Genomic DNA, 56,586 nt, shown 5'->3' on the forward strand with positions numbered 1-56,586 from the left:
TCACCGAGTTCGCCCACGGCATCAGCATCGACACCTCCCGTCTCGAGTCACTGGCCGAGGGCTTCGACCCGTCGAACCCCGAGGAACTGCGAGACGCGATGGTGAACGGTTCGCTGATCCCGCCCAAGACCGACGCCCAGCTGGCCGCCCTCGGCCGGCTCGAGACCATGCTGGCCCTCGTCGAGGGCTGGGTCGACGTGGTCACGGTGGAGGCCACCAGCCGCCTGCCGCGCGCCGACGCCATCAACGAGACCGTCAAGCGCCGCCGCGCCTCCGGCGGACCCGCAGAATCCGCGTTCGCCACCCTGGTGGGCCTCGAGCTGCGCCCGCGGCGCCTGCGGGAGGCCGCCGCGATGTGGCAGGCCGTGACGGATGCCGTGGGCAACGAAGCCAGGGACGGCCTGTGGGCGCACCCGGACATCCTGCCCACCTCGGCCGACCTCGACGACCCGCAGGCCCTCGTGGCGCGCCTCACGAGCACCGCCAGGGGTGAGGCTCCCGTACTGGACGAGGTGGACCAGGCCCTCGAAGACCTGCTGCGCGACGACAACCCCGATCGCCCGCACGAGGCGTAACCCCTCCCGCGACCTGTGACCTAAGCCCCGAAAGCGCGTTTTTCGGGGCTTAGCTCACGGTTCGCGGACCGAGGAGCGCGTGCGCCGTATCCTCGTCGGTGATCAGGACCGTGCAGAGGCCGGACAGCACGACGGATCTGGCGATCGCGTGCTTGCGCGGTCCGCCGATCACGGCGATCGCCGTGCGGGACCTGCGCAACTGGTCGAGTGAGATCCCGAAGGTGCGTTCGTCCAACGCAGGGTCGACGATCTGCCCGTCGCTGTCGATGAACCGGCCGACGACGTCCCCCACCGCGCCCTTGCGCACGAGTTCGGCGATCTGCTCCGGCGTGAGGTAGCCGCTGTCCACGTGCGCCGAATCCTCGTCGGCCTGCCCCGCGCTGAACAGGTAGGCGGAGGCCGCCGCCCCCATCTCGAGCACCCCGGCCACCGAGCGGTCGGAGGCGATGGCCTGTTTGGTCTCCACCCGTTCGAGGATGGCGGGGCTGGGCAGCAGGGTGAACTGCCCTGCACCCTTCTGCGCGATGCTCACGGCCGTGGCCGCTGCGGTGCCTGGGCGGGCGTTCAGGCTCACCCCGCCGTTGATCTGCACGACGTTCACGCCGCTGGCCCAGCCGGGCTTGAGTTGCAGGGAGATGTCGTGCAGGGTGCGGCCCCAGCTGATGCCGAGGGTGCGCGGCACTGGGCGGAGTGCCGTGAGGTAGTCGGCGGCCGCCTGCGCGGTGCGTTTCTGCAGGTCGAGTTCGTCGACGACGCCGGCTGTCGACACCACGACCACGTCGGCCAGGCCCGTGGCCTGGCGCAACTGGCGTTCAAGGCCGAGGCGGCGGGCGCGCGGATGCACGATCTCGATGCGGATGAATCCTTTGGCCTTGGCCTGCGCCAGCAACCGGCCGACCTTCCAGCGGGTGAGCCGGAGGATGGTGCCGATCTCGTCCTGGGTCTTGTCTTCCTCGTAGTACAGCTCCGCGGCCCGGATGGACAGGAGCTCATCGATGTCAGTCATCAGCTTGGTGCCTTCCCACGTCCCCCCAGCGTAAGTGGACCTGATCGGCCGGAACAACTCTTGTCGGCGAGGTCGCTCATCTGAGCTGGCCGGCTCAACGGCCCCGGTGGCGCTCCAGGTCGTCCTCGAGCAGGTGCGGGCGGGCGATCACGGCGCCGGCCACCGTGACCGCGAGGGCGGTGCAGATGAGGAAGATCAGCGGGGCGGTCCAGCCGCCGGTGAGCTCGTGCAGCAGTCCGACGCTCAGCGGCCCGAGGGCGCCGAGGGTGTAGCCAACGCTCTGCACGAAGCCGCTCAGCGCCACAGACCCCTCGTGGGTGCGGGTGCGCAGGTTGATCAGCACGAGCGCCAGCGGGAAGAACAGCGGGCCGAGCCCGGCCAGCACGACCCAGAGCCAGGTGAGGGTGGCCGGGGCGAGCAGCAGGCCGAGGTCGCCGAGCAGGAAGGCCACGACGCCCACGTAGACCAGCACGGCGACGTTCTTCATCCGCGCCGTCAGCCAGGGAATCAGCAGTGCGCAGGGGATGCCCATGGCCGCGTACACCGACAACAGGGTGCCGGCCTGGGCCGGGGTCACCCCCGCGTTGTCGACGAGCAGCTGCGGCAACCAGGCGAACATGGCGTAGGCGTTGAGCGAGGAGGCGGCGAAGACCACCGCGAGCGCCCAGGCGATCGAGGACCGCCAGATCTGGCCGAGCATGGCCGGCTGGGCCTCGTCGATCAGCGCGGCGGGCGTGGACTCGACGCGGTGCCGCACGAACATGCTCACCCACGGCACGAGGGCGATCAGGGCCGGCACCAGCCACAGGCCGAGCGACACCCGCCAGCCGGCCGCATCCGCGACCGGAACCGCGATCAGCGGCGGGATCAGGGTGCTCAGCGACACCACCGTCACGTACAGGGAGGTGACCAGGCCGACCCGGTCGGGGAAGTACTTCTTGACCAGCGGCGGCAGCAGCACATTGCCCACGCCGAGCCCGGCGAAGGTGATGACGCTGCCCACAACGAGCATCCCGAACGACCCGGCCAGACCGCGCGTGACGTGGCCGGCGAGCATCGCCAGCAGGGCCAGTACCAGCACGTTCTCCAGGCCCAGGCGGCGGGTGTAGACCGGGGTGAAGATGCCGAACACCGCGAAGCACACCGGCGGCAGCATGCCGAGCACGCCGATGGCTGTCGAGCTCAGTGGGATGTCGGCGCTGATCTGCCCCACGATGGGCGAGAGGGCGGCAACGGCGGTGCGCAGGTTCGCGGCCACCAGCACGATTCCGACGAGGGCCAGGGCACGGCCGGACCAGAGGGGACGGGGCGGGCTCACTGACACCGTGCAAGTCTAGGCTGGACGACATGGCCAACTTCGCGCGCGACCTCCCCCTGAGCCTCCGCAGCGTCGGCAACGAGTCCGGCGTGAACGCCCGCTGGTCCGGGCACCTCGCGGCCACCCTCACGGCCGTCGCCGACCTGCTCGACGCCCTCACCCCCGAGCAGTGGGAATCATCGAGCCTGTGCGGCGGGTGGCGGGTGCGCGATGTCGCCGGGCACCTGGTCTGGCGGTTGGGCAGCAGCCGCAGGCAGCTTCTGGGCAGTGCCGCCCGCGCCTACCTGGGTCATCACCTGCGTCCGGCCAAGGCGATCGACGCCGTGAGCCGGGCCGCAGCCGAGGCCGAACCCGCGGCGCTCGTGTCCAGGCTCCGCGAGATAGCCGCTGAGCGCGCCGCCGGGGTGGGCCGTGGCGGCATTATCGAACTCAGCGAAGCCGTGGTGCACGGCCTCGACGTGGCCGAGCCCCTCGGCCTCCCCCTGCCGGTGCACGCCACGGCGGGTGGCGCGGTGGCGCTTCGCCGCAGCCTGATCGCCCCCACCGAGATCAAAGCCGTTCTGCGCATCCGCCGCCTCGAAGCGACCGATGCCGACTGGAGCGTCGGTCACGGCACGCCGCTGCCCGGCACGGCGCGCCAGCTGCTGCTGTTCCTGTTCGGCCGCGGACCGTTGCCCAGCGAGGCAGACCGGACATCCGACGACGCGGGCAGTGCCCCGGAAGGCTGAGCCGGGCGGGCTGGTCGAACGGGTCAGTCGAACGGGCGGTGCAGGATCGCCCGGGTCTTCACGACGTCGTCTTCGATCTGGCGGATCAACGGTTCGATGCCGGTGAAGGCCACCATGCCACGGATGTGCTCCACAAAGGCGACCTCGACGACATGGTCGTACAGGTCGATCTCCTGGTCGAGGACGTAGGCCTCCACCTGCTTCTGCGGCACGCCGTCGAAGGTGGGGTTGTTGCCGATGGAGATGGCGGCCGGGTAGCGGGCGCCGTGGTCGGTCAGCCAGCCGGCGTAGACACCGTCGGCGGGGATCAGGCCCTCGGAGTCCGGGGACAGGTTCGCGGTGGGAAAACCCAGTTCGCGGCCCCGCGCCGCTCCGTGCACGACCACGCCGCGAACGGTGGGCAGGTGCCCGAGCAGCCGGGTGGCGGAGCGCACATCGCCGGTGGAGAGCAGCTCCCGGATCCAGGTGGAGGACACCCGGCGTTCGCCGTGCGGCATCACGTCGTCGATCAGTCGCACGTCGAAACCGTACTGCCGACCGAGCTCGGTGAGCAGGTCGGCGTCGCCGGCACCCTTGGCGCCGAACCTGAAGTCCCGGCCCACCGACACGTGCTTCGCGTGCAGGGTGTCCACCAGGATGTCGCGCACGAAGTCCTCGGGCGGCAGCGAGGACAGCGCGTGGTCGAAGGTGAGCACGACAGTGGCGTCGATGCCGGTCTCGGCGAGCAGGTCGAGCTTCTGCGACACGCTCACGAGCTCCGTGGGGCACTTCGCGGGATTCAGCAGGGCCAGCGGATGGCGGTCGAAGGTCACGACGACCGACGCCAGGCCCTCGCGCCGGGCGAGGCTGTTGAGCTCGGCGATCACGGCACGGTGCCCGGCGTGCACGCCGTCGAACTTACCGATGCTCACGGCCGATTCCGGCCAGTCGGCCGGCACTGCCGCGACCCCGTCGAGCACCTTCATGGGAGTGATCTGGGCGCCGGTCACGCTGCGGCACCGTTCCGGCCGGCCCGCTCCGGGGCGTGCCGGGCCAGCCACCACATGCCGAGGATCGGCAGCACGAGCGGGATGAACACGTAGCCTCGCCCGTAGACAGACCAGACGGTGTCGTGCGGGAAGAGTTGCGGATCGACCAGGCTCAGGGTTCCGATCACGAGCACGCCGAGCAGCTCGAAGCCGATGGTGATCCAGGCCACGCGATACCAGAACGCACCGCGCTTGATCAGGGCGACCGTCGCGACGATGTAGACCACGGCCGCGAGCGCGGACAGCGTGTATGCCACGGGTGCCTGGTCGAACTTGCCGACGATCTGCACGAAGGAGCGGCCGGTCGCGGCGAGCGCGAGCACCCCGTAGACCATGATCAGCACACGACCGATGCCGGTCACCCGGCGGGGCGTGGTGCCGGTGGCGTTGTCTCCGGAATCGGTCTTGAGCTCATTCATCGCTCAGTAATTATCGCAGCATCTTCGGGTGCCCCGGTGCCGGGCGCGGCCGGTGTGATTCAGACGGTCTGCACGGTCCAGATCTGCAGCATTCGGTAGAGCATGACCGCCACCGACAGGCAGACCACGCCCAGGATCACGGTGCTCCAGCGGCTGCGCTCGATGAGCGCCCAGACTCCCCCGCCGATCGGCAGCAGGATGGCGCTGACCAGGTAGGTGTAGAACTCCAGGACGCTGCCGGTGGCCTCGTTGCCCGCGAAGGGCGCCACGATGGCCACCACCAGCTGCACGATCAGGAGCACCTCCACGAGCAGGGTGGCGCCCATGCTCAGGTCGGTGGGCGTGCGGCCGGCCAGGCCGAGACCGAGGCAGAGGAGACCGGCGAGAACGGCGACGGCCAGCTGCAGGTAGGCGAACCACTCGATCACTTGGCGTCCTCGGATTCTGTGGGCGATGCGGGGACGGGCTCGGGACTCGGGACGGGGTCGGGCTCTGAGCCCGCGGCAGGATCCGCAGCGGGCACCGGCTGTTCGTCCGGCGGGAAGTTCACGATCGACTTGGCACGCCCGTCGCGGTACTCGACGAGCCCGATGAGCCGGCCGGCCGGGTCGACGGCTGCCACCGGGCCGGCGTCGCCCGCTCCGGCCGGCGCGTCGATGCGCTTGCCGTGGCCGAGGTCTATGGCCTGCTGCGCGTCGAGGTCGAGCCGGTCGAAGAGGCGGGACGCCGCATCCGCCGGCCCGATCAGGGCGCGGCTCACATCGAGCACGTCGAGCGGATCGGCATCGATGATGCCGAACGGGCCGATGCGGGTGCGGCGGAGGCTCGTGAGGTGGCCGCCCACGCTCAGGGCGTCGCCGAGGTCGCGGGCGAGCGCGCGGATGTAGGTGCCAGAGGAACACACCACGCGCACCTCGAGGTCGAGGAAGCCGTCGGCGGCGGTGCTGGACACGAGCTCGAACTCGCTCACGGTGACCGGTCTGGCGGGCAGCTCCACGTCCTCGCCGGCGCGCACGCGGGCGTAGGCGCGTTTGCCGTCCACCTTGATGGCGCTCACGGCGCTCGGCCGCTGGCTGATCGCTCCCGTGAGGGCGGCGATGCCGTCGGCGATCGATTCCGCGCTCACGGCGGAGACGACTTCCGCGGGGGCCCGGGTGAGCTCCTCCCCCTCGGCGTCGTCGGTGGTCGTCGCAGCGCCCAGACGGATGGTGGCCAGGTACTCCTTGTCGAGCCCCACCACGTAGGTGAGCAGCCGGGTGGAGCTGTTGATGCCGAGGATCAGCAGGCCGGTGGCCATGGGGTCGAGGGTGCCGGCATGGCCGACCTTGCGCGTTCCGGCCAGGCGGCGGGTGCGGGCGACGGCGTCGTGGCTGGTCCAACCCTGGGGCTTGTCGATCAGCACGAGTCCGCTGGTCGTGCTGGCGGGCTTGCGTCTCGGGGCGTTCACGTGCGGTCCTTCGGGCTGGAATCAGGTGCGTTCCCGGCGGCGGTGGCGCCGAGCACAACGTCGAGCTTGCCACGGAATGTGCAGCGCATGAGTTCCTCGGCGGCGGGGTCATCGTCGAAGATGTCCGGCAGCCGGATGGCCAGGAGGGTGTTGAACAGCATGCCGTCGGCCAGGAACTCCCGGATAGTGTCGGGCGGGAAGCCCGCCTCGTCGCGCAGCATCCGGTAGATCTCGAGGAAGCCGGCCCTGGCCTTGGCGCCGACGACCGGGTTGTTCCCGCTGATGAAGGCCTGCATGAGCGAGAGCAGGATGCCTCGATCCTCGATGAGGTCCACATAGGCGGCGCCGAGCCGGGCGGCCAAAATCTCCGCCTCGTCGGGGCCGTGTTCGCGAGGTTCGGCGATGATCAGCCGGAAGCCCGTGATCAGGCGATCGAGCGCCCGGGCCAGGACCTCCAGGAAGAGGTTCTCCTTGGTGCCGAACATCCGCACCACATAGGGCTGGCTAATGCCCGCGGCCTTGGCCACCTGGTCGGTGGTGGCGCCGGAGTATCCCCGCTCGCCGAACACCACACTGGCGGCGGCCAGGATCTGCTCCCGCCGTTCCGCCGCGGGGATGCGCTCGGTGGGCTGCGCCGCCGCGGTGTCGGATGCCCCAGTTCTGGATGAGGCCGTGCTGGATGCCGCTGTGTTGGATGCCTCAGCTTCGGATGTCGTCGTCACACTTGACAGGTTATCAGCCGATAACTAATCTCACATCTTGTAATCATTCGATTACAACATACGATGAAGGGGTCTGACCATGACCGTCCCACCGCCTGCCGACCTGGTCGAGTCCGCCGACCCAGCCCGCCGCCCCGCCGAGCCCGGTGCAGGCGGCAGCCAGACGGCCCGGCTGCGGCGGGTGCCCGTGTGGCTCGCCGTCGTCGCCGCGTCACTGCCCATGTTCATGGCCACCCTCGACAATCTCGTGGTCACCAGCGCCCTGCCCGTGATCAACGCGGACCTCTCCGCCACCATCGAGGAGCTGCAGTGGGTGGTGAACGCGTACTCGCTCAGTTTCGCCACGTTCATGCTCATGGCCGTCGCCATCGGCGACCGCTTCGGACGCCGCACGGTGTTCCTGGCCGGGATCGCGCTGTTCACGGCGGCGTCCGCGTTGTGCGCGGTGAGCCTGGAACCGTGGCTGCTCATCACCGCCAGGGCGCTGCAGGGGGTGGGCGCCGCGGCCCTGATGCCGCTCTCGCTCACCCTGCTCGTCGGATCGGTGGCCGTCAGGTTCCGGCCCGCAGCCATCGGCATCTGGGGCGGCATCGCCGGACTCGGTGTCGCCCTCGGCCCGCTCATCGGCGGCGCCGTGGTGGAGGGCTGGAACTGGCAGGCGATCTTCTGGCTGAATGTGCCGCTCGGCCTGCTCTCGGTCCCCCTGGCCCTGGCCGCCCTGCCCAACACCTTCGGCGCCCGGCTGCGCGCCGACATCGTCGGCCTCGTGCTCGCCGGCACGGGTGTCTTCGGCATCGTCTACGGAATCGTGCGGGGCAACGAGGCCGGCTGGTCCAGCGGCGAGGTGCTCACGGGGCTCGGCGGCGGCGCCCTGCTCCTGTTGGCGTTCGTCTGGTGGGAGGGACGGGCCTCCGCGCCGCTGCTGCCGCTTCGGCTGTTTCGCGACCGGAGCTTCGCCGTGGCGAACCTCGTGGGCATCACCTTCAGCTTCGGGATCTTCGGGTCGATCTTCGTGCTGATCCAGTTCCTGCAGATCGTGCAGGGCCACAGCCCGCTCGAGGCCGGCGTCATGACGATGCCGTGGACGCTCGCGCCGATGGTCGTGGCCCCGCTCACCGGGCTGCTCAGCCCACGCACCGGGACCCGGCTGCCGATCGTGCTGGGCCTGGCCTTCCTGGCCGCGGCGATGTTCTGGCTCGCGTCGACGATGTCGGCCGACGTCGCCTACGGCGAACTGGTCGGCCCGTTCATCCTCGCCGGGCTGGGCATGGGGCTGGTCTTCGCGCCCAGTTCTACCGCCGTGCTGGCCAACATGGCGCCGGACGATCACGCCAAGGCCTCCGGCACCAACTCCACCTTCCGGGAGATCGGCGTGGCCCTGGGCGTGGCGGTGCTCACAGCCGTGTTCACGGGCAACGGTGGCGAGCTGACCCCGACCGGGTACGTGGATGCGGCGATCCCCGCGGTCATGGTGGGAGCCGGCGTGCTCGCGGTCGCGGCGGTCATCGCGTTGGCGTTGCCCTCCGGCCGCCGCACGCCGACACTCCGCTGACCGATCCCACGCCGCCGGCGAACCGGACCCGCTGGTCGAGCCCAACACGTTGGTCGAGCCCGTCGAGACCCAGGTGCGTCACCAGGTCTACTTCGACAGGCTCAGCACGGCGTCGACAGGCTCGACCACCGAGGCGGGAACGCCGCACAAGCCGTCTCACGTGAACGGCCCGCCCGGCGAACTTCTAGGCTGAGCTCATGCGAATTGCTGTGATCGGTGCCGGCGCCCTGGGCGGAACCTTCGCCACCCGCTTCGCCCAGGCCGGCCACGACGTCACGGTCACCGCCCGCGGTGCCGGACTGGCCGCCATTCGGGAGCGCGGCATCCGGCTGGAGGGTGGCTTCGGCCTGGGCCAGTCCCATCCGACGGCTCTCGAACGGCTGACCGAGACGCCCGACCTGGCCCTGGTCTGCACCAAGGCGCAGGATGCCGAGGCGGCGATCAGCGACAACGCCGCGGTGCTCGACGGGGCCGCGGTCATCGTGATCCAGAACGGCCTCGACGGGGTCGAAACGGCCCGGCGGCTGCTGCCCGGCTCCGACTGCTTCGGCGCCCTCTCGATCATCGCCGCGAACTACACCGAGCCGGGCCTGGTCACCGTCACCACGGCCGCGCCCACCTACCTGGGCCGGGGCAGCGGGCCGGCCGACCAGGCCACCCGGCGCTGGCAGACGGTGCTGGCCGAAGCCGTTCCCACCCAGGTGATCGACAACTTCGTCGGCGCCCAGTGGACCAAGCTCGTGGTCAACATGCTCAACGCCCTGCCGGCGATCACCGGACTGAGCGTGCAGACCGTGGTGGCACAGCCGGGCCTGCGCCGGATCATGACCCTGAGCATGCGCGAGGCCGTGCGGGTCGGCCTTCGCCGCGGCATCCGGTTCGGCTCGATGCAGGCGCTCGGGCACCGCCGGCTGCGCGTCTTCGCCCTGCTGCCGGCCTGGGCCGGACAGGCGCTGCCGCTCATGATGCGCGCCCGCATGGGCACGGTGCCCAACCTCGGCTCCACCCTGCAGTCGGTGCGGCGCGGCCAACGCACCGAGGTGGACTACCTCAACGGCGTCGTCGTCCGCGAGGCCCGCCTCGCGGGCACGGCGGCACCGGTGAACTCCCGGCTCACCGCGCTCGTGCACGAGGTAGAACAGCGCGGCTCGTTCCTCACGGCCGCCGAGGTGCTGGAGCGGTTCAGCAGGAGTCGCTGAACACCCGGGCGGGAAGGGCGGGATCGCTCAGGTCGATCACGGCCGACACCCACTGCCTGGGGCGTTCCTCCTTCTGGTAGAGGTAGTCGGCCTCGTTGGTGGGCTCGCTCTCGAGCAGGATCCGGTAGTTCCAGCCGTCCCGCAGCTCGGCGCGGTTGAGGAACTCGCCGTCAAGCACCAGGATCGCGTCGGCCGGGCCCGTGGTCCAGTCCGGTTCGATCCAGGTGTCCCGCTCCGGGTCGATCACCTGGGTGACGAACGCCGTGCTGCCGCCCAGCCGGAACGGCTCGAGCAGCACCCGGCGCAACGCCGAATAGTCGTAGCCGTGCCGGTAGAGCCGTTCGGGGGTGTCGGCGCCGAACCGTGCCTGCTCCTGGCGTGATCGCCTGAAGTACGGCAGGGAGGCGCGGAAGGCGGCCGTCCCGGCCTCGTCGAACACTGTGGCCAGGTCGTCGGCGAAGGCCGTTCGGGCCGCCGCATCGGCGCCGTCGACGGCCACGATCACCCGGCCCCGACCGTTCAGGTTCACTATCTCGGCCGCGAGGGTACGCAGGTACTCGACGCGCGGTGTGGAAACAAGCTTCATGAATCGAGCCTAGGTTAGAACCGATGAACGCCACAGCCCGAAGCACGACCACCGTCACCGCAGACGCCGCCACCGCCGGGCTGGCCGCCGAGATCAGCGCCTGGTTCGGCGAGAATGCGCGCGACCTGCCCTGGCGGCGCGCGGGCTTCAGCGCCTGGGGCACCCTGGTGAGCGAGTTCATGCTGCAGCAGACCCCCGTGAACCGGGTGATCCCGCGTCTGGCGGAGTGGCTCGAACGCTGGCCGACCCCCGGCGACCTCGCCGCCGTGCCCCCGGGAGAGGCCGTACGCGCCTGGGCCAGCCTGGGCTACCCGCGCCGCGCGCTCTGGCTGCACGCCGCGGCCGTGCAGATCACCGAACGCCACAGCGGTGTGGTGCCGCACGACGTGGACGACCTGCTCGCCCTCACGGGCATCGGCGACTACACCGCCAGAGCTGTCGCCGCGTTCGCCTACGGCCATCGGCATCCGGTGGTCGACACGAACACCCGGCGGGTGATCGCGCGGGCCGTGGCCGGCCAGGCCGAACCGGCGCCGCCGAGCCGCACCCGCGACCTGGAGGCCATGGAGCAGCTGTTGCCGGAGGAGACCGTGGCCGCCGCGGTCTTCAACGCCGCGATCATGGAGCTGGGCGCCGTCGTCTGCACCAGCCGCAGCCCCCGCTGCGACGCCTGCCCGATCCGGGATGCCTGCGCCTGGCGCGCCGCCGGCTACCCGGAGTATGCGGGACCGAAGAAGGCCGTGCAGAAGAAGTTCGAGGGCAGCGACCGGCAGGTGCGCGGCCTCATCATGGCCGAGCTGCGGTCAACCCACCACCCCGTCACGGCCGCCGAGATCGAGGGCCTCTGGCCGGATGCCGTGCAGCGCGACCGCGCCCTGGCCGGACTGCTCGCCGACGGCCTCGCCGTGTGCGTGGACACCGGGATGTACGCTCTTTCCCAGGGGTGACTCCCCTGTGCACACCTCACACTGCGCACCCTCACAGAAATGGTTTCGATGAAGAACTGGGCCGGCAACGTCGAGTATTCGACCGACGACATCAGGCACCCCACCAGCACGGCCGAGGTATCCGCGATCGTGGCCGCCGCATCCGGACCGGTGAAGGCGCTGGGCTCGCGGCATTCGTTCTCCACCATCGCCGACACCGACGGCACCCTGGTTGCCCTTGACCTGCTGGCCGGTGAGCCCTCGATACAGACCGGCCATGACGGCGTGCCGGTGAGCGTGCGTGTCGGCGCCGGCAGCACCTATGCCCAGGTGGGCCGGTACCTCGCCGGGCAGGGCCTCGCGCTGCCGAACCTGGCCTCGCTGCCGCACATCTCAGTGGCCGGTGCCATCCAGACCGGCACCCACGGCTCCGGGGTACGCAACGGCTCGCTGGCATCCTCGGTGCTGGCCCTCGAGATCGTGCGGGCCGACGGCCAGGTGGTCACCGTGAGCGAGCACGACGCGGACTTCGCCGCATCCGTGGTGGGCCTGGGTGCCGTCGGCATCGTCACCGCGGTCACCCTCCGGGTACAGCCGCACTACCAGATCTCCCAGTACGTGCACGAGGGACTGTCCTGGGCCGCAGCCCTCGCCCATTGGCCGGCCATCATGTCCAGCGGCTACAGCGTGAGCGTGTTCACCACGTTCCAGGGCGATAACACCCACCAGGTCTGGTCCAAGCGCCGGCTGGATGTGGACGGGCCGGAATTCGACCTCGCCGCCCTTGGCGCCACCGAGGCCACCGTGGCGTTGCATCCGCTTCCCGGCGTCGCCGCCGACAGCGTCACCGAGCAGCTGCGCGAACCCGGACCGTGGAACGAGCGCCTCGCGCACTTCCGCAGCGAGTTCCAGCCCAGCCACGGCGAGGAGATCCAGTCCGAGTACCTGATCCCCGCCGAGCACGCTGTCGCCGCCATCACCGCGCTGCGGGCGATCGGTGACCGGATCGCGCCCCTGCTGCACATCTCCGAACTGCGCAGCGTCGCCGCCGACACCGCCTGGCTCAGCCCCAGCTACGCCAGGGACTCCCTCGCCATCCACTTCACCTGGAAGCCGCTGCCGGCCGAGATCCTGGCCGTGCTCCCTCTCATCGAGCACACCCTGGAGCCTTTCGCGCCCCGGCCGCACTGGGGCAAGGTCTCCACGATGTCCCCGGCCGGGCTGCGCCGGGCCTATCCCCGACTCGGCGACTTCGCCGCCCACGTGCGACGGGTCGACCCCGCCGGCCGCTTCGAGAACGCCTACCTGAAACGAGTCCTCCCCCATGACTGACGCCACCACGACCCAGACCGCTGCAGGCACGGATGCGTCGGTGCTGCCGCTTTCCGGGCTGCAGTTCACGATCGAGCACGACGGCTACTCGGCCACCATCGCGAGCGTTGGCGCGAGCCTGCGACGTCTCACCTGGACGGGCCGCGATCTCGTGGTTCCGTTCGCCGCCGACGAGGTGCGCCCCGGCTACCGCGGCGCCGTGCTAGCGCCCTGGCCGAACCGGGTCGTCGACGGCAGCTACACCTTCGACGGCGTGGACTACCAGCTGCCGCTCACCGAGCCCAGCCGGGCGCACGCCCTGCACGGCCTGGTCTGCTGGGCGGACTGGTCGCTGCAGGCACGCTCGTCCGACTCCGTGACTCTCGGCACCACCATCGTGCCGAGCGACGGCTACCCGCACCGCATCGCTCTCCTGGCCACCTACAGCCTCGGCGACGGCGGCCTCACGACCACGGTGACCGCCGAGAACGTGGGTGCGAGCACCGCCCCGTACGGCACCGGCCCGCACCCCTACCTCGTGGCGGGCCCCGGCACCGTCGACGACTGGACCCTGGAGTTCCCGGCCGCGAGCTACCTCACCGTGACACCCGATCGGCTCAGCCCCGTGTCCGTGGCCCCGATCGAGAGCACCCCGGAGTTCGACTTCCGCACCCCGCGGGTCATCGGTGACACCTTCATCGACCACGCCTTCACCGCCATCGCCCGCGACACGGATGCGACCGCCACGGTGACGCTGACGAGCCCGGTCGGCACCGGCGTGCGCCTGGCCTTCGGCCCGGAGCTGCCCTGGCTGCAGGTGCACACGGCAGACCGCCCCGCGCCCGAGCGAAGCCGCATCGGCCTGGCCGTCGAGCCGATGACCTGCCCGCCCGACGCCTTCTCCACCGGCGAGGACCTGGTGCGCCTGGCTCCCGGCGCCACCCACTCCGCGAGTTGGACCATCGCCGCCACCGAAGCCTGACCCCAGCCCGCCGAGATGCAGCAAAAGACCCCCTGACACACGGTCAGGGGGTCTTATGCCGCATCTCGCGCAGTCAGAGTTACAGAGTGTCGGGCTCCGTGGGAGCGACGTGGCGGCCAGTGGGTGCCGGAGCGACCTCGTCCTCGTCGGTGTCGTCGTCATCCTCGGCATCGTCTGCGGCGTACTCGCGCGGCTTCACGTACGGGTCTTCGTCGCCGGCGTAGACGGCCGTTTTGGCCATCTCACCGACCTGGGTGTCGCGCTCACGCGCTTCACGCAGCAGGTCGTCGATCAGCGCGGCGTTCTCGGGGATCGCGTCGGCGATGAATTCGATGGACGGGGTCAGGCGGGCGGTGATGTTCTTGCCCACCTCGCTGCGGAACATGCCCGTCGCGGCCTTGAGGGCTGCGGCGCTGTCCTTGCGCTCGTCTTCGGAGCCGTAGACCGTGTAGAACACCGAGGCGTGCTGCAGGTCGCCGGTGACCTTGACGTCGGTGATGGTCACGAAGCCGAGTCGCGGGTCGCGGATGCCGCGTTCGAGCCGCTTGGCCACGATGACCTTGATGCGGTCCGCCATCTTCATAGCGCGTGCCGGATCTACCATGATCTACTCCAATGAACCTATAAATTTCGGGGTACTTCTCAACGCTCTTCAGCCCTCCCCCCACCATCGAATTGACGGATGATGCCTCGGGAAGTGAGGGTCGTAGCTTGATCCCCCCTAAAAAGGGAATCGGGGTAGGGGTCCCCGCTCTCTTCCCTTTTTAGGGGGGATCAAGCGGAGACCCCTTGCCACTAGAAGTTACTAACCTCTGGGCTTTTCCTTCAATTCGATCGTCTCGATCTCATCGCCGATCTGGATGTCATTGAACTTACCAAGCCCAATACCAGCCTCGAAGTCCGTGCGGACCTCGGTGACGTCATCCTTGAAGCGACGCAGCGACTCGATGGCCAGGTTGTCGCCCACGACGATGCCGTCGCGGATGACCCGTGCCTTGGCGTTTCGCGTGATCGTTCCCGACCGCACGATGACACCGGCGACGTTTCCGAACTTCGAGGAGCTGAAGACCTCGCGGATCTCGGCGATACCACTCTGTACTTCTTCGAACTCGGGCTTGAGCATTCCGGTGAGGGAAGACTCGATGTCCTCGAGCGCGTTGTAGATGACGGAGTAGAAACGCACGTCCACGCCTTCACGAGCCGCACGTTCGCGCGCCTTCGTGTCGGGGCGAACGTTGAAGCCGATGATGATGGCGTTGTCGACGGTGGCGAGGTTGACGTCGCTCTCCGTGACAGCACCGACACCGCGGTGGATGATGCGCAGCTGAACGGAGTCGTCGACCTCGATCTTGAGCAGCGACTCTTCCAGGGCCTCAACGGCACCGGACACGTCACCCTTGATGATGAGGTTGAGCGATTCGACCTTGCCCTCTTCGAGTGCACGGGTGAAGTCCTCGAGGCTGATGCGCTTGCGGGCCTTGGCCAGCAGGGCGTTGCGCTCGGCGGCTTCACGCTTCTCGGCGATCTGACGCGCGGTGCGGTCTTCCTCGATGACGAGGAAGGTGTCACCGGCGCGGGGAACGCTCGAGAGGCCCTGCACCTGAACGGCACGGGACGGCACGGCTGCGAGGACGGGGTTGCCGTTCTCGTCGGCCATGGCACGAACGCGGCCGTAGGCGGTACCGGCGACGATCGAGTCACCGACGCGCAGGGTTCCCGATTGGATGAGCACGGTGGCAACTGCACCGCGACCCTTGTCGAGCTTGGCCTCGATGGCCACACCGCGGGCATCCTTGTTCGGGTTGGCGCGCATGTCGAGTCCGGCGTCTGCGGTGAGCAGGACGGCGTCGAGGATCTCCTGGATGCCGACCTTGTTCTTCGCCGACACGTCGACGAACATGACGTCTCCGCCGTACTCTTCGGCGACGAGGCCGAATTCGGTGAGCTGCTGGCGCACCTTCTGCGGGTTCGCACCGGGCTTGTCGATCTTGTTCACTGCGACCACGATCGGCACGTTGGCGGCCTGTGCGTGGTTGAGCGCCTCAATCGTCTGCGGCATGATGCCGTCATCGGCGGCGACCACGAGGATCGCGATGTCGGTGACCTGCGCACCACGAGCACGCATGGCGGTGAACGCCTCGTGACCGGGGGTGTCGATGAAGGTGATGGCACGTTCGATGCCCTCGTGCTCGGTGACGACCTGGTAGGCACCGATGTGCTGGGTGATGCCACCGGCTTCGCCCGCAGCGACCTTGGCGTTACGGATGGCGTCGAGCAGCGCGGTCTTACCGTGGTCGACGTGACCCATGACGGTGACGACGGGAGGACGGACCTCGAGCTCTTCGTCGGTCTCGTCGGCCAGCTCCTGGTCGATGTCGATGTCGAAGGCGAGCAGCAGTTCGCGGTCTTCGTCGTCGGGCGAGACCATCTGGATCTTGTAACCCAGCTCGCTGCCCAGCACGTCGAAGGTGGCCTCGTCGAGCGACTCGGTCGCCGTGGCCATCTCACCGAGGTGGAACAGCACGGTCACCAGGTTGCCCGGGCTCGCGTCGATCTTGTCGGCGAAGTCCGTGATGGAGGCACCGCGGCGCAGACGCACCACGGTTCCGCCGTCGCCACGGGGGACGCTGACGCCGCCCAGCGACGGGGCCTCGCGCAGCTCGAACTCGGCCCTCTTCGTCCGCTTGGACTTGCGAGCCTTGTTCTTGCCGCCACCGCGACCGAATGCACCAGCGGTTCCACCGCCGGGGCCACGGCCACGACCGCCGGCGCCGCCGCCACCGGCGGGGCGGGGCGGGCCGAAGCCGGGTGCGCCGGCAGGGGCGCCCGGACGGGTGAAGCCGGGGCGAGCGCCACCGGCGCCGCCCGGAGCGCCACCGGGGCGCTGGAAGCCACCCGGACGCTGGCCGAAGCCGGTCGGGCGGGGTGCCTGGCCGGGTCCACCGGGGCGCGGGGCGCCGGGGCGGGGTGCGGCAGGGCGGGGGATGTTGCTGGGCGAGGCGGAGGACGGCGGACGCTGTCCCATGCCCTGCGCGCTCGCGAACGGGTTGTTCCCCGGACGCGGGGTGGGGGTCTTGCCCATGCCCTGGTTGCTGGCGAAGGGGTTGTTGCCCGGGCGGGCGCCCGGACGCGGCACGGTTCCACCGGGCTTGGCGGCCGTGGCGGTCTCGCCGCCGGCGGTTGCCGCAGGGGTGGGAGCCGCGGGGGTGGCTTCGGTGCCCGCTGCTGCGGGTGCCTCGGCGGCGGCCTTCTCGGTCGCTGCGGCCTTCTCGGCTGCTGCGGCCTTCTCGGCGGCCTGAACCTGACGCTCGGCGACGGTCAGCGGCGCGGCCGGCATCGGCGGTGCATCCGCTGCGGGAGCCTCGACGACAGGTGCGGGCACCGGTGCGGCGGGGCGCGCCGGGCCCGGACGGACGCCGGGCTTGACGGTTGTGGCCGCGGCCGGCTTCGCGGCGGCAGGTGCCGCCGGGGTGGCAGCGGCGCCGCCGGTGGCGACCCCGTCGGCCTCGAGCGCGGCGCGGAGGCGCCGGGCGACGGGGGGTTCAACGCTACTGGACGGTCCCTTGACGAACTCGCCCATCTCTTTCAATTTAGCAAGGGCTACCTTGCTGTCGACACCGAGCTCAGTTGCGATCTCGTGTACGCGTGGTTTCGCAGCCACAATTCTCCTGTTCCGGGCCTGCACCCGGAAAGGGGCAGACCGTTAGTAACGGACGGTTCTCATTTCGAGCCGCTCATTAGTTATCCATTAGCCAAGTCAGCCTGTTCTCTAGTTGTTTTGCGTCCAGGGGGCTGGTCACACGCAGGGCACGCCCGAAAGCGCGCCGCTTGACGGCCTCCTGAAAGCACGCGATGGTGGGATGAATCCACGCACCGCGCCCAGGCAGGGTGGCGGTCTTATCGACCACCAGGAGCGAATTCTGGGCGACGACCCTCAGAAGTGAGGAGCGTGAGGCGCGCGAACGGCATCCAATGCACGTTCTAACGGGTTCCATCGTACCCCCTATTCGTCATCCTCCAGAATGCTGTCCGGCTGGATGTCGATTTTTGCGCCGGTCAGCTTGGCGGCGAGGCGGGCGTTCTGGCCCTCCTTGCCGATCGCGAGCGACAGCTGGTAGTCGGGCACGAGGGCCCGAACGGCCTTGATCGACTCGTCGATGACGTAGGCGCTGGTGACCTTGGCCGGCGACAGTGCGCTGGCCACGAAGGTGGCCAGATCGGGCGAGTAGTCGACGATGTCGATCTTCTCGTTGTTGAGCTCCGCGGTCACCGCGCGCACGCGCTGGCCGAGCTCGCCGATGCAGGCACCCTTGGCGTTGACGCCGGGTTCGGTGGCGCGCACGGCGATCTTGGTGCGGTGGCCGGCCTCGCGGGCCAGCGACACGATCTCCACGACGCCACTGGCGATCTCGGGCACCTCGAGCGCGAACAACCGGCGCACGAGCGACGGGTGGGTGCGCGACACGGTGATCTGCGGGCCCTTCATGCCGCGGCCGACAGCCGTGACATACACCCGGATGCGCGAACCGTGCACGTAGCTTTCGCCGGGCACCTGCTCCTCGGGCGGCAGGATCGCTTCGATCGTGCCGAGGTCGACGTGGATCATGCGGGGGTTGGGGCCCTGCTGGATGACGCCGGCGACGATCTCGCCTTCGCGGCCCTTGAATTCGCCCAGCACCGCGTCATCAGCGATGTCGCGAAGACGCTGGTTGATGACCTGCTTGGCCGCGAATGCGGCAATTCGACCGAAGTCGTCGGGGTTGTCAACGGCTTCGCCGATGATGTTGCCCTCTTCGTCGTGCTCAGGAATGTAAATGTCGACGTGACCGGACTTGCGGTCGAGGACGACGCGAGCTCCGGGTTCTTCTTCCGCAGCCTGCTTCAGTGGCTCACCCTGGTGGGTGTGCTTGAGGTAGGCCGTCAAAATTGCTTGCTCGATGATCTGCACGAGTTCCTCGAAGGGAATCTCTTTCTCGCGCTCCATCAGCCGCAACACGCTGAGGTCGATGTCCATGGCCGGCCTCCTCTATTCAGATCTTGCCGCCGCGAAACCGCGCAGCGGGCTTCTCCCTACGGTACCGGAATACCGGCGGCCCCGTCACCCGCCCGGTGCCGCCGGCGGGACTCACCAGGTGCGCTCGGGCGCTCGAAGCGGCCCGCGCGGGTACGATAACCCGATGAATACTCGATCCTCCGCAGAGTCCGGCGCCCGATCGGCCGGACGTGCCGCCCAGAGTGCCGGAAACAACCCGCATCTGAAGACCCTGGCCAAGGTCGGTTACGCGGTCAACGGGCTGCTGCACGGCCTGATCGGCGCCATCGCCATCAGCCTCGCCATCGGCGCCGGCGGGGAGAGCGCCGACCAGTCCGGCGCCCTCGGTCAGCTCGCGCAGTCCCCCGGCGGCATTTTTGTGATCTGGACCATCGTCGTCGGGCTGGCCGCCCTGGGCCTCTGGCAGGTTCTGCAGGCGTTCCTGGTGCAAGGCGGCGACCCCAAGAAGGTGTGGGCGAACCGCCTCAAGGAGATCGGGAAGGGTGTGGCCTACCTTTTCGTGGCCGGAACGGCCCTGACGGTGGCGCTGACGGGGTCTGCGGACTCGTCGGGCAGCACCTCGTCGGCCAGCGCATCCGTGCTCGCCCTGCCCGGCGGGCCGGTGCTGCTGATGATCGCCGGGCTGGCCGTTCTGGCCATCGGCGGATACTTCGTCTACAAGGGGGTCGCTCAGAAGTTCACCGAGGACCTCGCCGTGCCCTCCGGCACCCTGGGCACCGTGACGGTGGGCCTGGGCGTCGCCGGGTACATCGCCAAGGGAATCGCCGTGGGCGTTGTGGGCATCCTGGTGATGGTGGCCGGGTTCACCGTGGACCCGAGCGAGTCCACCGGGCTGGACGGCGCGCTGCGCTCGCTCGTGGAGCTGCCGTTCGGTGTCGCGATCCTGGTGCTGGTCGGGCTCGGCCTGATCGCCTACGGCGTGTACTGCTTCTTCCGGGCCCGGTTCGCCCGCCTCTAGTTCGCCCCTGACACGCGAAAGCGGTCATCCGGTTGCTTCAGCGTCGCTGAGGCAACCGTATGACCGCTTTCGTGTGTTGCCGGCTAGGCGAAGTGCGCGGCCAGCTCGGTCACGGCCACCTGGGTGCGCTCGCCCGAACGGCGGTCCCACAGCTCGACGATGCCATCGGCCGCTCCGCGACCCACGATCACGATGGTGGGGATGCCGATCAGCTCGGCGTCGCCGAACTTGACGCCGGGCGACACCTTGCGGCGGTCGTCGTAGAGCACGTCGCGGCCGGAGGCCTCGAGCATCGCGGTCACGGCCTCGCTGGTCTCGAAGACCACCTCGTCGCGGCCCGTGGCGATCACGTGCACGTCGAACGGGGCAACGGCCTCGGGCCAGATCAGGCCCTTGGCGTCGTTGTTCAGTTCGGCGATCACGGCCAGCGCGCGGGTGACGCCGATGCCGTATGAACCCATGGTGACGGTGACGAGCTTGCCGTTCTCGTCGAGCACCTTGAGCCCGAGCGACTCGGCGTACTTGCGGCCGAGCTGGAAGACGTGCCCGATCTCCATGCCGCGGGCCAGCTCCACCGGGCCTGAGCCGTCGGGGGCGGGGTCGCCCGCACGCACCTCTGCGGCTTCGACGGTGCCGTCGGCGACGAAGTCACGGCCGGCGACGAGGCCGAAGACGTGACGGCCGGCCTCGTTGGCGCCGGTGATCCACTCGGTGCCGTCGACCACGCGCGGGTCGACGAGATACCGGATGCCGGTGGCCGACTCCGCGCCCAGCATCGCGCCGGTAGCGGACCACGGGCCGATGTAGCCCTTGACCAGGCCGGGGCGGCCGGGGATCTTGTCGAGCTTGGCGAAGTCACCGTCGTTCGCGGCCTCCACCTCGGCGGGAGCGAAGGCGACCTCGACGCGCTTGAGGTCGACCTCACGGTCGCCGGGCACACCGATCACGACGATCTCGCGGGTGCCGTCGGGCTGCACGAGCGCAAGGACCACGTTCTTGAGCGTGTCGGCCGCGGTCCACTCGCGCCCGTCAGGGCGCGGGTGGTTGGCGTTGGCACTGTCCACCAGGGTCTGGATGGTGGGGGTGTCCGGGGTGTCGTGCACCTCGGCGGCCGGGAAGCCGGTGAAGTCGATCGACTCGGGTGCCAGGGTGCGGAATGCCTCCACGTTGGCCGCGTAGCCGCCGGCCGAACGCACGAAGGTGTCTTCGCCGACCGGGGTGGGGTGCAGGAACTCTTCGCTCTTGGAGCCGCCCATGGCGCCGGCATCCGCCTGCACGACGACGTACTCGAGGCCGAGCCGGGTGAAGATGCGCTCGTAGGCATCTCGCTGGGCCTGGTAGCTCACGTCGAGGCCGGCATCCGTGTAGTCGAAGGAGTAGGCGTCCTTCATGGTGAACTCGCGGCCGCGTAGCAGGCCGCCGCGGGAGCGGGCCTCGTCGCGGTACTTGTCCTGGATCTGGAAGATCGACAGGGGCAGGTCCTTGTAGCTGTTGTAGAGGTCCTTCACCATGAGGGTGAAGACCTCTTCGTGGGTGGGGGCCAGCAACAGGTCGCTGCCCTTGCGGTCCTGCAGGCGGAACAGGCCGTCGCCGTACTCGTCCCAGCGACCGGTGACCTCGTAGGGCTCGCGCGGCAGCAGGGCCGGGAAGTGCACCTCGAACGCGCCCGCCGCGGCCATCTCCTCGCGGATGATGGTCTCGATCTTGGCCTTGACCTTGAGGCCCAGCGGCAGCCAGGCGAAGATGCCCGGCGCCTGACGACGGATGTAGCCGGCCCGCACAAGCAGGCGGTGGCTGGTGACCTCGGCATCAGAGGGGTCTTCGCGGAGGGTACGGAGAAAGTAGTTCGACATACGAATAGGCACGCCCCTACTTTACGGCGCGAGCAGGTCGCCCGTCTGCGCGGTCAGCTCACCGCCGCAGCAACTGTTACCCATGCGGACAATTGCGCCCGGCATATCGGACGCAATTGTCCGTTGCGGGAACAGTTAGCGGATGGCGGGAAGGTTAGCGGGAGCCGACCGTCACGACGGGGGCGCCGAGGGAGTCTTCACTGGGCGGCATCTCGGCGGCCATGCGGTTGGCCTCCTCGATCAGGGTCGCCACGATCTCGGACTCCGGAACGGTCTTGATGACCTCGCCGCGCACGAAGATCTGGCCCTTGCCGTTGCCGGAGGCCACACCGAGGTCGGCGTCGCGGGCCTCGCCGGGTCCGTTGACGACGCAGCCCATGACCGCGACGCGGAGCGGCACTGTCATGCCCTCGAGGCCGTCGGTGACGTCGTTGGCGAGCTTGTAGACGTCCACCTGGGCCCGGCCGCAGCTGGGGCAGGAGACGATCTCGAGCTTGCGCTCACGCAGGTTGAGCGACTGCAGGATCTGCAGGCCCACCTTGATCTCCTCGGCGGGCGGGGCGGAGAGGGACACCCGGATGGTGTCGCCGATGCCCTCACCGAGCAGGATGCCGAACGCCGTGGCGCTCTTGATGGTGCCCTGGAAGGACGGGCCTGCCTCGGTCACGCCGAGGTGCAGGGGCCAGTCGCCACGTTCGGCGAGCAGCCGGTACGCCTTGACCATGATCACCGGGTCGTTGTGCTTGACCGAGATCTTGAAGTCGTGGAAGTCGTGCTCCTCGAACAGGCTGGCTTCCCAGACGGCGCTCTCGACGAGCGCCTCCGGGGTGGCCTTGCCGTACTTCTGCAGCAGGCTGGGCTCGAGGGAACCGGCGTTGACGCCGATGCGGATGGAGACGCCGGCAGCCTTGGCCGCGGCGGCGATCTTGCCCACCTGGTCGTCGAACTTGCGGATGTTGCCCGGGTTCACCCGCACGGCCGCGCACCCGGCATCGATGGCCTGGTACACGTAGCTCGGCTGGAAGTGGATGTCGGCGATCACGGGGATCTGACTCTTCTTGGCGATGATCGGCAGCGCCTCGGCGTCGTCGCGGCTGGGCACGGCGACCCGCACGATGTCACAGCCGGAGGCGGTGAGCTCGGCGATCTGCTGCAGCGTCGCGTTGATGTTCGTCGTCGGTGTCGTTGTCATCGACTGCACGCTGACGCGAGCGTCACCGCCGACGAGGACCTTGCCGACCTTGATCTGGCGGGACTTGCGTCGGGGAGCGAGGATTTCGGGGACTTTGGGCATACCCAGGTTTATTGCGGCCACGAATGTAGCTTACGCGTGCCTGGCTCAGATCCGCCTGAACGCCCAGCCGGGCCCGCCCGTCGGCGACGGCGGACGGGCCGGCCTACGCCTGGTCAGCCGGCTGGCGGTGAGCTGTCCCGGTTGGCGCGGAGCACCTCGAGCCGGGCGCGGTACTCGACCTCGTCGATGTCGCCCTGGGCGAATCGTTCGGCCAGCGTCTTCTCGGCGCTGCGCGCATCCGCCTGGCCGGCGCCATACGGGCCGTTCGGGTAGGCGTAGGGGCCCTGCCCGTTCCAGCCCCGGCGCCAGCGGCGGCCGAAGATGGCGAAGAGCGCCACCACCACCACGATCCAGAACAGCGGGATCAGCAGGAACAGCCAACCGAATCCGCCGCCGCCCATGCCCCAGCCCGGGTGGGCGGCGAGCCCGGTGAGAACTGCAGTGGTCAGCATGATGTCTCCATTCGTCGGGGGCTCTGGTGTGAACCGGTGCCTCCAGCGTGCCCACCGGGGGCAGCGGGCGAATCTGCCCGCAGGAGTCACCTGCCGTACACCCGCGGGAGCACCCGGCGATGTCGTTACCGGCCGGGAGCGACCAGGCCTGCCTCATAGGCGGCGATGACCAGCTGTACCCGGTCGCGGGCGGCCAGCTTGCCCATGATCCGGGACACGTGGGTCTTCGCGGTCAGCGGGCTGAGGAACAGTCGCTGGCCGATCTCCGTGTTGGTCAGCCCCCGGCCGACGAGGCCGAGCACCTCCTTCTCCCGCTCGGTGAGCGCCCTGAGGGCACTGTCGTCCCGCGGCTCGGTCTGCCCTGACGCCATCCGGGCCAGCAGGCGCCGGGTGACGCTCGGCGAGAGCAGGCCCTCCCCCGCCGCAACGACCCGCACCGCGCGGATCAGCTCGGCCGGTTCGGTGTCCTTCACCAGGAACCCGCTCGCGCCGGCGCGGATGGCCCGCGCCACGTACTCGTCGAGTTCGAAGGTGGTGACGACCACGATCCGGGTGTTCCGGAGGTCTGCGTCGCGCACGATCTGTTCGGTGGCCCAGAGGCCGTCGCCGTCCGGCATGCGGATGTCCATCAGCACGACGTCTGGACGCAGCCGGGTCACCGCAGCCACGGCGTCGCGGCCGGTTCCGGCCTCTGCCACCACGTCGAGGTCGGGCTCGGACTCGAGCAGCGACCTGAACCCGGCGCGAATCAGCTGCTGGTCGTCGGCCACGACCACCCGGATCATCCGCTGCCCCGCTCGCTCTGCCCGGCGCGGCCGGCGGGCAGCGGGAGCCGCGCTTCGACCAGGAAACCACCGGAGTCCGTCGGCCCGGCGCGCAGCGTGCCACCGAGCAGTTCGGCGCGTTCCCGCATGCCGAGCAGGCCACCGCCCGGTTCGGCCGGCCGAAGCTGTTCCCCTGGCACGCCAGTGTCGGTGACGGTCAGCAGGTAGGCGCCCCGGTCGATGCCGAGGTACACGGATGCCTGGTGCGACCGGGAGTGGCGCAACACGTTGGTGAGCGCCTCTTGGCAGATCCGGTAGAGGGCGAGCTGGGTCGCCGCGGGCGCGGCGCTCTCCACCTCCAGCGCGTTCACGTAGGCGATGTCGAGGCCCTGCGCGCGGAACGAGTCGATCAGCGCCGGGAGTCCGGCCAGGTCGGGCTCCGGCGTCAACGGCGCGCTGGAAGCCTCTGCGGGGTCTGAACGGAGGATGCCGAGCACTGTGCGCACCTCGTCGAGTGCGTTCTTGCTTGCAGCCTTGATGTTCGCGAGGGCGTCCGCGGCCTTCTGCGGCTGGCTGTCGATGAGGTGCAGGCCCACTCCGGCTTGCACGTTGATCTGGGACAGCGAATGCGCCAGCACGTCGTGCAGCTCACGGGCGATGCGCATCCGCTCCCGTTGTTCGGCCGACAGCCGGCGGTCGTCTGCGCTGCGCCGCTGCTCGAGGATGGTCTCCCGGCGGCGTCGGAGCGCTTCGCCGGCGGCCATCAGCAGCACCAGCACGAACGTGGTGCCGGCGATCCGGAACGGGTTGAAACTGATCCCCCAGAGTCCGGCCAGCGCGATGGTGGCCACCCAGGCCAGCGCGACGGATGCGTACACCCAGATCCGCGCGCCCCGCACGATTCCCAGGACGACGGCGAAGGCCAGAGCGGCGAACGGGGTGACCACGGTGGGCAGGATCAGGATCGGTGCCGCGGCGGCGATGGCGCAGATCATGGCCACCGGGCCGGGAAACCGTCGAGCCATGATCAGCGCGAGCGGACCGACGAAGGCCAGCGCGAAGACCAGCAGCGCGGCGGCGGTGAGGCCGGATTCACCGGCACCGGGCAGCGACTCCGCCCAGCGCCGGTTGCCGAACGGTTCCCCGCCCGCGGGCAGGTTCCACCTCCCCCGCCAGAGCTGGAACGCCGTCGCCGGCACCTGGACGAGCAGCGAGACCACGACAGGCAGCCAGAGACGCGCGGACGGCGGAAGCCGCTCGCCAGGCCAACCCCGGCGGCGCTCCGGCCAGCCCGAGTCGTACCCCGTCGGATCCGCGGACGATGACATGTTCCGATGCTACGTCCGCTCGCGCCGTGACGAGTTCGCCCCGGGGAGCGCAGTGCCGCGGCCGGGTACTCCCGTGGGAGTAGACCGGCGCGTGGTCAGCCGAAGAGGTTGATCGGCTTGACGATGTCGGCGTAGACCAGCAGCAGCGTCATGCCGCCGAGCACCACGGCCACCGCCAGGGTCAGCGGCATCAGCTTGGCCGTGTCGACGGGCCCGGGGTCGCGGCGCTTGAACAGCTTCGCGAACCAGCGGCGGATGCCTTCCCAGAGCGCGCCGGCCACGTGGCCGCCGTCCAGCGGCATGAGCGGCACCAGGTTGAAGACGAACAGGGCGATGTTCAGCGACGCGAGCAGCCCGATCAGGCTGGCGGCCTTGCTGGCGAGCGGGATCGTGTCGACGCTGGCGATCTCACCGGCGACCCGGCCGACGCCCACGACGCTGATCGGTCCGTTCGGGTCGCGCTCCCCCGGCCCGAACGCGGCGTTGGCCACGTCGATCAGGCGCTGCGGCAGGTTGAGGATCATGTGGAAGACGCCGGAGATGTTCTCGCCGACGGCGGGCAGCACAGCGGATGCCGGCTGCGGCACGAGTTCGCCGGCCGGGCCGATGCCGACGAAGCCGACCTCGGTGGTTTCCTGAGCGCCGCCGGCGTCGGTGACGACGTTGCCGTCGGCATCCGTCACGTAACGCTCGGTGAGCTTGGGGGTGATCACGAGGGTCTGCTGGGCGCCGTCGCGTTCGACGATGACCTGCAGCGGCGTGCCGGAAGATTCGCGGATGATCGCGGTGGACTGGTCCCAGCTGGTGATGGCGGTGCCGTCGATGCTCACCAGACGGTCGCCGGGCTTGAGGCCGGCGGCGGCTCCCGGAGCGGCTTCGTCGCCCTCCGCGCAGGTCTGCCGGTCGCTGGTGGCCGGCAGCACGCAGGCGCTGACGCTGCCCACGGTGGTGCTGGCCTGGGTGGTGCCGAAGCCCATCAGCAGCACCGCGAAGAGCACCACGGCTATGAGCAGGTTCATCGTGGGCCCGCCGAGCATGATGATGACGCGCTTGTAGACCGGGAGGCGGTAGAAGGCGCGGTGATCCTCGCCCTCGCCGATGGTGTCGGCGCTGGCCTGCCGGGCCTCAGCGGCCATGGTGCTGCGGGCGGCGGGGGCCGGTTCGCCCTCCTGCACCAGCTGGTTGAAGAAGCCGGTGCTGTTGTTGCGCGCGGAGCCGTCCTTGGCGGGCGGGAACATGCCGATCATCGAGATGTAGCCGCCGAGAGGGATGGCCTTGACGCCGTACTCGGTCTCGCCCTTCTTCTTGGACCACATGGTGGGGCCGAACCCGATCATGTACTGGGTGACCTTAACCCCGAACAGCTTGGCCGGCACCAGGTGCCCGATCTCGTGCAGGCCGATGGAGAGCGCGAGGCCCACGACGACCACGGCTACGCCCAAGATGTACAACAGCACGGTTTCCACATCCGTACATTAGCCTTTTCTAGCTGCAAGGCGGCTGGTCGTTGACTGGCACCGGTCCCTGCGTCAAGAATTGCTCCGTACCCGCTTGCTCCCCGCCCTCTTGGAGGCCTTCCCTGTCTGCACCGACCGAGCCGCTTCGTGACGAGTCACGATCCGACAGCCTGATCGGGCTGACCCTGGCGGACAGGTTCACCCTCGACAGGCTGATCGGCACCGGCGGCATGGCCACGGTCTACCAGGCCACCGATGTCTCCCTGGGCCGCACCGTGGCGGTCAAACTGTTCCGGATGGACACCGCTGACGGCTCCGGGCCCCAGCGGCAGAGCGGCGAAGTGATGGTGCTGGCCAGCCTCAACCACTTCGCGTTGGTCACCCTGTTCGACGCCGGCACCGAACAGCTCGACGGTGTCAGCCGGTCGTTCATCGTGATGGAGTACGTCGACGGCTCCGACCTGCGCAGCCGCATCGCCGACGGTGCGCTCCCCGCGGCCGAGGTCGCCCGGATGGGCGCGGACCTGGCCGAGGCGTTGCACTATGTGCACGCCAGGGGAATCATCCACCGCGACATCAAGCCCGCCAACGTGCTCCTGGCACCGTCCGACTTTCCCGGCCGGGTCTCGCACGCCAAGCTGGCCGACTTCGGCATTGCCCGGCTGATCGACGCCACCCACCTCACCAGCACCGGGGCCGTGCTCGGCACCGCCGGGTACCTCAGCCCGGAGCAGGCGATGGGCCACCCGATCGGGCCGCCCAGTGATGTGTACTCCCTCGGTCTGGTGCTGCTCGAGGCCGTCACCGGTGTGCGCAGCTACCCGGGCACGGCCATCGAGTCGGCTATGGCCCGGTTGCAGCGTCAACCCGAGATCCCCGCCGAACTCGGCGCCGCGTGGCACGATGTTCTGACCGGCATGACGGCCCGCGAACCCGCCGACCGCATGTCGTCAGCGGATGCTGCGGTGCGCTTGCGCGAACTGGTCCCGTTGGAGACCTTCGAGGCTGGAGAGTCCACCTGGGCCCCGGCGCCGACCGGTGCGCCCACGGACGGGGCAACCGAGGTGCAGACGGAACTCCTCGAGCGCACGGAGGCCGTTGAGCGCACCCAGGCCGTGGATGCACCCACCCGCCGTCTGCCTGCATCCGGAGGCGACGATGTCACCCGGGCGTTCACCGCGGTCGGCTCGGCCGGCACGTCCGACACCGGAGCGACGACGGTCGAGCTCAGGCCGAACGCGGGGCATCGGCCCCAGCAGTCCGCCCCGGCCGCTCGAGCCTCAACCTGGCCGCGTGCCGCACTCCGGAGCGCCGCCCGGCGTCCCCGCCTGCTGATCATCGCGGCCGTGGTCACGTTGACCGCGGTTCTCGCCCTGGTCTTCCTGGTGCAGCCGAACGACCCGGCACCCGAACCGCCCGCCTATCCCGCTGTCGACGGCGACCTCGGCACCCACCTGCAGCAGCTCCAGGAGAGCGTGACCCCATGAGCGCCACCCGGAAATTCCTGCCCAGACTCGTCGTCGTGCTGGCCGGCGTCGGCCTGGCCTGCGGCATGCTCGCCGGGTGCGCCGCGGCGCCGTCGGCGCTGCACGCCGATGCCGCGAGCGAGTTGAAGAGCGGCGTTCTGGCCGTCAGCACGGCCGCCGCCGCGGGCGACTACACCTCGGCGCAGACCGCCCTCGACACCCTGCGCGAGAGCCTGGCCGACGCCTCGGCTGCCGACACCGTCACGGCGGCGCGGGCCGCAGAGATCCAGGCGGCCATCGACCTCGTCGCGGCCGACCTCGCATCGTCCATCGCCGCGAGCACCCCGGTCGAGACCGCCCCGGTCGAAACCACCCCGGTCGAGACCACCGCGCCGGAGCCCGTGAGCACCGACGACGATCCAGAGGAGGCGCCTGAGGGGCCCAAGGGCCCGGACAAATCCGACGACTCCGGCCCGGACAAGCCTCAGAAGGGCGCCTGCGAAAAGAAGGGCAAGTGCGACTAGAAGACGCCCGCACCTGCTAGACAGTCCTCAGCACCTGATCGTGGTCCACGCCCCACACGTCCGACCCCACAGCCAGGAGGATTCTCATGCCCCAGCACCTTGTCGTCGGAGCCGGTTGGATCGGCAGCGAGTTGGCTCGCCAATTGGTGGCTCGTGGCGATGACGTGACTGTCGCCACCCGCTCGGGCACCGCCCTCGCCGGTGCCACGGCGCGCTCCCTCGACGCCTCCGATCCGGTGGCCTTCTGCCTGGCGGCCGAGCGCGCCCAGACCATCTTCCTGTGCACCAACCCGCCTTACCCGGACTGGGCCCGGCGCTGGCCGCCGGTGTTCGCGGCCGCGATCGCGGCGGCATCCGTGTCGGGCGCGAACCTCGTGGTGATGGGCAACCTCTACCCCTATGGCTCGCCCGCCGGAGCGATGACCGAGCACTCCCCCGAGACCACGACCGAGACCAAGGGCATGATCCGCCGGGACGGCTGGCGCCGGGTGCTCGACGCGCACGAACGGGGCGAGATCCGGGCCGTTGAGGTGCGCGCGAGCGACTACTTCGGCGCCGGGGTGCGCGGCACCGCCCATCTGGGCCAGGCGTTCTTCAGCGCCGTGCTGGCCTCGAAGACCGCCAGGGGGGTCGGTCGGCCCGACCTCGTGCACAGCTGGAGCTTCATCCCGGATATCGCCGCCACCATGGTCGCCGCGGCCGACTATAGGGGCTCGTGGGGACGCGTCTGGCACGTGCCGAGCGGGGCATACAGCCGTACCGATATCGCCGCCCAGCTCAACGCGCGCTACGGCACGCACGGCACGGTCGCCGGGTACCCGCAGTGGATGCTGCGCTCGCTCGGCGCGGTGAGCCCGCTGATGCGCGAGGTGTACCACTCCAGCTATCAGTTCCTGGTGCCGTACGTGATCGATTCGGCCGAGTCCGAGCGGGAACTCGGCATCCGCGCGACGCCATGGGACGAGGCGCTGGTCACCGTGGCGGAGAGCTACCGCGCCCGGTAGCCGGGCTCAGCAGCCGGGCTCGGTCAGCGGCCGATGGCGTCGATGATGGTGTCGGCGGAGGCGCGGGCCCACCGCTCAGCCTCGGCGAGCGAGTCCAGGGTCAGCTCGCCCTGGGTCTCGTGGGCCTCGACGACCCGCTGCACGGTGTCGACGATGTCGAGGTAGCCGATCCGCCCGGCGTGGAAGGCCAGCACGGCCTGCTCGTTCGACGCGTTGAACACCGCAGGGTAGGTTCCGCGTGCCCGGCCGACCTGCTTGGCGAGCTCCACCGCAGGGAACGCGTCGTCGTCGAGTGGCTCGAACGTCCAGGTGTGCGGCGTGGTCCAGTCGATGGGCACGCCGACCGCTGCCACCCGGTTCGGCCAGTCCAGGCCCAGCGAGATGGGCAGACGCATGTTCGGCGGCGATGCCTGGGCGATGGTGGAGCCGTCGATGAATTCGACCATCGAGTGGATGAGCGACTGCGGGTGCACGACGACGTCGATCCGGTCGTAGGGCACGTCGAAGAGCAGGTGGGCCTCGATGATCTCGAGCCCCTTGTTCACCAGGGTGGCCGAGTTGGTGGTGATGACCAGGCCCATGTCCCAGGTGGGGTGGGCGAGGGCTTCCCGCGGGGTCACGTTCGCCAGTTCGGCGCGGGAGCGGCCGCGGAACGGTCCGCCGGAGGCCGTGAGCACCAGGCGGCGCACCTCGTCGGCGGTGCCGGAGCGCAGGGCCTGCGCGATGGCGGAGTGCTCGGAGTCGACCGGCACGATCTGGCCGGGCGCGGCGAGCGCCTTGACCAGGTCGCCGCCCACGATGAGGGATTCCTTGTTCGCCAACGCCAGCGTGCGGCCGGCCGTGAGCGCGGCGAGGGTCGGGCCCAGCCCCACCGATCCGGTGATGCCGTTGAGCACGACGTCGGCGTCGACATCCCGCACCAGCTGTTCGGCCTCGGCGGCGCCCACCGCGGTGTCGTCCACGTTGAACTCCGCGGCCTGTTCGGCCAGGAGCTCCCGGTTGCTGCCGGCCGACAGGCCGACCACCTCGAAGCGGGTGGGATTGGCCTTGATGACGTCGAGCGCCTGGGTTCCGATCGAGCCCGTGGACCCGAGAATGATGATTCGCTGCACGAGCCCATGCTAGGCGCACCGCTCACATATGCCGGGCCGCGACTGACCCGCGCTGTAGGGTCGTTGAGTGACCGGAGCAAAGCACGACCCAGCATCCGAGCCCGAAACCGCGCCGGATGCCCCCGTCGAACAGGTGCCGGCCGCCGACGAGATCGTCGAGCTGACCGCCAAGCCCAAGCGGCCCGGGTTCGTCTACTTCCTCGGCTACGGCATCATGGCGCCCATCGCGCGCCTGGTCTTCCGTCCCCGCATCACCGGCAAGGAGAACATCCCTCGCGAGGGCCGGGTGATCCTGGCCAGCAACCACCTGTCGTTCATCGACAGCATCGTCATCCCGCTCACCGCGCCACGCCGGGTGCAGTTCCTGGCCAAGTCCACCTACTTCACCGGCACCGGGTTCAAGGGCTGGGTGTCACGCCAGTTCTTCACCTCGATCGGCGCCATCGGCGTGGAACGCGGCGCGGGCCAGGCCGCCCAGGTGGCCCTCGACGCCGGCAAGGAGGTGCTCGACGTGGACGGCGCCTTCGCGATCTACCCGGAGGGCACCCGCTCCCTCGACGGCCGGCTCTACCGCGGCCGCACCGGCGTGGCCTGGCTGGCCCTCACCACCGGCGCCGTGGTCGTGCCCGTCGGACTGATCGGCACGCAGGAGATCATGCCGGTGGGCTCGAAGATGCCGCGCATCCGCCGCATCAGCGTGAAGTTCGGCGAGCCGATCGACGTGAGCGTGCACGGCACCGCCGACTCCGGCCGGGCCCGCCGCAAGGCCACCGACGACATCATGGCCGCGATCCACGGCCTGACCGGGCAGGAACTGGCGCACAGCTACAACGAGTCGCCGCCGACCACGGTGGCCCAGCGCGTCAAGCGCGCCATCTGGTGGCGCGAACGGCGCTAGTAGAGGCCCCGCCGGCTTCACACTTAGCCCTTGCGCTCAGTGATGGGCCTCGGCTAACTTAGCCGCATGGCTCAGCTTTTCTCCGCGCTCGACGGTGTCTTCCAGGCCCTCTCCGACCCCACCCGCCGGGCGGTTCTGGGCCGGCTCGGCTCCGGGCCGGCCAGCATCGGCGAGCTGGCCGCGCCCTTCGACATGGCCCTGCCGTCGTTCATGAAGCACATCGGTTACCTCGAACGGGCCGGCCTGATCCGCACCCGCAAGACCGGGCGGGTGCGCATCTGCACGATCGAGCGCGACACGTTCACCCTGATGGAGAGCTGGCTCGACGAGCAGCGCCGCATCTGGGAGGGCCGCACCGATCGTCTCGACCGGTTCGCCACCTCCCCCACCTCCCCCACCACCGACCCGGCCACCGACCCCAGCCGCGACAAGGAGACCCCCGCATGACCGCATCCGCTCACCCCGAACTCGACCTCACGGTCTCCCGCATCATCCGGGCCCCGCGCGCAGCGGTGTGGAACGCCTGGGCCGACCCGGCCAGCTTCGAACAGTGGTGGGTTCCGGCGCCCACGATCTGCCGCGTGCGCGAGATGGACCTGCGCCCCGGCGGCTCCTTCCGCACCGAGATCAGCGACGACGGCCTCGAGTTCGGCCCGCACATCACCGGCTGTTTCCTCGCGGTTGACGAGCTCGATCGCATCGTGTTCACGGATGCGCTGGTCGCGGGTTGGCGCCCCGCCGAGGCCTCATTCGTGACCGCCGTGATGACCATGACCGACCACCCCGACGGCACCGAATACACCGCGACGGCGATGCACCGCAACCGAGCCGACCGCGACCAGCACGAGGAGCTCGGCTTCCACGACGGCTGGGGCACCGTCATCCGCCAACTCGCCGAACTCGTCGAACACGACGCACGTTCCTGAGGACATCGTGCGCAAGGAAGGACGGAATCCGGGATTTCGTCCTGCCAAAGTCCCGACATCCTCTTTTCGTGACGTGACCTCAGGGGTGTGACTCGCGCCCAACGTCGACCCATTCGTGCCCGACGGCCTCCAGCTCGGCCGCCCCGGCTGTGACCTGGGCTACGATCGCGCCCAGCCACTCGGCGTCGTCGCCGGCAATGCTCAGCACGGCAGTCTCTGCGTAAGTCGTACCCAGGATGAGCACCCCACGCTGGCGCAATTCGGCCTCGATACGACCTGCCTCCGCATGGGAGAGCGCGAGCGTGAACAGTTCGCGGCGTTCGCGCGCCACGAGCAGGCCGCGAGATTCTGCCAGGTCGATCGTGGTGAGAACGGCCTCAGAGTAGGCGCGCACGAGACCGCCGGCGCCGAGGAGTGTGCCGCCGAAATAGCGTGTGACGACGGCGACGCAGTCGACAAGCCCCCGGCCCGAAAGCGCCTCGAGCATGGGCCGGCCCGCCGTCCCAGACGGTTCACCGTCGTCATTGGACCGGCGCACCTGATCGGGAGTGCCGCTCGGCCCGACCACGAAGGCCGAGCAGTGGTGGCGCGCAGCCCAGTGTTCGGCGCGCGCGGCGTCGATGGCGTTACGCGCGGCATCCTCGGTGTCGACCCTCACCACCCGGCAGAGGAATCTGGATCGTTTAACGTCGATCTCGGCCGAGACCTGGCTGCCGACGCCACCGTGCAACGTGAGATCGGGCATGAGCTCAGTCTGGCGCACCCGGCTACGGTGTCGGCGTCACCGTCCAGGTGCCGTTGGTCTGGATCGCCATGACTCCCGGCAGGTCCACGTCGTACACCTCGGAGAACGCTTCGGTGTTTCCGAACAACTTGGGCGAGTCGGAGGTCGTGAACACCCGTCCGGAGAACGAGTCGTCGGCAGAGGCCGGCGCATAATCGACCGTCAGGCGGGGCACGTCGTCAGACAAGAACAACACGGCCGGCCCGACACCCGACTGCGCGCCGGAGACCGAGGGAATGTCATTCCAGCTCTGCAGCGTCACCGTCCACGGCCCGTCGGCGAGCACGATGAGCGTCTGGTCGACGGGGTCGCTCGTGAAGACGTCCTTGAGGAAGGAGCCGCGCATCGGCGCCGCCATTTCCCCGAATGGAGACATGCGCCCCGGCTCCGTCACCGTCGTCGTGCCGGTGCAGGCCGAGCAGTCGACATGCATCACGACAGCGAATTCGCCCTGGCGCTGATAGGCGACGTTCGAGGGCCCGTTCCCGGAAGCCGACGCGGAGGTGCCCTCCGCCACGACACCGGCGTCCACGGTCTCTGCCACGGGCTCCGCCGTCGCCGGCACCGTAGCGGTGGGCGTCGGGGTCGGGGTCGGCGTGATGAGATCCTCGATGCGCGGCGGCGTCGTGTGCGTCGGACTCGGCGTCGCCTCGGGCGCCGACCCGGCACAGCCGCTCACGAGCAGCACCGCCGCCACGATAGTTCCCGCCAGTCCCCCACCACGTCGAATCCCCATGACCCCACCCTGCCATGCCCCGCCCTCGCAGCGCGCTCCCGTGTCATTCACCGGCGGCGTTCTCCCGGCTATGCCCGTCGGTCGGTCGCGCCTGTGCGGTCCCTGCCTGTGCGGTACAGCACCGGAACGAAGACCGCAAAGACAACGGCACCGATCCACCCGCTGATCGCACCGATTTCGGGCACAACGAAGATGCCCGCCGTTCCGACCAGCAGGAGCGCCGCGGCCAGAACCGCGTACACCTTCATGCCGTACAGCGATATGAAGACCAGGTAGTGCGCGCCCACGACGATCAGCGACGCGGGAAAGAACAGCATCGGCTCGTAGGACCCGAGCGCTAGGGCAACGAGAAGTCCCAGGGGGACCGTGAAGGCCGATTGCATGGCCAAGGCTGTCGACGGATGTCCCTTCGGCAGCATCCCGGAGCCTGTCGTGAGCCTGAGGATCACGGCGGACAGCGGGAAGATCAGCATGCCCGCGAAGAAGAGGACAGCCATTGCCGCACCGGGCGACACAAGGAAGTAGACGGTGTTGGCCGCCGCCCACAGGATGACGGAGACGAGCGGACCGCTATAGCCGCCGCGATAGATCCGGCGGACGTCAGCTTGGGCCCCGGCGATGCTCATCAGCTCTGACGAGTTCACCTCATCCACCTGTGAAGCTTTCATCGGCCAGCTCGGAGCCGGCCTCGGTGCACGCTGCAGACAGCGCATCCTGGCCGGTGTACCACTCCGCCGAGCAGAGCTCCGACCACTGCGAACGACGCAAGAATGATGGACTGTCTACTCACTGGGCCCCCCTCAGGACGTGCACATCAGGGACACAGTATCGGCCCGTCAGAGCCGGTGTCGCGGTGGACACGTTGTCCCGTGCGGATCGGAGCGGTCGGTGCTATTATTTCGCTATGTCACGAAATAACGAAGAGGGGATCTTCGATGCCTTGGCGAACAGCAACCGCCGCCGCATTCTGCAGTTCCTCCGTGACAAGGACTTCGTACGCGCCGGCGATATCGCCCGCGATCTGGAGATCGGACACTCGACGCTCTCTGCCCACCTCAAGGTGCTTCGTCACGCCGACCTGGTGGTCTCCCGGCGGCAGGGAACGGAAATTCACTACCGAGCAAACCTGACGGTGATTGAAGAAGCGATCGTCGCCCTGTCGAGATTGCGTCGTGATGACGGACCACAGGATCCACCGACTCGAGGAAAAGAGAGCTGACTCATGCCGAATCTGAGACTGTCACCCGAGCTGCGAGCATTGCGACCGGCGATCATCGTCGTGGTCGTCGCGTGCGTGACGATGATCGTCGCGTCGGTTGTCTACTGGCCGGAAATGGCGGAGTCCCTCGTGACACGGGCCGCGAACGATCGGCACGGCGAAAGCGTGGTTCAACGCTGGTTCGCCGTCGGGGCATTCCCACTCTTCCTTCTCGTTCTTTCTGCACTACTGGGGGCGACGCCCGCACTCGATCGGAAGCTTCGCACGGCGATTTCGCAGAAGCCCGCACCGAATCCCAAGAACGGGGCGCGCGTTCTGGGATATCTGCTCTCGGGCGTCGCGATCGCGATGACGGTGTCGCATTTCGGACTCCTGAGCGCATTCGCGGGAACACGTTTCCCGATGAACGAGGCGATGGCGGCGAGCCTCGGACTGATCCTCGTTCTGTTCGGCAACGCGCTTCCCCTCGCTCGCCCCGAAGACGTGTCTCTGCCGCCCTTCGTAGTGCGCCTGCAGGACGCCGTCGGGCCGATCTATCGCCCGGCGGGCCGTGTCCTGGTACTGATCGGTGTCGCAGCCATCGCCCTGGCGTTCGTGTCGGCCTGGGCGGCACTGCTTCTGGCCACCCTCGGAATCATCGCCCTGATCGTGGGCATTTACCTGATCGGGTTGGTGCGGATGCGTCGCCAGGCTGACGCCTGACGCCAGCCCGCGTTCAGCGTCGGCAGCCGGCGACGGGCATCCGTGCAGCCGGGCGGGGCGAGCCCCCAGCCGACATCCGTAAGCTGGAGCCATGTCTTCTTCCTTCTCGGTCAGCCAGGAGCGCAAGCTCGTCACCGCCCTTCCGGGCCCCCGGTCAATCGCGCTGCAGGAACGACGCGTTCGCGCCGTGTCCGCCGGCGCGGGCACCCTCGCGAACATCTACATGGACCACGGCGCGGGAGCGATCCTGGTCGACGTGGACGGCAACCAGATCATCGACCTGGGCTGCGGCATCGGCGTGACCACCATCGGCCACGCCCACCCCGAGGTGGCCGCCGCAGCCGCCGCGCAGGCCGGCAAGCTCACCCACACGCTCTTCACCGTCACCCCGTACGAGAACTACGTGCGCGTCGCCGAGAAGCTCGCCGAGATCACCCCGGGTGACTTCGAGAAGCACTCGATCCTGGTGAACACCGGAGCCGAGGCGGTGGAGAACGCGGTGAAGATCGCTCGCAAGTACACCGGCCGCCGCGCCATCGTGAGCCTGGACCACGCCTTCCACGGCCGCACCAACCTCACCATGGCGATGACCTACCGCCCGTGGCCGGAGCGCGTGGGCATGGGCCCGTTCCCCGGTGAGATCTACAGCGTGCCCACCAGCTACCCGTACCAGGACGGCCTGTCCGGCGAGGAAGCGGCCGAGAAGACCATCGACTACATCCAGACGCACATCGGCGCCTCGGAGATCGCGGCCTTCTTCGTCGAGCCGATCCAGGGTGACGGCGGCATCGTCATCCCCGCCCCCGGCTACTTCAAGCGGCTGAGCGAGTTCTGCACCGAGAACGGCATCGTCTTCGTCTCCGATGAGATCCAGGCCGGCATCGCCCGCACCGGAGCCTGGTACGGCATCGAGCACCACGGTGTGGTGCCCGACCTGGTCACCACGGCAAAGGGCATCGCCGGCGGTTTCCCGCTGGCCGCCGTCACCGGCCGCGCCGAGATCATGGATGCCGTGCAGCCCGGTGGTATCGGCGGCACCTTCGGCGGCAACCCGGTCTCGACCGCGGCGGCCCTTGCGGTCTTCGACATCATCGAGCGCGACAATCTGCTGGGCGAAGCGCAGCGCGTGGAGAAGGCTCTCTGGGCCCGCATCGGCGACTGGGCAGGCAAATTCGACATCGTCGGCGACGTGCGCGGCAAGGGCGCCATGTTCGGCGTCGAGCTCGTGCACCCCGGCACGAAGAAGCCGTTCCCCGAGGCGCTGTCGTTCGTGCTCAAGCACGCCACCACCAACGGCGTGATCGCACTGGATGCCGGCAGCTGGGACTCCGTGCTGCGGATCATGCCGTCCGTGGTCATCTCCGAAGCCCTCATCGACGATGCCGCCTCGGTGCTCGAAGAGGCCTTCACGCTGTTCCAGGCCGCCCAGAAGTAGGGTCAGTTCGCTGGTTGAGCTTGTCGAAACCGGGTCACCGGGTCTACTTCGACAAGCTCAGCGCAGCGTCGACAAGCTCGACCGACGAGATGGGAACCGACCGCAGACCGGGTTACGCGGCCTAGAGCAACGAGGCCGGTTCGGCGATGATGGTGACCGCTTCGTGGCCCACCGGGAAGTTGACCGACGCGGCGATGAAGCAGGCCTTGGCCGCCTCGGCGTGCAAGGACTCGGCCAGCTCGGCCTGGTCCGGGTCGGCGATGGTGACCCGGGGACGCAGGGTCGCGGCGGTGAAGTGACCGCCGCCATCCGCCGTCTGCGCCATGGTGCCGATCGCATCGTCGGAGTAGTCGACCACGATCACCCCGTGATTCACGGCCACGTGCAGGTAGGACAGCATGTGGCACTGGCTGAGGGCGGCCAGGAGCAGCTCCTCGGGGTTCCACCTGTCGGCGTTGCCGTGGAAGGTGCGATCGGCCGAACCGGCGATCGGCTCCTTGCCTGCGGAGGTGAGGGTGTGTTCCCGGCCATAGGCGCGGTAGCTGCTGGTGCCGGTCCCCCTGTTGCCGGTCCACCGGGTCTGCACGGCGTAGTGATGTGCACCGATCATGGCGACTCCTTCGGGATAAACGCGTCACTGTCAATTCTCGCAGGGAATCATCGTGGCCGCGGGGGAACCGGCCGGTAAACTGGCCCCATCATGACTGACACGTTGACTGACTCCGCTGCCTCCTCCTCCACCCCGGCTCCCGTGTATTCGGTGAGCCAGGAACGCAAGATCGTCACCGCGATCCCGGGTCCGCGTTCCACGGAGATGCACCAGCGACGTCTCGCTGCGGTGTCCACGGGCGTCAGCTCCGCCCTGCCCGTATACATCAAGAAGGCCAGCGGCGCCATCGTCGTCGACCTCGACGACAACCAGTTCATCGACCTCGGCGCCGGCATCGGCGTGACCACGGTCGGGCACTCCGAGACCAGCGTCGTCGCCGCAGCGACCGACCAGCTGGGCGACTTCGTGCACACCCTGTTCACCATCACCCCGTACGAGGAATACGTGCGCGTGGCCGAGCTGCTCGCCGCGCACACCCCCGGCAGCTTCGCCAAGAAGAGCGTGCTGATCAACTCCGGCGCTGAGGCCGTGGAGAACGGTGTGAAGATCGCCCGCAAGTACACCGGCCGCCGCGCGGTCGCCGTGCTGGACCACGCCTACCACGGCCGCACGGTGCTCACCATGGCGATGAACTACAAGGCGGCGCCCTACGCCACCGGCTACGGCCCGCTGGCCAGCGATGTGTACCACGCCCCCAATTCCTACCCGTACCACGACGGCCTCACCGGCGAGCAGGCCGCGGCCCGCACCATCGCCTACCTCGAGAAGGTCATCGGAGCCAGCGACCTGGCCTGCCTCGTCGTCGAACCCATCCAGGGCGAGGGCGGCTTCATGGTTCCCGCCGAGGGCTACCTGCCGCTGCTGCAGGAATGGTGCACCGCCAACGGCGTCGTGATGATCGCCGACGAGATCCAGAGCGGCATGGCCCGCACCGGCGCCTACTTCGCCAGCGAGCACTTCGGCTGGGAACCCGACCTGGTGCTCGTGGCCAAGGGCATCGCCGGCGGCATGCCGCTGGCCGCCGTGACGGGCCGCGCCGAGGTCCTCGACGCTTCCCAGCCCGGCGGCCTCGGCGGCACCTTCGGCGGCAACCCCGTCGCCTGCGCCGCCGCCATCGCCGTGTTCGAGGCCATCGAACGCAACGACCTGCTCGCCGCCGGCCAGCGCATCGAGAAAACCCTCCGCACCGGCCTGTCCGCGCTGGCCGACAAGTACGACATCATCGGCGACATCCGCGGTCGCGGCGCCATGATCGCCATCGAGCTCGTGCAGCCCGGCACGCAGGACACCGACAAGACGCCCAACGCCGCCGCCGTCACCGCCATCGCCGCCTACGCCGCCCAGCACGGTGTGCTGCTGCTCACCGCTGGCACCTACGGCAACGTGCTGCGGTTCCTGCCGAGCCTGGCCGTGTCGGATGCGCTCCTGGCCGACGCCCTGTCGGTCATCGACGACGCGATGGCGACACTGTAGCCGTGACGAGCACCACGAGTTCCGCCGCCTTCGGGGCGGCCGGCCCCTCGGGCAGCGCGGGAACCATCGAGGTCATCGACTCGGTCGAGCTCGCCGTCGTCGAGCGGTCCGGTTTCATCGAGTCCCGGCACGCCGGCGCGGCCGTGCTGCTCGGCAGTGACGGCGCCGTGCTGCGCGCGCTCGGCGATGTCAACGCGCCGGTGTTCCCGCGCTCGTCGATGAAACCGTTCCAGGCCATCGCGGTCATGGCCAGCGGTGTCGTACTGCGCGGGGAGGATGCCGCCATCGCGACGTCCAGCCACTCCGGCACCCAGAAGCACACCGACCTGGTGCGTGGGCTGCTCGCCCGCGCCGGTCTTTCCGAGGCCGACCTCGGCTGCACGCCCACCTGGCCTGGGGACTCCGCCACCCGGGACGGCCTCGTGCGCCAGGGCGCAGGCCCCGCCCCGATCTACTCCGACTGCTCAGGCAAGCACGCGGCGATGCTCGTCGCCTGCGTGCAGAACCACTGGCCGATCGTGGGGTACCTCGACCCGGAGCATCCGCTGCAGAAGCGCATTCTCGACGTCGTGGAGCGGTTCACCGGCGAACGCCCGACGGCCTCGGGCGTCGACGGGTGCGGCGCCCCCGTGCACGCGCTGTCGCTCACAGCGCTGGCCCGCGGTATCGCCCGCATCGCCACGTCCAAGTCGACCTCGCCTTTCGCCATCTACCGTGAGGCCGGCTTCCTGGCCGAGGCCGTGCGCGAGAACGGCTGGGTCATCGCCGGCCCCGGACTGCCGGACTCGATCGCGATCGAGCGACTGGGCCTGTTCGTCAAGGGCGGCGCAGAGGGCATCATGGTGGCCTCGGCCGACAACGGGATGACCGTGGCGCTGAAGATCCTGGACGGCAACCTGCGCGCGGCCACCATCGTGGCGCTGAGCCTGCTGGCGGACGCCGGCGCGGTGCCCCGCTCCGAGGTCGACGCCATCGTCCCCGAGCTCAAGCTCGCGGTCTTCGGCGGCGGCCAGCCCATCGGCCAGATCCGCGCCAGCTACGTCTGACCTGGCCCGCTGATCCCGCCGGGGCCGCTGCTCACTGTTCCCGAAGCGGACAACTGTTGCCGGCATACCGGACGCAATTGTCCGCACGGGGAACAGTCAGGGCCGCACCGCGGCCGAGACTAGCCCTGGCGGGCCTGGCGCTTGGCCCGGGCGCCCGCGGAGACCTGCGCGGTCACCACGATCACCAGGGCCAGGATGAACACCATCGAGGCGATCACATTCGCCTCGGCGGGGATACCACGTGACGCCGAAATGTAGATGTACTTGGGGAACGTGGTCACCGCCCCCGAGTTGAAGTTCGTGATGATGAAATCGTCGAAGCTCAGCGCGAATGACAGCAGCGCAGCGGCGAGGATGCCCGGCAGCAGCAGCGGGAAGGTGATCCGGGCGAACACCTGCGCGGGCGAGCCGTACAGGTCGCGCCCGGCCTCCTCCAGCGCCGGGTCGAGTCCGGCGACGCGGGCCTTCACGGTCACCACGACGAAGCTGATGCAGAACATCGTGTGCGCCAGGATGATCGTGAGCATGTCCTTGGGCACCCCCAGCGACAGGAACTGCGCGGCCAGGCCGGCGCCGAGCACCACCTCGGGGGTCGCCATCGGCAGGAACAGGAGCAGGCTGGTGCCGGCCCGGAACCTGAACCTGTAGCGCACCAGGGCGATGGCGATCATGGTGCCCAGGGTCGTGGCGATCACGGTGGCCACCACCCCGATGATCAGGCTGTTGCCGAAGGCCTCGCAGACCGCGCCATTCTGCACCGCGCAGACGTTGAGCCATTTGTCGAAGGTGAAGCCGCGCCAGGTGATGTTGGACTTGAGCGAGTCATTGAACGAGAAGACGAAGGTGTAGACGATCGGGATCATCAGGAAGATCAGCGCGAGCGCCGAATAGACCGGCAGGAGCCACGTGCCCAGCGAGAGACGCCTCACAGCAGTTCCTCCGTTCCGCTTCTCTTCACATAGACGCCCACGATCACGAGGATCACGGTCATCAGGATGATGGACAGGGCCGCGGCCGCCGGGTAGTTCAACAGCACGAGGAAGTTCGCCTCGATCACATTGCCGATCATCTGGGTATCCGCCCCGCCGAGGAAGTCCCGGCTGGCGTTGATGTAGTCGCCGGCGGCGGGGATGAAGGTGAGCAGCGTGCCGGCCACGATGCCGGGCATCGACAGCGGGATGGTGACGGTGCGGAAGGTGTGGAACCCGCTGGCGTACAGGTCGTTGCCGGCCTCGAGATAGCGCAGGTCCAGCCGCTCCAGGGTGGTGTACAGCGGCAGGGTCATGAACGGGATGAAGTTGTAGGTCAGCCCGAAGATCACCGAGAACGCCGTGCCGGTCAGATGCGCATCCGGTGCCAGCAGCGACACCGCCTTGAGCGATGTCACGAGGAACGACTCGTCGGAGAGGATCTGCTTCCAGGCCAGGGTGCGCAGCAGGAAGCTGATGAAGAACGGTGCGATCACGAGCACCAGCATCAGGCTCTGCAGCAGAGGCCATTTGCGGGCCGTGACCCCGATGAAGTACGCCAGCGGGTAGCTGAACGCCAGCGCCAGCACCGTGGCGACGATGGCGTAGCCGAACGATCGCAGGATGTGCGGCCAGTACTGCTCGACCACCGCCACGTAGTTTTCCCACCGGAACGCGTAGCTGTACATACCGATGTCGCCGAATTCGGTCGGCGCCTGCAGCGACGTGAGGATCAGCGACACCAGCGGGGCCAGGAAGAACAGCACCAGGTAGAGGATGCCGGGCAGCAGCAGGAGCAGCGCCACCTTGCTGCGGCGGCGCGGCGGCGCGTCGGCGGGCGGCGCGGCCGTGCTGGAGAACGCGGCGAAGGCCATTCCTAGGCCTCCTCGAGCTCCGTGACGAGGGCGGCCCGGCGCTGGGCCGCGATGCTCTTGGTGGTGGTGTCGGCGACGAACTTGGGGTCCGGCCCTGCCGGGTCGTCGTCCAGTCCGAAGCCGTGCTCGACGTTCCAGGTCATCCAGACCTCGTCGCCCTCGCCCTCGACGGGGCCGAAGGAGCGGTTCTGTTCGAACACGATGATGGTGCCGACGCCGGGTACGGTGACGAGGTACTGGGTGCTCACTCCGGTGAACGACACATCCGTCACCCGGCCGGGGCCGATGATGTTGTGGGCGGAGTCGGGCTCCGGCTTCTGCCGGTGCAGGGTGATCTTCTCGGGCCGTACCCCCACGGTGACATCACCGGCGTGCCGGTGCGAGCGGGCCTTGGGCACCACGATGCTGCGCCCGGCCACGTCGACGGCTATCGAGGTGCTGGTCTCCCCCACCACGGCCCCGGTGAAGAGGTTGGACTGGCCGAGGAAGTTGGCCACGAAGGCCGTGCGCGGCAGTTCGTAGAGCAGTTCGGGGGTGCCCATCTGTTCGATGCGGCCCTTGTTCATCACCGCGATGGTGTCGGCCATGGTCATGGCCTCCTCCTGGTCGTGGGTGACGTGCAGGAAGGTGAGGCCGACCTCCTCCTGGATGGTCTTGAGCTCGAGCTGCATCTGGCGGCGGAGCTTGAGGTCGAGCGCGCCGAGCGGTTCGTCGAGCAGCAAGAGCGCCGGCCGGTTCACGATCGCGCGGGCCAGCGCCACCCGCTGCTGCTGCCCGCCGGAGAGCTGCACGGGTTTGCGGGCGGCCAGGTGGTCGAGTTCTACCAGCCGCAGCGCTTCGTGGGCTTTGGCCACGGCATCCGCGATCTTGCGGCGGCGCAGCCCGAACGCCACGTTCTCGAGCACGGTCATGTGCGGGAACAGTGCGTAGCTCTGGAACACGGTGTTCACCGGGCGTTGGTAGGCCTTCTGCCCGGTGACGTCCTGGCCGCCGATCAGGATGCGCCCGCCGGTGGGTTCTTCCAGGCCCGCCACCAACCGCAGGGTGGTGGTTTTGCCGCAGCCGGAGGGGCCGAGCAGGGCGAAGAACGAACCGGCCGGGATGACCAGGTCGAGGTGCTCGATGGCGGTGAAGCCGGGGAACCGTTTCTGGATGCCGATGAGTTCGAGGTCGGCGCCGCGGTCGGCGAAAGCTCCGGTGGCCACGCGTCAGGCTCCCAGCAGGATGCTCTGGAACTCTGCCCCGTAGGTCTGTTCCTCGGCGCCGCTGAGGGTGCGGAAGACCTTGGCCTTGGCGAGGGTGGCATCGTCGGGGAAGATCAACGGGTTGTCGGCCAGTTCGGGGTCGATCTCCATGGCCGCCTCCTTGGCGCCGGCCACCGGGGTGATGAAGTTGACGTACGCGGCGACCTCGGCGGCCACGGCGGGGTCGTAGTAGTAGTTGATCAGCGCTTCGGCGTTGGCCTTGTGCGCGGAGCCGACCGGCACGACGAAGTTGTCGTTCCAGATGGTGCCGCCCTTCTCGGGCACCACGAACCCCCACTTGTCGCCGTTCTCGGCGTTGAGCTGCACGATGTCGCCCGACCACACGATGGCGGCGAGGCTGTCGCCGTTGACGAGGTCTTCCTTGTAGGAGTTGCCCTTGATGTTGCGCACCTGGCCGTCGCTGACCTGCTTCTTGAGCACCTCGATCGCGGCGGTGAAGTCGTCGTCGCCCCAGTCGCCGGAGATGTCGACGCCCGCGTCCAGCATGATCAGGCCCATGGTGTCGCGCATCTCGGAGAGCACGCCCACGCGGCCCTTGAGTTCGGGCGTGCTCCACAGCTGTTCGACGGACGTGATGCCGTCGGGGAACTTCTCCTTGTTCCAGCAGATACCGGCGAAGCCGCCCTGCCACGGCACCGACAGTTCCCGGCCCGGGTCGAAGTCGACGTCCTTGAGGCCCGGCAGCAGATTGGCCAGGTTGGGGATGTTGGCGTGGTCGAGCTCCTGCAGGTAACCGAACCGGGCAAGCCGGCCGACCATCCAGTCGGTGAGGCACACCGTGTCAGCGCCGATGTCCTTGCCCAGGGCCAGCTGGTCCTTCACCTTGCCGTAGTAGGTGTTGTTGTCATCGACGGCCTCGGTGTAGTTCACCGTGATCCCGGTCTCCGCCGTGAACGCCTCGAGGGTCGGGTAGTTGCCGGCGTCGTCCACGTCGATGTAGAGCGCCCAGTTGTCCCAGCGCAGGGTCTTCTCGCTCGCCGACTTGTCGGTGGCCGCGGTGGGCTTGGCCGCACTGCCGGTGGAACAGGCGGCGAGCGCCAGGGCGGCCGCGCCGGCACCCGCACCGGCCAGGAGAGCGCGGCGCCCCATCTGGGCACGCTGGGCCTGCTGCACGAGCTGACGGATCATCGGGTCTGCGGGCAGGGGCCTGGGCGTCATATCGGTCTCCTTGCATTCTTCAGCCGCCGCTGCTTCGAGAAGCGGTCCGCTGGGTGACGAGTGGACCGATCCTGACACAGACGGAACGAGACGCGCCATAAAATGCCTAAAACGTTAACATTCGACGCGATTTCGACGGATACCGTCGGTGGGGCGCCCTGAACACGTTCGAAAGCGCACTCGGGCCTCGTAGGGCCGCACCAGTATGCTGTGGCCACGGGCGTGTGCCTCTCCCGGGACGCCCGCACAGGCAAAGGAGCCCCATGCGGATCTGCATACCGAAAGAGATCAAGGACAACGAGTTCCGGGTGGCGATCACGCCAGCGGGGGTGCACGACCTGGTGCTGCACGGCCATGAGGTGCTCATCGAAACCGGCGCAGGGCTGGGGTCGTCGATCACCGACGACCAGTTCTCAGCGGCCGGCGCCACGATCCTGCCCGATGCCGTCTCCACCTGGTCGGCGGCCGAGCTGCTGCTCAAGGTGAAGGAACCGGTGCCGAGCGAATACGCGCACTTCCGGGCCGACCTGGTGCTCTTCACCTATCTCCATCTGGCCGCCGAGGCGGGCCTCACCCGGGCGCTGCTCGACGCCGGAGTCACCGCCATCGCGTACGAAACCGTGCAGCTGCCGACCCGGGCGTTGCCCCTGCTGGCGCCCATGAGCGAGGTCGCCGGACGCCTGGCGCCCATCGTCGGGGCCAACGCCATGCTCAAGCCCAACGGTGGCCCTGGTCTGCTGGTGCCCGGCGTACCGGGCACGCATCCGGCCCGGGTCACCGTCCTGGGCGGCGGTGTCGCCGGAACCGCCGCGATGCAGGTGGCGATCGGGCTGGGCGCGGAGGTCACGGTGCTCGACACCAATCTCTTCCGGTTGCGCGAGTTGGACACCCTCTACTACGGCCGGGTGAAGACGATCGCGTCGAACGCCTTCGAGATCGAGACCGCGTTGCTGCAGTCCGATCTGGTGATCGGGTCGGTGCTGATTCCCGGCGCCCGGGCGCCCAAGCTGGTGAGCAACGAGTTGGTGTCGCGCATGAAGCCCGGAAGCGTGCTCGTGGACATCGCAGTGGACCAGGGCGGCTGCTTCGCCGACACCCACCCGACAACGCACACCGAGCCCACCTTCACCGTGCACGGTTCGCTGTTCTACTGTGTGGCCAATATGCCGGGCGCCGTGCCGAGCACGTCGACGTATGCGTTGACCAACGCGACGCTGCCCTATGTGCGCGCCATCGCGAACCGGGGGTGGGCGGATGCGCTGCGGGCCGACGCGGCTTTGGCGTTGGGGCTGAACACCTTCGCCGGGGTCCTGACCAGCGCCCCGGTCGCCACGGCCCACGCCCTGCCGCTCACTCCCCTGGCCGAGGTGCTCGCCGCACCGGCCGGCTAGGGCACCGTCACCCGCAGGACGGTGCCGTCCGGCTCGACGAGCCAGCCCCGCGAACGGCCCGGCGCCAACGGCGGCGGCAGGTCGCGCCGACGGGTCAGCAGGCGGAAATCGGCGAGGGTGGCGCCGTCGAAGAGCAGCGGCGCCACTCCGCGCAGCCCCGCGAGCAGGGACCAGTTCGCCTGCCAGGCGTCGGCGTCGCCCACCAGAACGGTGCCGGCGGCCACAGTGGACACCTCCACCCGGCCACCCGACGCCCCGGCGACGGGCCCGGCCGCCAGTTCGACCACGTCGCGGGAGCCGGCCCGGCCCGCCGTGCGGAAGGCCGCCGCCGACCGGGCGACCGAACCGGCGACCACGAGCAGCACCGGCCGGGTGCCCGCCGCATCCGAGGCCGGCTGTGACGCCGAGGGTGCAGCGTCGTGCCGTCGCACCGGGTTCGGCGCGGCGGCACCGGCCCTCTCCGGCTGCACCAGCTGGATGCGCCCGCCCCGCCACCGGCCGCCGCCGGCCGGCAGACTCTCGTCGTAGGTGGCCGCCGGCTCCCCCGCAGTCTGGTGCTCGTGCACGCCCGGCAGCCGCAGCACCAGCCGGCTCTGGCACAGGGCGGGTAGCGCCTGCAGGGCTCCGGTGAGCCGCTGAACGGTGATGACCAGCCGCAGCCCGCTCGGCCCGCCGTCTCGGAGAAGACCGGTCACGAGGTCGATGGCGGCGGCCCGGTGTTCGTCGCCCCAGCGCGCCAGGAGGGCGTCCAGGTCGTCGATCAGCAGCAGCCGGCTCTCCGGAGCGCCCTCCCTGCGATGGGCGCCGCCCGGCTCCCGTTCCGTGCGATCGAGGCCGTCCAGCTCGGCGCGAGCCCGCACCAGAGCGTCCCAGGTGCCTTCGACGTCGGCCGGCACCAGCCGAACCCCGGACGGCGCCTGCTCCGCGAGCGCGGTCAGCAACGTGGACTTACCGGTGCGCGCCCCGCCGACCACCAGCAGGTTGCCGTCGGCCCCTGGGTCGTAGCCGGCCACCCGGTAGCGCTGGTGCTCCGGCTCGTCGAGCAGGCCGAGCAACAGCCCCGGCGGCGCGGCGCCGACCGCGGCCAGCAGCTCCCGGGTCACCCGGCGCGGCAGCGGGTCGAGCCAGGGGCGCCGGGGCAGGTCCGGCGCGGCCGCCCGATCGGTCGTGATCTGCCGGATGTCGGCGTCACCCGTCGTGGCCACTTGCCCGGCCTCGCCCGGTGTCGACCCGCGCAGCAGCACGCACCGCCCGGGGCGGGCGGCGTCGATCAAGGCGGCGGCATCGGAGCCGAGCACGGCCTGGCTATCGGCCCGGTTGTTCACCCGCAGGGAGATCCGCAGGCTGCAATTGGCCAGGAGGGCGTCCCTCAGCACGCCGGCCGGACGCTGCGTGCAGAGCACCAGGTGCACTCCGAGGGAGCGCCCGCGGGCGGCGATGTCGACGAACACGGCGTGAAGGGCCGGGAAGGCGGCCAGCATGGTGGCGAACTCGTCCACGACTATCACGAGTCGCGCGAGGGCGGCGGTCGGCAGGTCCGTTATGTCGCGGGCACCCGCGTCCCGCAGCACCCGCTCCCGGTGCCGCAACTCGGCCGCGAGGCTCGCCAGGGCGCGGTGCGCCTCCCGCTCGTCAAGGTCCGTGATCAGCCCCACACAGTGCGGCAGGGCACGGAGCAGGTCGAAGGCTGCGCCGCCCTTGAAGTCGACGAGCAGGAAGGTGACCTGGCCGGGGTCGTACCGGGCGGCCAGCGCCGCCACCCAGGTCACCAGCAGCTCGCTCTTGCCGCTGCCGGTCGTGCCGCCCACAAGGGCGTGCGGGCCGTCGGATACCAGGTCGACCACGAGGGGCCCGTGCTCGCCCCGGCCCACGGCGCAGCTCAGCTCCGTCACGGGCCCGGCCGCCCTGCGGCCCGCCACAGCCGTCTCCGCCGGGTCACCGAGCGCGGCACCGAGCGCGGCGAAGGTGACAGTGTCGGGCAGGGCGCCGGTGTGGCTCCAGAGCCCGGCCGCTTCGGCCGCACGGCTCAGCGCATCCCCCAGCCCGGCCACCTGGCTCGCCGCCACCAGGACCGGCGCCACGGGTACGGCGGCCGGGCGGCCCTCCAGCCGCACGATCTCCGCCCCGGCGGGCCCGTGCACCCGCACGACGGTGGCGCACCCCGGCGGCAGGCCTGCCCCTGTTCCGGCCAACGCGACCCACGGCCCGTCGCCGGGCCGGTGCGGCGACGGGGACGCCTGATCGGTGTCGAGCACCGTGAGCCACTCCGCGGGGAACTCCGCACCGTGGTGCGGGAGTCGGGCCGCCCACTCCCAGTCGGGATCGTCAGGTACCCGCAGACCCAGGCTCCGGGGGCTGAGCTGCCCGGTCAGCTGCACCACCAGGCTCCGCGCGAGCGCCCGCAGCAGCAACCCAGGTCCGATCAGCCCGATGCCGCCGGCGGGGTCGACCACGATGGGCGCCCGCACGAGCTCGGCGGCGTGCGCCCGCAGCTCCCGGTGCTCGGCGGCGTCGCCGCCGCCGCCCAGGCGCAGTCCGCTGGCCACGGTGCCGGCGCCGAGAACGACGGATGCTTCGGCCGGGTCAGCCCACCGGCCCGGCTCGTCCGGCCTGTCGAGCATGGCGTGCACGGAGGGCGCCTCCCGCCAGGCGGTGGCGCGCATGGTCTCGAGGGCCAGGTCCACGGCATCCGCGGCCTCGGTCATCGCGGCCGCATAGTCGGCGGCGTCCCGGCGGCGTCGGCGTGCCGTTGCCCGCCGCCCGTCGACCAGCCCGGCCACGGCGATCACCGGGCTGAGCACGGCGACGACCAGCACCAGCGCCGATCCGGTGATCCACCAGATCAGGCCCGCGGTGATCAGCGGCGCCACACAGGCGATGAGGGGGAACGCGGCCCGGTCGGGCGTCGCCGGCCGGGCCGGCAACCGGATCGGGTCGGCCGGCGGAAGCAGCGGGGCGATGGTGGCCATGGCTCCAGCACAGCCGGCCGGCGTTGCCGTGCCCGTCCGGGCCGCGGTTCTGTGAAGAGCTGCGGTCGTCAGCGGGCTGTGGAGGACCGGTCCCGGTCAGAGGACCATGAAGAACTGGTCGCCGATCTCCACTCGGGAACCACGCCCGACGAGGTAGCGGCGGCCGGGTTCGCAGCGCAGCGCGGGGGCCGGCGCCCGGCGCACAACTGTGCCGTTGCCGGAGAACCTGTCGTTGATCCAGAACTCGCCGTCGTGCTGGCCGAACTCCAGGTGGCTCTTGGACACCGACATGCCCAGGTCGGTGATCTGGATGAGGTGGTCGAATCGTTCGGTCGGCTGGGGAAGCGGCCGGCGGCCGATCAGTCCGGTGCCGCGCACCGAGACGGTCTCGCCCGTGCTGAACTGCAGGGTGTACCGCTCGGCGGCGACGGGTGCGGGAGCGCCGGCACGGTCCGGAGCTGCATCCGCGGAGACCGGGGCGGGCGCTGAAGCCGTGCCGGCCTGCAGGCTTCCGGCCGGCCAGAGCGGGACCGAGATCACCGTGGACCGCGGCGCCACCGGTTGGATGATGGTGGTGTCGTTGGGCCGGGGATCGGCGCGCTTGCGGGTCAGCGGGGTGGCCGTGGTCGAACTCCCACAGCCGCCGCAGAACATGGCGCCCTCCGGCAGGTGTGCACCGCAAATCTGGCAGTTCACGTGCCCGTTCCCTTCGTGCTCGCCCCGGTTCCCCCCGGCCGGCGCCTGCGTCGACCCTCCCGCGAGGCCGTCCTCTTAGCGTAGCGACCGAACGAGCGCACCGAGACTGCCGCCCGCATCCGTTCGCGACGGGTGCGCCCCGCGCCCAGGCTGGTGCGCAGCTCCCGAACCGACACCCAGACGGCGTCACCGTCGGCCTGCGTCGCCCCGTCGGGCGCGAAGACCGCCCGGTCCACCTCCGCCGCCAGCCACGAGGCGCGCACACCGCCCACGGACCTCGCCAGTTCGGCGCGTGTCGCCTGACCCGGCACGTCGATGCGGTAGTCGATCGCCGTGTCGGCGAATTCCTGCCAGCCGCCGACGGCTCGGTCGACGGCGCCGGGGGCCAGCCGTCGGCGTCGGCGCCGGCGCCACTTGGCCAGGATCACGGCGAGGAACGGGGCGGCGAGCAGGAGCAGGCCGAGCGCTGACCAGCCGGCGACGGCGACGACGAAACGCACGACGCCCCAGAACGGATCCGCGGCGTCAGGGTCGTCCGCCGCGCTGCTCTCCGGCGGGGCCGGGTCGATCTGGTCGGCCTCGTCCGGAACCGTCGGTGGCAGCACGGTCTGCGGGCGGGCCACCTGGGTGGGATCGTCCGGCTGGCTCTCCGGGATGTCCCGCACGGGCGGTGTGGGGTCCACGCTCACCCAGCCGTCGGCGAGCGTCTGCACCTCGATCCAGGCCGACACGTCGGCCCCGGTCACGGCCGTGGGGCCGCCGTCGCCGTCGGGGGCGAATCCCAGCACCACCCGTGCGGGGAAGCCGATTTGCCTGGCCATCAGCGCGGCCGTCACGGCGTACTGCTCGGCGTCACCGAGCATCGGCTGGTCATCGAGGAGCTCGCTGATCCGGTCGGCACCGTGGCCGGACCGGCTCGCCGGTTCCCCGGCGGCCCCGCTGCTGACGTACCCGTCCTTGGCCAGGCCGTCGAGCATGGCCTGCAGCCGCTCGCCCGCACTGTCGCCGGGGCGCAGGTAACCGGCGAGAGTCTCGTCGACCCCGTCGGGCAGCACCCCGATCGGCGGCAGCACGGCCGGGCCGGGCCGCGCGTCAGCGAGGTCGCCGGCGGCCGGCGGCACGATCGCCGTGCTCGTGTAGCCGTCGCCGCGTCCGAGCCCTGCGACCACGGCGGCGGTGCCTCCGATGTCGTTGTAGACGAACGAGTCCTGCAGCTCAGACGCCGCAGGGCCGGTGAACCGGATGCGCTCCAGCGCCCCGGCCCCTGGAACCCACACACCCGAGTAGTCCTGCACCGTCACCGTGAGGGTGACCTCGTCACCGGCGACGGCGCTCTGGTCGAGACGGTACGGCAGACGGGTGAAGGTGCCCGAGTCGGCGGTGCCGGACGCCGCATCCGCGCTGCCGACGGCGTAGACCACCCCGTCGTAGTCGTCGAGGGTGGCCAACCGGATGCGTCCGCCCGCGGGCAGACCGGACACCTCGAACAACACCGCGTCGGCCCGGTCGGCCGCCTGGTAGCCGCGGAAACCGGTGAGCGGGCTCGGGTAGGCGCGCGCGTCGAACGGGGCCTGCACCCGCGTGCGCAGCACGTCCCTGGCCGCCGTCGGCGGCAGGGCGGCGGTGGCGAGCGAGGCGGCGCCGACCGCTACCAGGAGCGACAGCGTCGCGAGGGCTGCGAACCTGAGGGCGGCCGGACGTCGGCGGGCGCCGAGCAGCCGGGCTCGGCCGCCGACCGCGAGGCGACGCCGCCGGCGTTCGTGGCCCAGCCAGAGCAGCCAGAGCAGCAGTACCGCGAACAGGGCCAGCCCCCGGAGTCCCGACGACTCGGCCGTGACCGGGCCCAGGATGATGCCGGCCACCACGAGCAGCGCGGGCGCCAGCAGGGCGGTCTCGGCGGCCCGGCTGCGAAGCGCCACCGTGAGGCCGATGACGGTGCTGACCAGCACGAGGATCAGGGCGGGCACGAGCAGGGCCTGATAGGAGCCGACCGGGAGCACGATGGTCACGAGCTGCTTCCAGCTGAGCGCGGTGGCCGGTACCAGCTCGGCGAGGCCGGCGGGGGTCGGCAGTACGCCGTACAGCGCGCGGCCGGGAATGGCCAGGGGAACCCCGACAAGGAGATAGCCGGCCACGGTCGCCGCGGCGACGAGCCAGGCCGGCCAGCGACCGATCGCGCCCGCGACGGCGATGCCGCAGCCGAGCAGTGCGGCTACGGCCACCAGCTGCACGAAGGCCCCGGTCTGGTAGACCGGCCAGAGCGCGGTGGCAGCCACGGCGGTGGCGGCAAGCATGGCCGCCGTGTTGCCCAGGATCCAGCGGGTGTCCGGCGCGGTCATGCCGCGGCTCCCCTGGCCAGGCTCTGTTTGAGGTCGTCGAGGAAGCCGATGGTGACCAGGCTCAGGTTGCCGGAGCGCCGGAGCCCCGGCTGGGCTCCAGGGTCGCAGACCACGGCGACGACCTCGACGCCCAGGGGAAAACCGGCTGCCGCGGCGCGCAGCACGGCCAGCGGCGTCGACGAACCGGAGATGAGGAAGACCACGGACAGCCCGGCCACCGACCGTGCGGCCTGCCGGGCCAGGGTGCGCAGGCCCGCCGCGGCGGGGGCACGGTCCACGCCGCTCAGGCCGTCGAGCAGCCGGGCGGGCGTCACCGTGGCCAACGGTCCGCTGCTCACCAGCACCGACACGGTGCGCGCGTCGCGGATCGCCCGCACGCCCAGCGACCCGGCCGCGCTCACGGCCAGTTCGAACTCGTCGTCGCCGGCGTAGTCGTCCGGGGCCAGGCTGAACGCCACGAGCAGGTGGCTGCGCCGGGTCTGTTCGTACTGGCGCACCATGAACCGTCCGGTCCGTGCGGTGCTCTTCCAGTGGATGCTGCGCCTGTCGTCGCCTGGCTGGTATTCGCGCAGCGCGTGGAAGGCGATGTCGCTCGCGGTGAGGTCGCGGGTCGGGGTGCCCTCCAGGTCGCGCACGAAGCCCTGGCTCATGCTGGGGATGGCGATGGTGCGCGGGTGCACGTACAGGTCGATGCGTTGGGCGAGCACGGTCTCACGCCGCACCAGCCCGACGGGGTCGCCACGCACGGTGTGCACGGGGCCGATCGGGATGATGCCGCGGTGTTCGGCCGGCACAACGAAGACCTCGTCGAGGGCGGTGTGGGCCGCCATCGACGGCACCGGGAACTCGGCCACTCCCCCGGCGCCCACTGGCACCTGCACGGTCACCGCGCCCAGCCGCCGGCCGGTCGGGTTCTGCACGTCCACCTGGCCGGGCACCCGGTCCCCGGCGACGACCCTGTCGACGGGCAGGCTGAGCGAGATGCTGTGGCTGGTGCCGCCGAACAGGTAGGCCAGCGCGACGGCCACCAGTACGGCGGCCGCCCAGCCGAGGCTTACGAGTTCGGCCCAGCCCAGGGCGTATCCGGCCCAGAGCGCTGCGAGCGCGCACCCGGAAACGGCCCAGCCGAGCGGTGTGACCGCGCGGAGCATCCGGGTCTTAGAGCGCATCCGCCCGCCGCTCCTCCGCGCTCCGCGGCGGAGGGGTCTCCACCAGGATCCGGCCGATCACGCTCGAAGCGGTGACCCCGTCGAATTCGGCCTCGGCGTCCAGCAGCATCCGGTGGGCCAGCACGGGTTCGGCGAGCGCCTTCACATCGTCGGGCAGCACGTAGTGCCGGCCCTGCGAGGCTGCGTAGGTCTTGGCCGTTCGCACCAGGGCGAGGGCGCCGCGCACACTGGCGCCCAGGCGCACCTCCGGGCTGGAGCGGGTGGCGTCGACGAGCCGGGAGACGTAGTCGTTGATGGTCGCGTCGACGAATACGGTGCGGGCAAGGGCGGCGACCTCCACGACGGACTCGGCCGAGAGCACCGGGGCCACCTGGGCGTCGCCGGCAGCCCGGCCGGCGCCCTCGAGGATCCGCACCGTGGCGGCGTGGTCGGGGTAGCCGATCGAGGTCTTCATCAGGAACCGGTCCAGCTGGGCCTCCGGCAGCCGGTAGGTGCCGGCCTGCTCGATCGGGTTCTGGGTGGCGATCACCATGAACGGGCCGCTCAACCGGTGGGTGATCCCGTCGGCCGTGACCTGTCCCTCCTCCATCACCTCGAGCAGGGCGGACTGCGTCTTCGGGCTCGCCCGGTTGATCTCATCGGCGAGCACGATGTTGGCGAACACCGGCCCCCGGTGGAATTCGAAGGTGGCCGTGCGCTGGTCGAAGATACTCACCCCGGTGATGTCGCCGGGCAGGAGGTCGGGGGTGAACTGCACCCGGCTGCTGGTGCCGCGCACGCTCTGCGCCACGGCGCGCGCCAGCGAGGTCTTCCCGGTGCCCGGCACGTCCTCCAGCAGCAGGTGACCACCGCTGAACAAGGTGGTGAACGCGAGCCGGATCACGTGCTGCTTGCCCAGCACGACGTCCTCGACGCCGCGCACGAGCCTGTCGAAGAGGGTGGCGAACTGGGTGGCCTCCTCGTCGGTCATCAGGTCGGCGCCGCCGGGCAGCGCGGACGGGCGTCCCTGGTTCACACGATCGGGGGTCAGAGTCATGGTGTGATCGCTTTCGTCGGGATCGGTCGGGTGTGGTCGAAGGAGTGGCCGTCCACGGTGACGGTGAGCACCACTGCCCCGGTGGCCGGAAGCGGGGCGGGCAGCGTGCAGGTCGTGCTGCTCTCGGCGGCCGTCGCCGTCGAACCGGCGACGGCGCAGGCGAAACCGGCCGGCAGGGCGCCGTTGTCGGGCGCTCCGGTCCAGGAGAACCGGCCCGCCGCCGCGTCGTAGTCCAGCCCGGTGACGGTGAAGCTCACGGATGCCTCCGGCGCGGTCGTCGCGGCGGACCACGGCCCACAGCTGCCCCACACCGTGCACGCACGCAACTGGAACGACACGGCGGAGCCGAACGGGAGGCCGAGCAGTTCCCGGGGCCAGGCGTTGGGCGTCGTGATGGTCTGCACCGAGCCACCGCCGTCGCCGGCGCGGAGGTCGTAATGGTCGACCCCCGCCGACGGGCCCACCGAGGTGAGGTGGTAGTCCCACACGTCGTCCTTCTGCTCCATACCGCCGCGCACATCGTCGATCGCGGCGGGGGCCGGCCGCACGAGCACGGTTGCCACCGCGGTCGCGGCGCAGCCGGCCCGGTTGTAGCCCCACACCACGAACGAATAGGTGCCGTTGTCGGCCAGCAGCCCGTCGAACACGGCGCTGCGCGCCCCGGCCGGCAGGCTCTTCTGCTCCAGCACGGTGCCGCCGGCGCGTGGGGCGGTCACGGTGCCGGGGGCCGGGGCTCCGACCGAGCAGGCCTGCGCGCCCGTGGGTACGGCGTCGCCGCTGATGCGCTGCACGAAGTACCCGGCGATGGCGTCGCCGCGGTCGGCGAAACCGTCCCAGACCACGGTCACGGCGCCCGTGCTGTCGGCGGCGGTGGCGGTGATGCCGCCCGCCTGCGCTGGACCGTACGGCTGCCCGGCGGCGGCGCTGCTGTTCCAGCTGGACAGCGCCGGGTAAGCGTCGTTCCGGGCGCTGACGGTGTACTCGACGCTGGCTCCGTTCTGCAGGCCACCCACTGTGAGGGAGCACCGGGTGTTGTCGCAGAGCGCGCCGGCCGCGCTCACCTCGGGCTGGATCGCGCCGGCGACGCTCACCTGGTAGCCGCGGATGCCGGTGCCCCCGCCTGTCGGCGCGACCACGTTCCAGCCGAGCAGCAGGCCGCCGTCCAGGGGCGCCGCAGTGAGCCCGGTCGGCGCGGCCGGGATCACGTCGGACCACACCGTCTGGGCCAGCGTTGTGGCGGACGAGTCGCCGATGCTGTTGCGGGCGGTGACGCCGACCCGCACGGCGTTGGCCTGGCCGTTGCCCGGGGTGCTCAGCGTGCAGGAGGTCGAGGCGCAGGAGGTGGCACCGAGGTTTCGGCCGGTGGCGGCGTCGACGGTGCTCAGCTGGTAGCCCGTGATGGGGGCGTTGTTCGCGGCGCCGGGGTTGAAGGCCACCGTGATCCTGCCGTCGCCGAAGCCCGTGGCGCGGAGCCCCGTGACGGGCTCTGGCACGTCCTGCACGGAGATCCGCACCAGACCCCAGGTGTAGCGGTCGGGGTCGCCGGTGGCGTCGGCCACCTGGTATCGCAGGGTGGTGTCGGTGGGCAGGGCCTCGCCGGACACCCGCACGGTGAGCCGGCTGTTGTCGGCGCTCGGGCTGATCGACACCCCGGCCGGCAGAGCGGCGGAATTCAGGCCCTGCACCGCGACGACCCGCAGCGGCACGGCGGGGAAGGGGTTCGCAGCGCCGTCGTTGGCGAGCACGTCGATGACGGTGCCGCGCCCGCGCGGCGCGATCGCCGCATCGGTCACGGGCACGGCCAGGGGCCGGGTCGACGCCACGACG

The 56,586-nt window shown here is 70.1% G+C and carries 53 protein-coding genes (2 of these 53 cut by a window edge); 20 read left to right on the plus strand and 33 right to left on the minus strand.

What is annotated here, in order from left to right; genetic code table 11:
• Positions 1-575, plus strand: partial view of a zinc-dependent metalloprotease gene (locus tag DOE79_RS06225; RefSeq protein ID WP_425455691.1) — the end only. The gene continues 790 nt to the left of window position 1, outside the view; only the last 575 of its 1,365 coding nucleotides appear in the window; its start codon lies off the left edge, out of view; its stop codon occupies positions 573-575.
• 49 nt (positions 576-624) lie between these two features.
• Here DOE79_RS06225 and DOE79_RS06230 read toward each other — a convergent pair whose 3' ends face one another.
• Both DOE79_RS06230 and DOE79_RS06235 read right to left on the minus strand, forming a co-directional pair.
• Positions 625-1,581: a sugar-binding transcriptional regulator gene (locus DOE79_RS06230; RefSeq protein WP_120337742.1), complete on the minus strand. Its 957-nt coding sequence runs from the start codon at positions 1,579-1,581 to the stop codon at positions 625-627.
• A gap of 94 nt (positions 1,582-1,675) precedes the next feature.
• Positions 1,676-2,905, minus strand: coding sequence for an MFS transporter (locus DOE79_RS06235; protein ID WP_425455693.1), 1,230 nt, complete (start codon positions 2,903-2,905; stop codon positions 1,676-1,678).
• 23 nt (positions 2,906-2,928) lie between these two features.
• On the opposite strand from DOE79_RS06235, the gene DOE79_RS06240 reads away from it, so the two are divergent.
• Positions 2,929-3,627 (plus strand): maleylpyruvate isomerase family mycothiol-dependent enzyme, encoded by a 699-nt coding sequence (locus DOE79_RS06240; protein WP_120337744.1) that lies wholly within the window; start codon positions 2,929-2,931, stop codon positions 3,625-3,627.
• A gap of 23 nt (positions 3,628-3,650) precedes the next feature.
• Here the strand turns inward: DOE79_RS06240 and DOE79_RS06245 are convergent, their stop codons facing one another.
• Genes DOE79_RS06245 through DOE79_RS06265 form a run of 5 tightly spaced genes read right to left on the minus strand, consistent with a single transcriptional unit; the run spans position 3,651 to position 7,243 of the window.
• Positions 3,651-4,592 carry a bifunctional riboflavin kinase/FAD synthetase gene (locus tag DOE79_RS06245; RefSeq protein WP_120340197.1) on the minus strand — a complete coding sequence of 314 codons (942 nt, stop codon included), beginning with the start codon at positions 4,590-4,592 and terminating at the stop codon, positions 3,651-3,653.
• 20 nt (positions 4,593-4,612) lie between these two features.
• A complete protein-coding gene (locus DOE79_RS06250) occupies positions 4,613-5,074 on the minus strand; it encodes a hypothetical protein (RefSeq protein ID WP_120337745.1) in 462 nt (153 codons plus the stop codon).
• Positions 5,075-5,133: 59 nt separating this feature from the next.
• Complete coding sequence (locus DOE79_RS06255; RefSeq protein WP_120337746.1) at positions 5,134-5,502, minus strand: hypothetical protein; 369 nt, start codon at positions 5,500-5,502, stop codon at positions 5,134-5,136.
• On the minus strand, positions 5,499-6,521 hold the full coding sequence (gene truB, locus DOE79_RS06260; RefSeq protein WP_120337747.1) for a tRNA pseudouridine(55) synthase TruB: 1,023 nt from the start codon (positions 6,519-6,521) through the stop codon (positions 5,499-5,501). Before truB ends, DOE79_RS06255 begins: the two co-directional genes overlap by 4 nt.
• Positions 6,518-7,243 carry a TetR/AcrR family transcriptional regulator gene (locus DOE79_RS06265; protein WP_120337748.1) on the minus strand — a complete coding sequence of 242 codons (726 nt, stop codon included), beginning with the start codon at positions 7,241-7,243 and terminating at the stop codon, positions 6,518-6,520. The genes truB and DOE79_RS06265 overlap by 4 nt, the downstream gene beginning before the upstream one ends.
• A gap of 79 nt (positions 7,244-7,322) precedes the next feature.
• Between DOE79_RS06265 and DOE79_RS06270 the strand changes: the two genes are divergently transcribed.
• Positions 7,323-8,795 (plus strand): MFS transporter, encoded by a 1,473-nt coding sequence (locus tag DOE79_RS06270; protein ID WP_120337749.1) that lies wholly within the window; start codon positions 7,323-7,325, stop codon positions 8,793-8,795.
• A 197-nt stretch (positions 8,796-8,992) separates the two neighbouring features.
• Complete coding sequence (locus DOE79_RS06275; protein WP_120337750.1) at positions 8,993-9,994, plus strand: ketopantoate reductase family protein; 1,002 nt, start codon at positions 8,993-8,995, stop codon at positions 9,992-9,994.
• On the opposite strand, the gene DOE79_RS06280 is transcribed toward DOE79_RS06275, so the two are convergent.
• The gene (locus DOE79_RS06280; RefSeq protein WP_120337751.1) at positions 9,978-10,580 is read right to left on the minus strand and encodes a nucleoside/nucleotide kinase family protein; all 603 of its coding nucleotides are present in this window, start codon (positions 10,578-10,580) and stop codon (positions 9,978-9,980) included. The genes DOE79_RS06275 and DOE79_RS06280 overlap by 17 nt on opposite strands.
• A gap of 23 nt (positions 10,581-10,603) precedes the next feature.
• Between DOE79_RS06280 and DOE79_RS06285 the strand changes: the two genes are divergently transcribed.
• From DOE79_RS06285 to DOE79_RS06295, 3 genes are read left to right on the plus strand one after another with little or no spacing between them, the layout of a single operon-like run.
• Entirely contained in the window at positions 10,604-11,527 is a 924-nt protein-coding gene (locus DOE79_RS06285; protein ID WP_120337752.1) for an HhH-GPD family protein, read from the plus strand.
• A 39-nt stretch (positions 11,528-11,566) separates the two neighbouring features.
• Positions 11,567-12,838: an FAD-binding protein gene (locus tag DOE79_RS06290; protein WP_245977156.1), complete on the plus strand. Its 1,272-nt coding sequence runs from the start codon at positions 11,567-11,569 to the stop codon at positions 12,836-12,838.
• Positions 12,831-13,799 carry an aldose 1-epimerase family protein gene (locus tag DOE79_RS06295; RefSeq protein ID WP_120337754.1) on the plus strand — a complete coding sequence of 323 codons (969 nt, stop codon included), beginning with the start codon at positions 12,831-12,833 and terminating at the stop codon, positions 13,797-13,799. Before DOE79_RS06290 ends, DOE79_RS06295 begins: the two co-directional genes overlap by 8 nt.
• Before the next feature lie 79 nt (positions 13,800-13,878).
• On the opposite strand, the gene rbfA is transcribed toward DOE79_RS06295, so the two are convergent.
• The 4 genes from rbfA to nusA form a co-directional block, all read right to left on the minus strand.
• Positions 13,879-14,403: a 30S ribosome-binding factor RbfA gene (rbfA, locus tag DOE79_RS06300; RefSeq protein WP_120337755.1), complete on the minus strand. Its 525-nt coding sequence runs from the start codon at positions 14,401-14,403 to the stop codon at positions 13,879-13,881.
• Positions 14,404-14,604: 201 nt separating this feature from the next.
• Positions 14,605-17,460, minus strand: coding sequence for a translation initiation factor IF-2 (gene infB / locus DOE79_RS06305; protein WP_120337756.1), 2,856 nt, complete (start codon positions 17,458-17,460; stop codon positions 14,605-14,607).
• 76 nt (positions 17,461-17,536) lie between these two features.
• On the minus strand, positions 17,537-17,794 hold the full coding sequence (locus DOE79_RS06310; RefSeq protein ID WP_120337757.1) for a YlxR family protein: 258 nt from the start codon (positions 17,792-17,794) through the stop codon (positions 17,537-17,539).
• 8 nt (positions 17,795-17,802) lie between these two features.
• Positions 17,803-18,813: a transcription termination factor NusA gene (gene nusA, locus DOE79_RS06315; protein WP_110126027.1), complete on the minus strand. Its 1,011-nt coding sequence runs from the start codon at positions 18,811-18,813 to the stop codon at positions 17,803-17,805.
• A 163-nt stretch (positions 18,814-18,976) separates the two neighbouring features.
• Here nusA and DOE79_RS06320 point away from each other — a divergent pair, with 163 nt between their 5' ends.
• Complete coding sequence (locus DOE79_RS06320; RefSeq protein WP_120337758.1) at positions 18,977-19,810, plus strand: DUF1206 domain-containing protein; 834 nt, start codon at positions 18,977-18,979, stop codon at positions 19,808-19,810.
• An 83-nt stretch (positions 19,811-19,893) separates the two neighbouring features.
• On the opposite strand, the gene DOE79_RS06325 is transcribed toward DOE79_RS06320, so the two are convergent.
• The 6 genes from DOE79_RS06325 to DOE79_RS06350 all read right to left on the minus strand — a co-directional run bounded on the left by DOE79_RS06325 (position 19,894) and on the right by DOE79_RS06350 (position 26,967).
• Positions 19,894-21,663: a proline--tRNA ligase gene (locus DOE79_RS06325; protein WP_120337759.1), complete on the minus strand. Its 1,770-nt coding sequence runs from the start codon at positions 21,661-21,663 to the stop codon at positions 19,894-19,896.
• Between the two features lie 154 nt (positions 21,664-21,817).
• Positions 21,818-22,978 carry a flavodoxin-dependent (E)-4-hydroxy-3-methylbut-2-enyl-diphosphate synthase gene (gene ispG / locus DOE79_RS06330; protein WP_181445866.1) on the minus strand — a complete coding sequence of 387 codons (1,161 nt, stop codon included), beginning with the start codon at positions 22,976-22,978 and terminating at the stop codon, positions 21,818-21,820.
• A 92-nt stretch (positions 22,979-23,070) separates the two neighbouring features.
• Positions 23,071-23,409, minus strand: a complete 339-nt coding sequence (locus tag DOE79_RS06335) for an SHOCT domain-containing protein (RefSeq protein WP_245977158.1) — start codon at positions 23,407-23,409, stop codon at positions 23,071-23,073.
• A gap of 125 nt (positions 23,410-23,534) precedes the next feature.
• Positions 23,535-24,194, minus strand: coding sequence for a response regulator (locus DOE79_RS06340; RefSeq protein ID WP_120337760.1), 660 nt, complete (start codon positions 24,192-24,194; stop codon positions 23,535-23,537).
• The gene (locus DOE79_RS06345; RefSeq protein WP_120337761.1) at positions 24,191-25,501 is read right to left on the minus strand and encodes a sensor histidine kinase; all 1,311 of its coding nucleotides are present in this window, start codon (positions 25,499-25,501) and stop codon (positions 24,191-24,193) included. The genes DOE79_RS06340 and DOE79_RS06345 overlap by 4 nt, the downstream gene beginning before the upstream one ends.
• Positions 25,502-25,596: 95 nt before the next feature.
• Positions 25,597-26,967 carry a M50 family metallopeptidase gene (locus DOE79_RS06350; protein WP_220094292.1) on the minus strand — a complete coding sequence of 457 codons (1,371 nt, stop codon included), beginning with the start codon at positions 26,965-26,967 and terminating at the stop codon, positions 25,597-25,599.
• A gap of 41 nt (positions 26,968-27,008) precedes the next feature.
• Between DOE79_RS06350 and DOE79_RS06355 the strand changes: the two genes are divergently transcribed.
• From DOE79_RS06355 to DOE79_RS06365, 3 genes are all read left to right on the plus strand, one after another.
• Positions 27,009-28,445, plus strand: a complete 1,437-nt coding sequence (locus DOE79_RS06355) for a serine/threonine-protein kinase (RefSeq protein WP_245977159.1) — start codon at positions 27,009-27,011, stop codon at positions 28,443-28,445.
• Entirely contained in the window at positions 28,442-28,948 is a 507-nt protein-coding gene (locus DOE79_RS06360; protein WP_120337763.1) for a hypothetical protein, read from the plus strand. Before DOE79_RS06355 ends, DOE79_RS06360 begins: the two co-directional genes overlap by 4 nt.
• An 86-nt stretch (positions 28,949-29,034) precedes the next feature.
• Positions 29,035-29,952 (plus strand): NAD(P)-binding domain-containing protein, encoded by a 918-nt coding sequence (locus DOE79_RS06365; protein WP_120337764.1) that lies wholly within the window; start codon positions 29,035-29,037, stop codon positions 29,950-29,952.
• A gap of 23 nt (positions 29,953-29,975) precedes the next feature.
• On the opposite strand, the gene DOE79_RS06370 is transcribed toward DOE79_RS06365, so the two are convergent.
• Entirely contained in the window at positions 29,976-31,064 is a 1,089-nt protein-coding gene (locus tag DOE79_RS06370; RefSeq protein WP_120337765.1) for a 1-deoxy-D-xylulose-5-phosphate reductoisomerase, read from the minus strand.
• Between the two features lie 67 nt (positions 31,065-31,131).
• Between DOE79_RS06370 and DOE79_RS06375 the strand changes: the two genes are divergently transcribed.
• From DOE79_RS06375 to DOE79_RS06385, 3 genes are all read left to right on the plus strand, one after another.
• Positions 31,132-31,962, plus strand: a complete 831-nt coding sequence (locus DOE79_RS06375; RefSeq protein WP_425455694.1) for a lysophospholipid acyltransferase family protein — start codon at positions 31,132-31,134, stop codon at positions 31,960-31,962.
• Between the two features lie 66 nt (positions 31,963-32,028).
• Complete coding sequence (locus tag DOE79_RS06380) at positions 32,029-32,409, plus strand: ArsR/SmtB family transcription factor (RefSeq protein WP_120337766.1); 381 nt, start codon at positions 32,029-32,031, stop codon at positions 32,407-32,409.
• A complete protein-coding gene (locus DOE79_RS06385; RefSeq protein ID WP_120337767.1) occupies positions 32,406-32,888 on the plus strand; it encodes an SRPBCC family protein in 483 nt (160 codons plus the stop codon). Before DOE79_RS06380 ends, DOE79_RS06385 begins: the two co-directional genes overlap by 4 nt.
• Before the next feature lie 79 nt (positions 32,889-32,967).
• On the opposite strand, the gene DOE79_RS06390 is transcribed toward DOE79_RS06385, so the two are convergent.
• The 3 genes from DOE79_RS06390 to DOE79_RS06400 form a co-directional block, all read right to left on the minus strand.
• A complete protein-coding gene (locus tag DOE79_RS06390) occupies positions 32,968-33,633 on the minus strand; it encodes an IMPACT family protein (RefSeq protein WP_120337768.1) in 666 nt (221 codons plus the stop codon).
• A gap of 22 nt (positions 33,634-33,655) precedes the next feature.
• The gene (locus DOE79_RS06395) at positions 33,656-34,408 is read right to left on the minus strand and encodes a hypothetical protein (RefSeq protein ID WP_162942624.1); all 753 of its coding nucleotides are present in this window, start codon (positions 34,406-34,408) and stop codon (positions 33,656-33,658) included.
• A gap of 68 nt (positions 34,409-34,476) precedes the next feature.
• Entirely contained in the window at positions 34,477-35,034 is a 558-nt protein-coding gene (locus DOE79_RS06400; protein ID WP_162942625.1) for a DUF7010 family protein, read from the minus strand.
• 278 nt (positions 35,035-35,312) lie between these two features.
• Between DOE79_RS06400 and DOE79_RS06405 the strand changes: the two genes are divergently transcribed.
• From DOE79_RS06405 to DOE79_RS06415, 3 genes are all read left to right on the plus strand, one after another.
• Entirely contained in the window at positions 35,313-35,627 is a 315-nt protein-coding gene (locus tag DOE79_RS06405; protein WP_120337771.1) for a metalloregulator ArsR/SmtB family transcription factor, read from the plus strand.
• Positions 35,628-35,666: 39 nt separating this feature from the next.
• A complete protein-coding gene (locus DOE79_RS06410) occupies positions 35,667-36,329 on the plus strand; it encodes a hypothetical protein (protein ID WP_162942626.1) in 663 nt (220 codons plus the stop codon).
• 91 nt (positions 36,330-36,420) lie between these two features.
• A complete protein-coding gene (locus DOE79_RS06415; protein WP_120337773.1) occupies positions 36,421-37,764 on the plus strand; it encodes an aminotransferase class III-fold pyridoxal phosphate-dependent enzyme in 1,344 nt (447 codons plus the stop codon).
• Between the two features lie 121 nt (positions 37,765-37,885).
• Here the strand turns inward: DOE79_RS06415 and DOE79_RS06420 are convergent, their stop codons facing one another.
• Positions 37,886-38,374 (minus strand): OsmC family protein, encoded by a 489-nt coding sequence (locus DOE79_RS06420; protein WP_120337774.1) that lies wholly within the window; start codon positions 38,372-38,374, stop codon positions 37,886-37,888.
• 90 nt (positions 38,375-38,464) lie between these two features.
• Here DOE79_RS06420 and gabT point away from each other — a divergent pair, with 90 nt between their 5' ends.
• Entirely contained in the window at positions 38,465-39,847 is a 1,383-nt protein-coding gene (gene gabT / locus DOE79_RS06425) for a 4-aminobutyrate--2-oxoglutarate transaminase (protein ID WP_120337775.1), read from the plus strand.
• Positions 39,848-39,849: 2 nt separating this feature from the next.
• Positions 39,850-40,893 (plus strand): asparaginase, encoded by a 1,044-nt coding sequence (locus DOE79_RS06430; protein ID WP_120337776.1) that lies wholly within the window; start codon positions 39,850-39,852, stop codon positions 40,891-40,893.
• 119 nt (positions 40,894-41,012) lie between these two features.
• Here DOE79_RS06430 and DOE79_RS06435 read toward each other — a convergent pair whose 3' ends face one another.
• From DOE79_RS06435 to DOE79_RS06450, 4 genes are read right to left on the minus strand one after another with little or no spacing between them, the layout of a single operon-like run.
• Positions 41,013-41,822, minus strand: a complete 810-nt coding sequence (locus DOE79_RS06435; protein ID WP_245977162.1) for an ABC transporter permease — start codon at positions 41,820-41,822, stop codon at positions 41,013-41,015.
• Positions 41,819-42,736 (minus strand): ABC transporter permease, encoded by a 918-nt coding sequence (locus DOE79_RS06440; RefSeq protein WP_120337777.1) that lies wholly within the window; start codon positions 42,734-42,736, stop codon positions 41,819-41,821. The genes DOE79_RS06435 and DOE79_RS06440 overlap by 4 nt, the downstream gene beginning before the upstream one ends.
• Before the next feature lie 2 nt (positions 42,737-42,738).
• On the minus strand, positions 42,739-43,941 hold the full coding sequence (locus DOE79_RS06445; RefSeq protein WP_120337778.1) for an ABC transporter ATP-binding protein: 1,203 nt from the start codon (positions 43,939-43,941) through the stop codon (positions 42,739-42,741).
• A gap of 3 nt (positions 43,942-43,944) precedes the next feature.
• Complete coding sequence (locus tag DOE79_RS06450; protein WP_120337779.1) at positions 43,945-45,159, minus strand: ABC transporter substrate-binding protein; 1,215 nt, start codon at positions 45,157-45,159, stop codon at positions 43,945-43,947.
• Between the two features lie 263 nt (positions 45,160-45,422).
• Here DOE79_RS06450 and ald point away from each other — a divergent pair, with 263 nt between their 5' ends.
• Positions 45,423-46,550, plus strand: coding sequence for an alanine dehydrogenase (gene ald / locus DOE79_RS06455; protein ID WP_120337780.1), 1,128 nt, complete (start codon positions 45,423-45,425; stop codon positions 46,548-46,550).
• Here ald and DOE79_RS06460 read toward each other — a convergent pair.
• The 6 genes from DOE79_RS06460 to DOE79_RS06485 form a co-directional block, all read right to left on the minus strand.
• Complete coding sequence (locus DOE79_RS06460; protein WP_120337781.1) at positions 46,547-49,519, minus strand: FtsK/SpoIIIE domain-containing protein; 2,973 nt, start codon at positions 49,517-49,519, stop codon at positions 46,547-46,549. The genes ald and DOE79_RS06460 overlap by 4 nt on opposite strands.
• Positions 49,520-49,615: 96 nt before the next feature.
• Positions 49,616-50,215, minus strand: a complete 600-nt coding sequence (locus DOE79_RS06465) for an FHA domain-containing protein (protein ID WP_120337782.1) — start codon at positions 50,213-50,215, stop codon at positions 49,616-49,618.
• Positions 50,212-52,554 (minus strand): transglutaminase family protein, encoded by a 2,343-nt coding sequence (locus DOE79_RS06470; RefSeq protein WP_120337783.1) that lies wholly within the window; start codon positions 52,552-52,554, stop codon positions 50,212-50,214. Before DOE79_RS06470 ends, DOE79_RS06465 begins: the two co-directional genes overlap by 4 nt.
• The gene (locus DOE79_RS06475) at positions 52,551-53,723 is read right to left on the minus strand and encodes a DUF58 domain-containing protein (protein WP_120337784.1); all 1,173 of its coding nucleotides are present in this window, start codon (positions 53,721-53,723) and stop codon (positions 52,551-52,553) included. Before DOE79_RS06475 ends, DOE79_RS06470 begins: the two co-directional genes overlap by 4 nt.
• Positions 53,713-54,693, minus strand: coding sequence for an AAA family ATPase (locus DOE79_RS06480; protein ID WP_120340202.1), 981 nt, complete (start codon positions 54,691-54,693; stop codon positions 53,713-53,715). The genes DOE79_RS06475 and DOE79_RS06480 overlap by 11 nt, the downstream gene beginning before the upstream one ends.
• Before the next feature lie 62 nt (positions 54,694-54,755).
• Positions 54,756-56,586: the final stretch of an Ig-like domain-containing protein gene (locus tag DOE79_RS06485; protein WP_162942627.1), read on the minus strand. Its footprint extends 4,097 nt past the window's final position; only the last 1,831 of its 5,928 coding nucleotides appear in the window; the start codon falls outside the window, past its right edge; it ends in the stop codon at positions 54,756-54,758.

The sequence above is a fragment of the Cryobacterium soli genome (assembly GCF_003611035.1).
Taxonomy (GTDB): Bacteria; Actinomycetota; Actinomycetes; order Actinomycetales; family Microbacteriaceae; genus Cryobacterium; species Cryobacterium soli.

Bases quoted from the DNA above. Each gene is read 5' to 3' on its own strand.
- DOE79_RS06230 (WP_120337742.1), bottom strand. From the start codon at position 1,581: ATGACTGACATCGATGAGCTCCTGTCCATCCGGGCCGCGGAGCTGTAC.
- DOE79_RS06240 (WP_120337744.1), top strand. From the start codon at position 2,929: ATGGCCAACTTCGCGCGCGACCTCCCCCTGAGCCTCCGCAGCGTCGGC.
- DOE79_RS06245 (WP_120340197.1), bottom strand. From the start codon at position 4,592: ATGAAGGTGCTCGACGGGGTCGCGGCAGTGCCGGCCGACTGGCCGGAA.
- DOE79_RS06250 (WP_120337745.1), bottom strand. From the start codon at position 5,074: ATGAATGAGCTCAAGACCGATTCCGGAGACAACGCCACCGGCACCACG.
- DOE79_RS06270 (WP_120337749.1), top strand. From the start codon at position 7,323: ATGACCGTCCCACCGCCTGCCGACCTGGTCGAGTCCGCCGACCCAGCC.
- DOE79_RS06275 (WP_120337750.1), top strand. From the start codon at position 8,993: ATGCGAATTGCTGTGATCGGTGCCGGCGCCCTGGGCGGAACCTTCGCC.
- DOE79_RS06280 (WP_120337751.1), bottom strand. From the start codon at position 10,580: ATGAAGCTTGTTTCCACACCGCGCGTCGAGTACCTGCGTACCCTCGCG.
- DOE79_RS06285 (WP_120337752.1), top strand. From the start codon at position 10,604: ATGAACGCCACAGCCCGAAGCACGACCACCGTCACCGCAGACGCCGCC.
- DOE79_RS06290 (WP_245977156.1), top strand. From the start codon at position 11,567: ATGGTTTCGATGAAGAACTGGGCCGGCAACGTCGAGTATTCGACCGAC.
- DOE79_RS06295 (WP_120337754.1), top strand. From the start codon at position 12,831: ATGACTGACGCCACCACGACCCAGACCGCTGCAGGCACGGATGCGTCG.
- rbfA (WP_120337755.1), bottom strand. From the start codon at position 14,403: ATGGTAGATCCGGCACGCGCTATGAAGATGGCGGACCGCATCAAGGTC.
- DOE79_RS06310 (WP_120337757.1), bottom strand. From the start codon at position 17,794: ATGGAACCCGTTAGAACGTGCATTGGATGCCGTTCGCGCGCCTCACGC.
- nusA (WP_110126027.1), bottom strand. From the start codon at position 18,813: ATGGACATCGACCTCAGCGTGTTGCGGCTGATGGAGCGCGAGAAAGAG.
- DOE79_RS06320 (WP_120337758.1), top strand. From the start codon at position 18,977: ATGAATACTCGATCCTCCGCAGAGTCCGGCGCCCGATCGGCCGGACGT.
- DOE79_RS06325 (WP_120337759.1), bottom strand. From the start codon at position 21,663: ATGTCGAACTACTTTCTCCGTACCCTCCGCGAAGACCCCTCTGATGCC.
- DOE79_RS06335 (WP_245977158.1), bottom strand. From the start codon at position 23,409: ATGCTGACCACTGCAGTTCTCACCGGGCTCGCCGCCCACCCGGGCTGG.
- DOE79_RS06340 (WP_120337760.1), bottom strand. From the start codon at position 24,194: ATGATCCGGGTGGTCGTGGCCGACGACCAGCAGCTGATTCGCGCCGGG.
- DOE79_RS06345 (WP_120337761.1), bottom strand. From the start codon at position 25,501: ATGTCATCGTCCGCGGATCCGACGGGGTACGACTCGGGCTGGCCGGAG.
- DOE79_RS06360 (WP_120337763.1), top strand. From the start codon at position 28,442: ATGAGCGCCACCCGGAAATTCCTGCCCAGACTCGTCGTCGTGCTGGCC.
- DOE79_RS06365 (WP_120337764.1), top strand. From the start codon at position 29,035: ATGCCCCAGCACCTTGTCGTCGGAGCCGGTTGGATCGGCAGCGAGTTG.
- DOE79_RS06380 (WP_120337766.1), top strand. From the start codon at position 32,029: ATGGCTCAGCTTTTCTCCGCGCTCGACGGTGTCTTCCAGGCCCTCTCC.
- DOE79_RS06385 (WP_120337767.1), top strand. From the start codon at position 32,406: ATGACCGCATCCGCTCACCCCGAACTCGACCTCACGGTCTCCCGCATC.
- DOE79_RS06390 (WP_120337768.1), bottom strand. From the start codon at position 33,633: ATGCCCGATCTCACGTTGCACGGTGGCGTCGGCAGCCAGGTCTCGGCC.
- DOE79_RS06395 (WP_162942624.1), bottom strand. From the start codon at position 34,408: ATGGGGATTCGACGTGGTGGGGGACTGGCGGGAACTATCGTGGCGGCG.
- DOE79_RS06400 (WP_162942625.1), bottom strand. From the start codon at position 35,034: ATGAGCATCGCCGGGGCCCAAGCTGACGTCCGCCGGATCTATCGCGGC.
- DOE79_RS06405 (WP_120337771.1), top strand. From the start codon at position 35,313: ATGTCACGAAATAACGAAGAGGGGATCTTCGATGCCTTGGCGAACAGC.
- DOE79_RS06415 (WP_120337773.1), top strand. From the start codon at position 36,421: ATGTCTTCTTCCTTCTCGGTCAGCCAGGAGCGCAAGCTCGTCACCGCC.
- DOE79_RS06420 (WP_120337774.1), bottom strand. From the start codon at position 38,374: ATGATCGGTGCACATCACTACGCCGTGCAGACCCGGTGGACCGGCAAC.
- gabT (WP_120337775.1), top strand. From the start codon at position 38,465: ATGACTGACACGTTGACTGACTCCGCTGCCTCCTCCTCCACCCCGGCT.
- DOE79_RS06440 (WP_120337777.1), bottom strand. From the start codon at position 42,736: ATGGCCTTCGCCGCGTTCTCCAGCACGGCCGCGCCGCCCGCCGACGCG.
- DOE79_RS06450 (WP_120337779.1), bottom strand. From the start codon at position 45,159: ATGACGCCCAGGCCCCTGCCCGCAGACCCGATGATCCGTCAGCTCGTG.
- ald (WP_120337780.1), top strand. From the start codon at position 45,423: ATGCGGATCTGCATACCGAAAGAGATCAAGGACAACGAGTTCCGGGTG.
- DOE79_RS06460 (WP_120337781.1), bottom strand. From the start codon at position 49,519: ATGGCCACCATCGCCCCGCTGCTTCCGCCGGCCGACCCGATCCGGTTG.
- DOE79_RS06470 (WP_120337783.1), bottom strand. From the start codon at position 52,554: ATGACCGCGCCGGACACCCGCTGGATCCTGGGCAACACGGCGGCCATG.
- DOE79_RS06475 (WP_120337784.1), bottom strand. From the start codon at position 53,723: ATGCGCTCTAAGACCCGGATGCTCCGCGCGGTCACACCGCTCGGCTGG.
- DOE79_RS06480 (WP_120340202.1), bottom strand. From the start codon at position 54,693: ATGACCGACGAGGAGGCCACCCAGTTCGCCACCCTCTTCGACAGGCTC.